General features: G+C 53.3%; 44 protein-coding genes and 8 pseudogenes. 32 read left to right on the forward strand and 20 right to left on the reverse strand.

Annotated features, from left to right (window positions below; genetic code table 11):
- Window positions 1-140 precede the first annotated feature (140 nt).
- The 12 genes and pseudogenes from JCM12539_RS06535 to JCM12539_RS06585 all read left to right on the forward strand — a co-directional run bounded on the left by JCM12539_RS06535 (window position 141) and on the right by JCM12539_RS06585 (window position 11,387).
- Window positions 141-917, forward strand: coding sequence for a TatD family hydrolase (locus JCM12539_RS06535; RefSeq protein WP_054650172.1), 777 nt, complete (start codon window positions 141-143; stop codon window positions 915-917).
- Window positions 917-1,489: a ribonuclease M5 gene (gene rnmV / locus JCM12539_RS06540; RefSeq protein ID WP_054650174.1), complete on the forward strand. Its 573-nt coding sequence runs from the start codon at window positions 917-919 to the stop codon at window positions 1,487-1,489. Before JCM12539_RS06535 ends, rnmV begins: the two co-directional genes overlap by 1 nt.
- Entirely contained in the window at window positions 1,482-2,369 is an 888-nt protein-coding gene (gene rsmA / locus JCM12539_RS06545) for a 16S rRNA (adenine(1518)-N(6)/adenine(1519)-N(6))-dimethyltransferase RsmA (protein ID WP_054650177.1), read from the forward strand. The genes rnmV and rsmA overlap by 8 nt, the downstream gene beginning before the upstream one ends.
- 130 nt (window positions 2,370-2,499) lie before the next feature.
- Complete coding sequence (locus JCM12539_RS06550) at window positions 2,500-2,748, forward strand: Veg family protein (RefSeq protein ID WP_054650179.1); 249 nt, start codon at window positions 2,500-2,502, stop codon at window positions 2,746-2,748.
- Window positions 2,749-2,901: 153 nt separating this feature from the next.
- A complete protein-coding gene (locus JCM12539_RS06555; protein WP_054650181.1) occupies window positions 2,902-3,624 on the forward strand; it encodes an SDR family oxidoreductase in 723 nt (240 codons plus the stop codon).
- 560 nt (window positions 3,625-4,184) lie between these two features.
- Window positions 4,185-5,040 (forward strand): annotated as a pseudogene (ispE, locus tag JCM12539_RS06560) (4-(cytidine 5'-diphospho)-2-C-methyl-D-erythritol kinase).
- A 173-nt stretch (window positions 5,041-5,213) separates the two neighbouring features.
- Window positions 5,214-6,091 (forward strand): annotated as a pseudogene (locus JCM12539_RS06565) (cation diffusion facilitator family transporter).
- A gap of 243 nt (window positions 6,092-6,334) precedes the next feature.
- Complete coding sequence (gene purR, locus JCM12539_RS06570; RefSeq protein WP_054650183.1) at window positions 6,335-7,183, forward strand: pur operon repressor; 849 nt, start codon at window positions 6,335-6,337, stop codon at window positions 7,181-7,183.
- Window positions 7,183-8,226 (forward strand): VanZ family protein, encoded by a 1,044-nt coding sequence (locus tag JCM12539_RS06575; RefSeq protein WP_156302108.1) that lies wholly within the window; start codon window positions 7,183-7,185, stop codon window positions 8,224-8,226. Before purR ends, JCM12539_RS06575 begins: the two co-directional genes overlap by 1 nt.
- Entirely contained in the window at window positions 8,214-8,417 is a 204-nt protein-coding gene (locus JCM12539_RS13170) for a hypothetical protein (RefSeq protein WP_156302109.1), read from the forward strand. The genes JCM12539_RS06575 and JCM12539_RS13170 overlap by 13 nt, the downstream gene beginning before the upstream one ends.
- A 150-nt stretch (window positions 8,418-8,567) precedes the next feature.
- Window positions 8,568-9,956 carry a bifunctional UDP-N-acetylglucosamine diphosphorylase/glucosamine-1-phosphate N-acetyltransferase GlmU gene (glmU, locus tag JCM12539_RS06580; RefSeq protein ID WP_054650185.1) on the forward strand — a complete coding sequence of 463 codons (1,389 nt, stop codon included), beginning with the start codon at window positions 8,568-8,570 and terminating at the stop codon, window positions 9,954-9,956.
- Window positions 9,957-10,401: 445 nt separating this feature from the next.
- Window positions 10,402-11,387: pseudogene (locus JCM12539_RS06585) on the forward strand (ribose-phosphate diphosphokinase).
- 69 nt (window positions 11,388-11,456) lie between these two features.
- Here the strand turns inward: JCM12539_RS06585 and mscL are convergent.
- Genes mscL through JCM12539_RS15675 form a run of 3 tightly spaced genes read right to left on the reverse strand, consistent with a single transcriptional unit; the run spans window position 11,457 to window position 12,964 of the window.
- Window positions 11,457-11,837, reverse strand: coding sequence for a large conductance mechanosensitive channel protein MscL (mscL, locus tag JCM12539_RS06590; RefSeq protein ID WP_054650187.1), 381 nt, complete (start codon window positions 11,835-11,837; stop codon window positions 11,457-11,459).
- Between the two features lie 57 nt (window positions 11,838-11,894).
- Window positions 11,895-12,380, reverse strand: coding sequence for a YdcF family protein (locus JCM12539_RS15670; RefSeq protein WP_263849759.1), 486 nt, complete (start codon window positions 12,378-12,380; stop codon window positions 11,895-11,897).
- Complete coding sequence (locus tag JCM12539_RS15675) at window positions 12,290-12,964, reverse strand: hypothetical protein (protein WP_225350276.1); 675 nt, start codon at window positions 12,962-12,964, stop codon at window positions 12,290-12,292. Before JCM12539_RS15675 ends, JCM12539_RS15670 begins: the two co-directional genes overlap by 91 nt.
- A gap of 71 nt (window positions 12,965-13,035) precedes the next feature.
- On the opposite strand from JCM12539_RS15675, the gene JCM12539_RS06600 reads away from it, so the two are divergent.
- Window positions 13,036-13,497 carry an NUDIX hydrolase gene (locus tag JCM12539_RS06600; RefSeq protein ID WP_054650189.1) on the forward strand — a complete coding sequence of 154 codons (462 nt, stop codon included), beginning with the start codon at window positions 13,036-13,038 and terminating at the stop codon, window positions 13,495-13,497.
- On the opposite strand, the gene yidA is transcribed toward JCM12539_RS06600, so the two are convergent.
- Both yidA and JCM12539_RS06610 read right to left on the reverse strand, forming a co-directional pair.
- A complete protein-coding gene (gene yidA, locus JCM12539_RS06605; RefSeq protein WP_054650191.1) occupies window positions 13,494-14,306 on the reverse strand; it encodes a sugar-phosphatase in 813 nt (270 codons plus the stop codon). The two genes, JCM12539_RS06600 and yidA, sit on opposite strands and share 4 nt — an antisense overlap.
- Window positions 14,307-14,324: 18 nt before the next feature.
- Complete coding sequence (locus JCM12539_RS06610) at window positions 14,325-15,683, reverse strand: HD domain-containing protein (RefSeq protein WP_054650194.1); 1,359 nt, start codon at window positions 15,681-15,683, stop codon at window positions 14,325-14,327.
- 1,091 nt (window positions 15,684-16,774) lie between these two features.
- Between JCM12539_RS06610 and JCM12539_RS06615 the strand changes: the two genes are divergently transcribed.
- The 10 genes and pseudogenes from JCM12539_RS06615 (at window position 16,775) to JCM12539_RS06660 (ending at window position 28,744) form a co-directional block, all read left to right on the forward strand.
- Window positions 16,775-17,224 carry a YwiB family protein gene (locus JCM12539_RS06615; protein ID WP_054650196.1) on the forward strand — a complete coding sequence of 150 codons (450 nt, stop codon included), beginning with the start codon at window positions 16,775-16,777 and terminating at the stop codon, window positions 17,222-17,224.
- 107 nt (window positions 17,225-17,331) lie between these two features.
- Window positions 17,332-17,913 (forward strand): DNA-directed RNA polymerase subunit delta, encoded by a 582-nt coding sequence (gene rpoE / locus JCM12539_RS06620; protein WP_054650198.1) that lies wholly within the window; start codon window positions 17,332-17,334, stop codon window positions 17,911-17,913.
- Window positions 17,914-18,216: 303 nt separating this feature from the next.
- Window positions 18,217-19,814: pseudogene (gene pyrG, locus JCM12539_RS06625) on the forward strand (CTP synthase).
- A gap of 254 nt (window positions 19,815-20,068) precedes the next feature.
- Window positions 20,069-21,336: pseudogene (gene murA / locus JCM12539_RS06630) on the forward strand (UDP-N-acetylglucosamine 1-carboxyvinyltransferase).
- A 117-nt stretch (window positions 21,337-21,453) separates the two neighbouring features.
- Complete coding sequence (locus tag JCM12539_RS06635) at window positions 21,454-21,705, forward strand: type B 50S ribosomal protein L31 (RefSeq protein ID WP_054650200.1); 252 nt, start codon at window positions 21,454-21,456, stop codon at window positions 21,703-21,705.
- A gap of 1,814 nt (window positions 21,706-23,519) precedes the next feature.
- The gene (locus JCM12539_RS06640) at window positions 23,520-24,179 is read left to right on the forward strand and encodes a DUF2238 domain-containing protein (protein WP_054650202.1); all 660 of its coding nucleotides are present in this window, start codon (window positions 23,520-23,522) and stop codon (window positions 24,177-24,179) included.
- Between the two features lie 172 nt (window positions 24,180-24,351).
- Window positions 24,352-25,748, forward strand: a pseudogene (locus JCM12539_RS06645) (UDP-N-acetylmuramoyl-tripeptide--D-alanyl-D-alanine ligase).
- A gap of 321 nt (window positions 25,749-26,069) precedes the next feature.
- The gene (cshA, locus tag JCM12539_RS06650) at window positions 26,070-27,635 is read left to right on the forward strand and encodes a degradosome RNA helicase CshA (protein WP_054650204.1); all 1,566 of its coding nucleotides are present in this window, start codon (window positions 26,070-26,072) and stop codon (window positions 27,633-27,635) included.
- A 187-nt stretch (window positions 27,636-27,822) separates the two neighbouring features.
- Window positions 27,823-28,293: a GNAT family N-acetyltransferase gene (locus tag JCM12539_RS06655; protein WP_054650206.1), complete on the forward strand. Its 471-nt coding sequence runs from the start codon at window positions 27,823-27,825 to the stop codon at window positions 28,291-28,293.
- 103 nt (window positions 28,294-28,396) lie between these two features.
- Window positions 28,397-28,744, forward strand: a complete 348-nt coding sequence (locus JCM12539_RS06660; protein ID WP_054650208.1) for a hypothetical protein — start codon at window positions 28,397-28,399, stop codon at window positions 28,742-28,744.
- 113 nt (window positions 28,745-28,857) lie between these two features.
- Here the strand turns inward: JCM12539_RS06660 and JCM12539_RS06665 are convergent, their stop codons facing one another.
- From JCM12539_RS06665 to JCM12539_RS06675, 4 genes are all read right to left on the reverse strand, one after another.
- The gene (locus JCM12539_RS06665) at window positions 28,858-30,696 is read right to left on the reverse strand and encodes a M3 family oligoendopeptidase (RefSeq protein ID WP_054650210.1); all 1,839 of its coding nucleotides are present in this window, start codon (window positions 30,694-30,696) and stop codon (window positions 28,858-28,860) included.
- An 89-nt stretch (window positions 30,697-30,785) separates the two neighbouring features.
- Window positions 30,786-30,956, reverse strand: a complete 171-nt coding sequence (locus JCM12539_RS13175) for a hypothetical protein (protein ID WP_156302110.1) — start codon at window positions 30,954-30,956, stop codon at window positions 30,786-30,788.
- 115 nt (window positions 30,957-31,071) lie between these two features.
- A complete protein-coding gene (locus JCM12539_RS06670) occupies window positions 31,072-31,872 on the reverse strand; it encodes a helix-turn-helix domain-containing protein (protein ID WP_054650212.1) in 801 nt (266 codons plus the stop codon).
- Window positions 31,873-31,942: 70 nt separating this feature from the next.
- Complete coding sequence (locus tag JCM12539_RS06675; protein WP_054650214.1) at window positions 31,943-34,291, reverse strand: cation-translocating P-type ATPase; 2,349 nt, start codon at window positions 34,289-34,291, stop codon at window positions 31,943-31,945.
- Window positions 34,292-34,492: 201 nt separating this feature from the next.
- On the opposite strand from JCM12539_RS06675, the gene JCM12539_RS06680 reads away from it, so the two are divergent.
- From JCM12539_RS06680 to JCM12539_RS06690, 3 genes and pseudogenes are all read left to right on the forward strand, one after another.
- Window positions 34,493-35,293, forward strand: coding sequence for a PHP domain-containing protein (locus JCM12539_RS06680; RefSeq protein WP_054650216.1), 801 nt, complete (start codon window positions 34,493-34,495; stop codon window positions 35,291-35,293).
- Between the two features lie 73 nt (window positions 35,294-35,366).
- Window positions 35,367-36,282: pseudogene (locus JCM12539_RS06685) on the forward strand (proline iminopeptidase-family hydrolase).
- Between the two features lie 87 nt (window positions 36,283-36,369).
- Window positions 36,370-37,560: an SAM-dependent methyltransferase gene (locus JCM12539_RS06690; RefSeq protein WP_054650218.1), complete on the forward strand. Its 1,191-nt coding sequence runs from the start codon at window positions 36,370-36,372 to the stop codon at window positions 37,558-37,560.
- Window positions 37,561-37,762: 202 nt separating this feature from the next.
- Here the strand turns inward: JCM12539_RS06690 and JCM12539_RS06695 are convergent, their stop codons facing one another.
- Window positions 37,763-38,152 (reverse strand): MarR family winged helix-turn-helix transcriptional regulator, encoded by a 390-nt coding sequence (locus tag JCM12539_RS06695; RefSeq protein ID WP_054650220.1) that lies wholly within the window; start codon window positions 38,150-38,152, stop codon window positions 37,763-37,765.
- A 90-nt stretch (window positions 38,153-38,242) separates the two neighbouring features.
- On the opposite strand from JCM12539_RS06695, the gene JCM12539_RS06700 reads away from it, so the two are divergent.
- Entirely contained in the window at window positions 38,243-39,187 is a 945-nt protein-coding gene (locus tag JCM12539_RS06700; protein WP_054650222.1) for an alpha/beta hydrolase, read from the forward strand.
- Between the two features lie 186 nt (window positions 39,188-39,373).
- Here JCM12539_RS06700 and JCM12539_RS06705 read toward each other — a convergent pair.
- The 6 genes and pseudogenes from JCM12539_RS06705 to JCM12539_RS06730 form a co-directional block, all read right to left on the reverse strand.
- Window positions 39,374-40,769: pseudogene (locus tag JCM12539_RS06705) on the reverse strand (hemolysin family protein).
- A gap of 128 nt (window positions 40,770-40,897) precedes the next feature.
- Window positions 40,898-41,446 carry a class I SAM-dependent methyltransferase gene (locus JCM12539_RS06710; RefSeq protein ID WP_054650225.1) on the reverse strand — a complete coding sequence of 183 codons (549 nt, stop codon included), beginning with the start codon at window positions 41,444-41,446 and terminating at the stop codon, window positions 40,898-40,900.
- Window positions 41,447-41,542: 96 nt separating this feature from the next.
- Complete coding sequence (locus JCM12539_RS06715; protein WP_054650227.1) at window positions 41,543-41,908, reverse strand: hypothetical protein; 366 nt, start codon at window positions 41,906-41,908, stop codon at window positions 41,543-41,545.
- Between the two features lie 417 nt (window positions 41,909-42,325).
- Complete coding sequence (locus tag JCM12539_RS06720; RefSeq protein ID WP_054650229.1) at window positions 42,326-43,120, reverse strand: tyrosine-protein phosphatase; 795 nt, start codon at window positions 43,118-43,120, stop codon at window positions 42,326-42,328.
- Between the two features lie 115 nt (window positions 43,121-43,235).
- Window positions 43,236-43,559, reverse strand: coding sequence for an acetyl-CoA carboxylase (locus JCM12539_RS06725; RefSeq protein WP_156302112.1), 324 nt, complete (start codon window positions 43,557-43,559; stop codon window positions 43,236-43,238).
- Window positions 43,552-44,880 (reverse strand): Y-family DNA polymerase, encoded by a 1,329-nt coding sequence (locus JCM12539_RS06730; protein ID WP_054650233.1) that lies wholly within the window; start codon window positions 44,878-44,880, stop codon window positions 43,552-43,554. Before JCM12539_RS06730 ends, JCM12539_RS06725 begins: the two co-directional genes overlap by 8 nt.
- 119 nt (window positions 44,881-44,999) lie before the next feature.
- Here JCM12539_RS06730 and JCM12539_RS06735 point away from each other — a divergent pair, with 119 nt between their 5' ends.
- The 4 genes from JCM12539_RS06735 (at window position 45,000) to JCM12539_RS06755 (ending at window position 47,833) form a co-directional block, all read left to right on the forward strand.
- Window positions 45,000-45,392: a DUF1093 domain-containing protein gene (locus JCM12539_RS06735; protein WP_054650234.1), complete on the forward strand. Its 393-nt coding sequence runs from the start codon at window positions 45,000-45,002 to the stop codon at window positions 45,390-45,392.
- A gap of 205 nt (window positions 45,393-45,597) precedes the next feature.
- On the forward strand, window positions 45,598-46,440 hold the full coding sequence (locus JCM12539_RS06740) for an RluA family pseudouridine synthase (protein ID WP_162204065.1): 843 nt from the start codon (window positions 45,598-45,600) through the stop codon (window positions 46,438-46,440).
- Between the two features lie 518 nt (window positions 46,441-46,958).
- A complete protein-coding gene (gene rpmG / locus JCM12539_RS06750; protein WP_054650238.1) occupies window positions 46,959-47,108 on the forward strand; it encodes a 50S ribosomal protein L33 in 150 nt (49 codons plus the stop codon).
- Between the two features lie 167 nt (window positions 47,109-47,275).
- Window positions 47,276-47,833 carry a hypothetical protein gene (locus tag JCM12539_RS06755; protein ID WP_054650240.1) on the forward strand — a complete coding sequence of 186 codons (558 nt, stop codon included), beginning with the start codon at window positions 47,276-47,278 and terminating at the stop codon, window positions 47,831-47,833.
- Between the two features lie 98 nt (window positions 47,834-47,931).
- On the opposite strand, the gene JCM12539_RS06760 is transcribed toward JCM12539_RS06755, so the two are convergent.
- From JCM12539_RS06760 to JCM12539_RS06770, 3 genes are all read right to left on the reverse strand, one after another.
- A complete protein-coding gene (locus tag JCM12539_RS06760) occupies window positions 47,932-48,747 on the reverse strand; it encodes a hypothetical protein (RefSeq protein WP_054650242.1) in 816 nt (271 codons plus the stop codon).
- Window positions 48,748-48,811: 64 nt separating this feature from the next.
- The gene (locus tag JCM12539_RS06765; protein ID WP_054650245.1) at window positions 48,812-49,183 is read right to left on the reverse strand and encodes a helix-turn-helix domain-containing protein; all 372 of its coding nucleotides are present in this window, start codon (window positions 49,181-49,183) and stop codon (window positions 48,812-48,814) included.
- Window positions 49,184-49,199: 16 nt separating this feature from the next.
- Window positions 49,200-49,448, reverse strand: a complete 249-nt coding sequence (locus JCM12539_RS06770) for a hypothetical protein (RefSeq protein ID WP_054650247.1) — start codon at window positions 49,446-49,448, stop codon at window positions 49,200-49,202.
- 649 nt (window positions 49,449-50,097) lie between these two features.
- Between JCM12539_RS06770 and serS the strand changes: the two genes are divergently transcribed.
- Window positions 50,098-51,381, forward strand: coding sequence for a serine--tRNA ligase (serS, locus tag JCM12539_RS06775; RefSeq protein ID WP_054650249.1), 1,284 nt, complete (start codon window positions 50,098-50,100; stop codon window positions 51,379-51,381).
- Between the two features lie 45 nt (window positions 51,382-51,426).
- Here serS and JCM12539_RS14030 read toward each other — a convergent pair.
- A partial coding sequence (locus JCM12539_RS14030; protein ID WP_225350277.1) for a hypothetical protein occupies window positions 51,427-51,647 on the reverse strand: 221 nt, incomplete at its 5' end.

Genomic DNA, 51,647 nt, shown 5'->3' on the forward strand with positions numbered 1-51,647 from the left:
AGCACCCCACGTAAGCCGTAGTTCACCGGCCCGACCAACGCTGCCGCAACCACTATCCTACCGTAGGAACACGGTATCCGTTAGTGGGGCAAATGCTGTACAATGAAAATTGTAGATGTTGCGGAAAGGAACGGAGTGACATGCAGATTTTTGATTCACATACACACCTTAACGACGCCGCGTACGCTGGGCACGTTGACGATTTCGTCGCCTCCGCCCAGGAGCTGGACGTGACCGAGATGGCGATTGTGGGCTCCGACACCGACCTCAACGCCGGAGCCGTGCAACTTGCTGCCCGTTATCCTGGCCTGTACGCGATTGTCGGGTGGCATCCAGAATCCGCCAAGGACTACACCGACGACGCGGAACACGCGTTGCGAGCACAACTGGCACTGCCACAGACCGTGGCCATCGGTGAAATCGGGTTGGACTACCATTGGGACACCTCGCCCCGGGACGTCCAGCGCCGCGTCTTTGCCCGTCAGCTGGCCATCGCCGACGAACTCCAGCTGCCCGTGTCCATTCATAGTCGCGATGCGTTTATGGACACGTATAGTATCCTGAACCAAAGTCGCGTGCGCACATTCGGCGGCATCATGCATAGCTTTACCGGTGATGGGACTTGGGCTCGTCGCTTCTTAGAGCTGGGCATGTACGTGTCCTTTTCTGGTATCGCTAGCTTCAAGAATGCTGCGCCTGAGCACGACGCGGTACGCATCGTGCCCGATGACCGGTTGTTGGTCGAGACGGATGCGCCGTACCTGACGCCCGAGCCCTACCGCGGTCGGACCAACCAACCCGGGTATACGCGGTACGTGGTGGAGGCCATTGCGCGGTTGCGGGGGACCACACCCGAGCATATTGCGGCCGTTACCCGACGCAACGCCCACCGCGTCTTTGGTTTGGAGAATGATTGATGGTAGAACATATTAAACAAATTATTGTGGTTGAGGGTCGCGACGACACCAAGCGCCTGCGTGAGGCGTTCGGGGATGTTGACACCATTGAGACCCACGGGAGTGCGATCAACGACGCCACGCTGGCGCGGATTAAACACGCTCAGGAGACGCGTGGCGTAATCGTGTTGACCGACCCCGACTTTCAGGGACAACGAATCCGCAAAAAGATTATGGCGGCCGTACCGGATGCCCAACACGCATTCCTGCCGCGTAATCAGGCCGTACCCGAGCGCAGTGGTGGTTCATTGGGTGTGGAGCACGCCCATGCAGATGACCTGCAGGAGGTTTTGGGGCACCTGTTTACCATGAGTCCGGCCGCCCCAGAAGTTATCACCCGCGAGGATCTTTGGACAGCCGGACTTTTGAATGGCCCGGATGCTAAACGCCGCCGCGAGTTGCTGGGTGATGAGCTGAACATCGGTTACGCTAACGGTAAACAACTGGTGCGTCGCCTGCGCGCCTTTGCCATCTCAACTGAAGAATTTGCTGCGGCGCTACGTCGCGTTAACGAAAGGATCAACAATGACTGATATTCCCCGCATCGCCACGCCAGCCCGCACCCACGCGATTATGGAGCGCTTTGGTTTTCACACCAAGAAACATTTAGGCCAGAATTTTCTGACTAACCTAGACGTACTGAGCGGCATTGTTGCTGCGGCCGGAGTCGACGAACACAGCGACGTGATCGAAATTGGGCCCGGGATTGGCTCCCTGACGCAGTACCTCGCCGAAGCGGCACACCAGGTGTTGGCGCTGGAAATTGACGAGGCGCTACTGCCAGTGTTAGACGAAACCATGGCCCCTTATCCGAACGTCACCGTCGAGAATCAGGATGTTTTGACCGCCAACCTGCGGGCACTGATTGAACAACATTTTGATGGTCAGCACAGTGTCAAAGTGGTGGCTAACTTGCCGTACTACATCACGACGCCGATATTAATGCACCTGATGCAGATCGACATCGATTTTGAGTCGATCACCGTGATGATGCAGGGCGAGGTGGCCGACCGGTTGACTGCGCAGCCGGGGAGCAAGGATTACAGTAGCTTGTCGATTGCAATTCAGAACCAGATGACCGTACAGGTGGCGTTCACGGTGAACCGCCGTTCCTTTGTGCCCGCGCCAAACGTGGATTCAGCCATCATCGTTCTGCAAAGGCGGGCCGAACCACTTGCCGATGTGGACGACCAGGCCGGGTTCAACCGGTTGGTGCGCGGCAGCTTTGCCTCGCGGCGCAAAACGCTGTGGAACAATCTCCAGCAGCTGTACGGCAAAGACGCGGATACCAAGGCGGCGATGACGGCGGCGCTGGCAGACAGCGACATTGCACCCGGTTTGCGGGCGGAGCGGCTGTCGATTACCGACTTTGCACGGCTGTTCAACAGTTTACAGAAACAGCACGTCGCATAATCAGAAAAAAATACAGACCAATTTTGTAATAAAACGACAGAATGCAGTCATACCGGGGACTCCCGGGCCCTTGCCACACTTGCAATTGGGGCTTATTTGTGCTATCATTCATAACCGAAGGGGTGAGCACATGCCAATAACACTTGCTAGTATCAAGAACAAACTTGACTCTAAAATCGGTGAACAGATCACCGTGGTTGCCCAGGCAGGGCGGAAGAAAGTCACCCGGCGCAACGGCATTTTGCGCGAAACTTTCCCAGCCATTTTCGTGGTGGAACTCAATCAGGAAGAAAATGACTTTGAACGGGTTTCGTACAGCTACGCGGACCTGTTGACGAAGTCAATCGAAATTTCGTTTGACGACGTTGCGACGGCATAAGCCGTAACTGCAACCGAGTCAGCAAACTCAATGATTTTACGTCACGGCAAAGGGCCGGTATCAACGTCATGTTGGTACCGGCCCTTCGTGCACACCATGATATTTAGGGTAAGATAAATAGTGGTACTGACTGTGGAATTGCTTAGGAAGGAAATGACATTGAATAATACTTTGACCGAGCGACGGGTGTTAGTGATTGGTGGCACGTCGGGTTTTGGCCGCGCGGTGGCCGGCCAAGCGCTTGAAGATGGTGCAGACGTGACCATTATTGGCCATACGCGCAGCCACCTAGACGAAACTTTGTCCCTTTTAGCTGGTGCTCACGGCGCGCTACTCGACGCGACGGACACGGCACAATTGTCTGATTGGCTGGCGACGGCGCGTGATTTTGACCACGTTGTTTCTACACTCGGCGGTGCTATGGGCGGAGGCTTTTTGGATCATACTGAACAGGAAGAGGTTGACGCGATTAGCGGAAAGTTCACGGTGGGGATGCGCGTTGCCCGTGCCGTCTTGCCCCACCTAGGGAATGGTGGGAGCCTAACGTTGACTGCAGGAGCTGGTGGCCGGCCATATAATGCTTCCGGTGCGGTTGTGGGCAACCAGGCCTTGATGACATTGGTGCAGGGCCTTGCAATTGAGGTGTCGCCGCACAAACGGGTAAACGCCGTGGCTCCGTATTGGACACCCACGGGTTTGTGGCGCGGGCTGTCGCAGGCAGAGCTTGACGTCCAGATCGCAGCGCAGGCCCGGCAGATTCCGCTAGGGCGGGTTGCTTTGCCGGAGGAGGTGGCCGACGCATACTTATTCTTGATGCGTAACCGGTTTGTGACGGGGCAAACGATTTTCGTGGACGGTGGCGTATCGGCGCTGTAAACGGTTGCGGCTGCTAGTGGCTGGTCGTACTGGCGCTCAACCTCCGCCACCACGCCAGTACGACCAACGGTAGACTGTCACCGTTAAATTCAAGGGCGCATCATAATCCAAAGCTACGATGGCAGAACGCATCTAGACGACGCTATACTGCTTGTTTGAGAGAATGGTGAAACATGTAGCAGTCAGTAATTCAACTGCAATGCACGGGTCAAATAACTAGAGACCACGAACTATCGGGAACCCGCGAGTGGACTTTGGGACGGAGGTGTCGTACCCGTAGACGTGGTTGGCACTGTAGCGGGAGGACGCGTTGGGCGACCGGTGGGCGGACCGGTCTGCCCAACGCGGCCGTCAACCAGTACCGTAGCAATCACAGCGCAGGGCACGTGAGCCGCAGCCGCAGTCCCAAAGTCCACCCGCGGGTTCGTACCCACCTACTTAAACGGGTTACGCTCCAGTTTCTGCCCGTGGGGCTCCACCCTCTCTCGCATTTTCCCCGCAACTTGCGTATACTAATGCTAACAAGTACAACAACGAACATGTAAAGACTGGTGAGGGCTATGGAGATCACCCAAAAAGCACCGGCCAAAATCAATCTCAGTCTCGACGCGCTTTACCGACACGGCGATGGCGAACATGAGTGGCGTATGGTCATGACCAGCGTCGACCTCGCGGACTACGTGTCCATCCGCCCTAGCGCCCGTAAAATTTCCGTGCGTACCGACAGCGGCTTTGTTCCTGAGGACGCCCGCAACCTGGCCTTCCAGGCCGCGCGGATTCTACGCCAAGAGGCTGGCATTAATGCCGGCGCATCAATCTACATTGAAAAACATATTCCCGTCGCGGCGGGCCTCGGCGGTGGCTCCGCGGACGCCGCAGCGGTTTTGCGCGGCCTCAACGAACTCTGGGGGCTCAACTATAGCCGTGAACGCCTCGCTGCCATCGGCCTACGCGTCGACTCCGATGTGCCGTACTGCGTCTATTCCCAAACTGCCTTAGTGACCGGTCGGGGCGAACGCGTCCAGCCACTGGGCACGCTACCGAATTTTTGGGTGGTACTGGTGAAGCCCGCCATCTCCGTTACCACCGCTAGAATTCTGAGCATGGTCGATTATCAAGACACGCTGCCCCGTCCCGATACGAATCGCGTTCTGTCTGGCATTGAGCAGTGCAACTTTGACCTGATGATTTCAGGTATGGGGAACGCCCTTGAAGCGGTGACGGCCGCGCGTTTCCCCGTCATTGAGGAGTTGCAACAACGACTAATTAAGTATGGTGCCAGCGTCGCCCAGATGAGCGGTACCGGGCCGACCGTCTTCGGCTTATGTCCGACCCGCTCGCGCTGAACGCGTCTACAACAGTATGCGTGGCTTCTGCAAGGAGGTGTATTTAGTGCGGCCATTAAACATGGGTTAGCACGCCCACAGTCGCTGGCAATTGTGGGCCAGCAAGAATATTGATGTTACTGAAGAATGTAAGCCGCCTTCTGGGGACGCGTTAATTTGAATGATGCAGGGGTGGGCAGTCACCAGCGTATCATTGAGATATACACCCTCCGAGGGCGCCTTGCCAAAGGGGTTGAGGAGAAGATGTCCAAAGAATCTTCACGTCCAGAGACTACCGCAAAACATTTTGCTTTAGGGACGGTATTGAATACAGGCTACACCATCATTGAATTAGTATTAGGGGCGATGGTTGGGTCGGTCGCGCTGGTCGCTGATGCGTTGCATAACCTGAGTGATGTTGTCGGGCTGTTGCTAGCGTGGGTGGCCGAACTGCTGACTCGACGCCACCCGACTTTGCGCCGGACTTATGGCCTCAAAGGCACAACGATTATGGCGGCCTTAATCAACGCGGTCATGCTCGTTGTCGCATGGTACTGATTGTGGTCGAAGCCGTGAGCAAGTTGCAGCACCCGGCTCCCGTTGCGGGCTGGTCAGTCGTATTGATTGCCGGAGCCGGCGTGGTGGTTAACGGGGCCACCGCGCTAATGTTTGGCCGCGGTCACAAAGACCTGAACGTGCGGGGGGCCTTCCTGCACATGGCAGCCGATGCCGGGGTGTCGGTGGCCGTCGTGGTCGCCGGAATCGTCATGATGGTCACCGGCTGGCGCTGGGTGGACCCCGTCGCGTCACTGATCGTTGCGGGGGCGGTTTTGGGCCTCACTTGGGGCCTGCTCCGGGACGCTACGAATATGGCGTTGGCCGCCGTACCACGCAGTGTTAACGCCGAACGCGTTGAAGAGGTGATTGCGCGCTGTCCGAGTGTTGTTAGTTACCATGACTTGCACATATGGGCAATCAGCACGTCGGATACCGCGTTGACCGTGCACGTCCGCCGGAATACCCACGAACATAACGATGCTTTTCTGGACGAGCTTGCGGCCAGTATCCGCGAGCAGTGCGGTATTACCCACATCACCATTCAGGTAGAGTATGGTAATAATGATGGTGACAATGCTTACTAGTTAATCCAAAGTGATGGTGGTAATCAACACCAGGCAAACGCGGCGTTAGGGGTCGGCATTCCGGCCACTAACGCCGCGTTGCTGTCCGGCAATCTGCTGTGGGGGACGAAAAGTACCGTTTTTGGTAAACAAATGCGAACAATTACGATTAAATACGCTAACTCACTGGTTTAAAGACGGATATTCAGTTATAATCGAATGATAAAATACGTAAAACATTTAGAATCTAAGGAGTGAACAAGCATGAAAACCCGTCGTAGTGATCGACTGATTGATATGACCCGCTACCTGTTGGAGCGGCCCCACACCCTGGTGCCGTTGACCTTCTTTTCGCGGCGTTACGAGTCGGCTAAGTCATCTATTAGTGAGGACCTGGCCATTATTCGGCGAACGTTTAAGCAGCGTCAGACCGGTATTCTCGAGACTGTACCCGGAGCCGCTGGTGGCGTCCGTTACGTGCCCATGATTGGGCTGGACGAGGCCAACGAATTTATCGACGAGATGGCAGGTCGGCTGGCTGATAGTCAGCGACTGTTACCGGGGGGCTACGTGTACCTGAGCGATTTGCTGGGTACGCCAGACGTACTGCGCCAGATTGGCCGGTTGATTGCAACACAATACCTCGACTCGCGGGTTGATGCGGTCATGACGGTGGCCACTAAGGGGATTCCAATTGCCCAAAGCGTGAGCCAATACTTAAACGTACCGTTTGTCATCGTACGGCGGGACTCCAAAGTTACAGAGGGGTCGACGGTTTCGGTGAACTACGTTTCGGGCTCGTCCGACCGCGTGCAGAAGATGGAATTGAGCAAGCGCTCCTTACGCGCTGGCGAGGGTGTCCTAATTGTGGATGACTTCATGAAGGGCGGCGGTACCGTCAACGGTATGAAGAGCCTGATTGAGGAGTTTGATGCGGAAACAGTGGGCGTATCCGTCTTTGCAGAAGGCACGTTTAATGGCGACCACATGGTTGATGATTACACGTCGCTACTGAAGGTGGATACCGCTGACGCCAAAGATAAAAATATTCATGCGGCCGCCGGTAATTATCTGCAACGTAACGACGACCTGCTCAAGGAGTTGGGTGAGTAATGGCGTCATATTTAGGGCCGATTAAAACGGCCGTCTTCATCTTTCCCTTTCTAGCGGCGTTGCTGAGCTTGCCATTCGCAGTTTTGCAGTATCGGCGGTACGGCAGCGTTTTGTGGAGCCGCACAATCGTGCTGTTCTCGTTCGTGTTCTACATGCTGTGTGCCTATTTCCTGATCATTTTGCCACTGCCGTCCATTCATGCGGTGGCGGCGCTACAAACGCCACGGTATAACATTGTCCCGTTCACCTTTGTGCGTGAATTTGTGAAGTATTCGGGCTTTGAGTTAGGTAATTATCACACGTGGATCCAAACGCTCAAGCAGCCGTCATTCCTGCAGCCAGCGTTTAACCTGATGCTGACCGTACCATTTGGGTTCTACATGCGGTATTACTTCCGGCGTCCATGGTGGCAGGCGGTCCTGTTGACGTTTGGATTGAGCTTATTCTACGAACTCACGCAGCTGTCGGGCCTGTACTTTATCTATCCGCGGCCGTACCGGCTGTTTGATGTTGACGACCTGTTGATTAACACGACGGGGGGCCTCATCGGGTTCTGGCTCACGCCGCTGATTGCGGTGGCGTTCCCGAGTCGGGCAAAGATGGACGAGCGCAGTTACGCGCGTGCCGACCGAGTGGGCCCGTTACGCCGGCTGGTTGCTTGGGTGATTGATTACGTGATCATTGCCGGGCTGTTCGGTGTGTTGATTAGCATCGTTTTGCAACTGACTGTTTTCAAGTCACTGGCCGATAACTGGTTCATCACGAGCCTATTGCCAATGGTGTGTGTGCTGTACCTGGTGCCACTTGGGTTACACGGACAGACGTGGGGCAAGAAGCTGCTGCGGATACGCATCGTCGCGGTGGACGGCCAACCACTGACTTGGTGGCGGTTGGCGTTGCGGCAAGGACTCCTGTACGTGGTTACGCTACCGTTGTTTGGGGTATGGTTCGACGAATTGAACAACGTATTGGTTCATATCGGGGCCCGCACGCAACTTAACTTGCTGGCCCTCGGGCTGCTGAGCGCTTCGTGCTGTTCGTAGTCTGGAACTTCTTCTGGCAAATAGTCCGGCGGCGAGAGCGCCTATTCTACGAGGCGTGGTCGGGCACGGAGCAGGTGGCGATTCGCCCTGATGCAAAGGTGGAGGGGACACCTAAACCGTCTAACACGGAACCGACCGGTCAAACCGTTGACAAGTTGGACAATCCGGATGATAAGCAAACAGCCAAATAGTCATGACGTTAGGGTTCGCCTATGGGTGGACCCTATTTTTTTGAATTTAGTTCCCGGGTCGGCGTGGGCCTATACCAATCCCGACAAAATTCGTATGTATATGCTATTATTACAGGTGCACAAGAACATTAATAAACGGGAGCGAGTTCAATGACATCAAAATTCACAATCATTTTGGCCGCGGGTAAGGGCACGCGGATGAAGAGCAAGTTACACAAGGTTTTGCACCAAATCGCTGGTAAGTCGATGGTAGACCACGTCCTCACGCAGGTGGAGCAATTGCACCCCGAAGCAGTAGTGACGGTGGTTGGTCATGACGCTGATGCTGTGAAGGCGGAGTTGGGTGACCGTACGCAGTTTGCGGAACAGAAGGAACAGTTGGGGACTGGTCACGCGGTGATGCAGGCTGAGGGCATTCTCGGTGGTCGCCGGGGTGTGACGATGATTGTGAGTGGCGATACACCTTTACTGACCGCGGACACGTTCAACAAACTGTTTGCGTACCACGCTGACAAAGGGGCTAAGGCGACGATTCTAACGGCGGCGGCACCCGATCCGACTGGCTATGGCCGCATTATCCGTGGGGAATTGGGCACGGTTCAGAAGATTGTGGAACAAAAAGATGCCAGTCCAGAAGAGGCGCAGATTAACGAAATCAATACTGGCGTCTTCTGCTTTGATAACGAGGCTTTGTTCTCGGCTTTGCACGAAGTTACCAACGACAACGCTCAGGGGGAGTACTACCTGACTGACGTGATTGAGATTTTGAAGAACCGCGGGGACGTGGTGGCAGCCTACAAGATGCCTAACTTCGATGAAAGTATGGGTGTGAATGACCGCGTGGCCCTATCGGCGGCGGCGCGCGTGATGCGCAACCGTATCAATGAGCAGCACATGCGCGATGGCGTGACGTTGATTGACCCGGAGCGGACGTACATTGACGCGGACGTCAAAATTGGCAGCGACACGGTGATTGAGCCGGGCGTGTACCTAAAGGGCAAGACGGTCATCGGTTCCGATTGCCACGTGGGGACCGGTTCGACGATTACGGACAGCACGATTGAGGATGGGGTTACCATCACGAGCTCGACGATTGAGGACAGCATCATGCGTACGGGCAGTGACATTGGTCCAAACAGCCACCTACGGCCGCAAAGCGATATTGGTGAGGGCGCCCACATTGGTAACTTCTGTGAAGTGAAGAAGGCGACGATTGGTGCGGGCACTAAGGTAGGGCACTTGACTTACGTTGGGGATGCTACTTTGGGTAAGAACATCAACGTTGGTTGTGGTGTGGTCTTCGTGAATTATGATGGCGTGAAGAAGTGGCACACGAACGTGGGCGATGAGGCGTTTATTGGGAGCAATTCCAACATTGTGGCACCGGTAGAGGTAGCGGACCACAGTTTCATTGCGGCGGGATCAACGATTACGGACGACGTGCCATTCCACGGGATGGCGATTGCGCGCGCACGGCAGACGACAAAGAAGGACTATTGGGACCGGTTGCCGCTGGCGGAGTCGGAGGAATGGAAGTAGAGAGAGCGCAGCAGGCCGTTTCAGAGGGTGGAGCAAGGCGGTTAGAAAGCAGAGTATAAGTAGTTACGGACGGGAAGCCCGCACTTGGCTTCCTGTTCGTAACTGCTTATACGTCGCTTTCTGCCTTGCGCAACCCGTTTCCATACCTGATACTAACGCGGGAGCGTAGTAGCATTACCGGGCAGTGCAGCGCAGGCCCGGTTTTGGCCTTTTGGTTAGCGTTGCTTATGCGGCGTCTTCTGGCTCACGCAGTGCAGCGTCCGCCCGCCCTCCCCCCCACACCCATTAGTTCCCACAATCACGCATCACCACCTGGTGGTGTCGTTCCAAGGAACTTTCAGAAATAATTTCATGAGAGCAAGCCGTAGCGACTTGCTTTTTATGATTAATCGTCTAGACTTAATAGGTAAGTAGAATCCGAACAAATACACATATGGAGGCCACCATGTCTGCGCATTACGCTGACCCGAAACTTAAGATTTTTGCCCTGAACTCAAACAAGCCACTGGCGGAAAAAAAATTGCCGCTGAAGTGGGTGTTGAGCTGGGAAAGTCGTCTGTGAACCGTTTTTCTGATGGTGAAATTCAGATTAACATCGAGGAAAGTATCCGTGGGGATGACATCTACTTGATTCAATCCACCTCGGCACCAGTGAACGACAACCTGATGGAGCTACTCATCATGATTGACGCTCTGCGCCGGGCATCGGCACACACGATTAACGTGGTGATGCCGTACTACGGATATGCACGCCAGGACCGTAAGGCGCGTAGTCGTGAACCAATTACCGCCAAGTTGGTGGCCAACATGCTAGAGCGTGCTGGTGCCGACCGGGCGCTGTTACTAGACCTACACGCGGCCCAGATTCAGGGATTCTTTGATATTCCCGTGGACCACCTGATGGGTGCACCGTTGCTGGCGGATTACTTCCTCAGCAACCACTTTGTTGGTGAGGATACCGTGGTTGTCTCGCCTGACCATGGTGGGGTGACGCGTGCCCGTAAGTTGGCCGAGTTCCTCAAGTCACCAATTGCTATCATCGATAAGCGGCGGCCACGTCCGAACGTTGCCGAGGTGATGAACATCGTGGGTAACGTCAAGGACAAGCACTGTATCATTATTGATGACATGATTGACACCGCCGGGACCATTACGTTGGCCTCCGCGGCTTTGAAAGAAGCTGGTGCCAAGTCCGTGCTGGTTTCGGCCACGCACGCCGTGTTCTCAGGTCCAGCCGTTGAACGGTTGAAGAACTCACCCATCGAACAGGTGGTTGTGACGGACTCAATCCAGCAGCCGGAAGACAAGAAGTTTGACAAGCTGGTGACCGTGTCGGTGGGCCCGCTAATCGGCCGCGCCATTAAGCACATTCACGAGAACCGTCCGGTATCACCTTTATTCCAGAACCGGTTCCGCCGGGATGCTGAGTAAAGCTATTATAATCAAAAAAGTCGCACTCCAGATTGGAATGCGGCTTTTTGATTACGCCCGGTGGTAGTGCTATTGGTTGCTTTGCTTCTGCGCCTGCAACAGGTCGCGGATCTCCTTCAGGTATGTTTCCTCCGGGGATGGGGCGGCCGGAGCGGGTTCAGCCCGATGAGTCACACGGTTAATAATTTTGACCAGTATAAATACGACGAAGGCCATAATGATGAAGTTGATGACGTCGCTAATGAACGTACCCACGGTAAACTTGGCGCTCAATAGCGTGAAGTAAATACTATCCAAGTTAGACTTGCCCATGAACAGTGATAATAATGGACTAATCAGGTTGGTGGTGAGTGACTTAACCAAGCTGGTAAAAGCACCACCAATAATGACACCAACTGCCAGGTCAATCATGTTACCCCGGCTGATAAAATCGCGAAATTCTTTCAGCATAACTTTGCCTCCTCGTATAGTTTCTTGTTGTTCAACCCTACTTCTAGTTTAGCATGCCTAGAACTTCAGGATGTGCATGGCGCCCAAAATCAGGGTGATAATGGTGTACGCGAGGGCGAGACCCATGACAATGATGTGCCGCCGCTTGTTCATCACCATGAACGCAATGTATTCGCGGATCGTGGCGTTAGGCAGGAAGTACAGCCGCGTCTTTGCACCAATACCGTTAGCGTCGATGCCGGCCATGCGTGCAAAGACGCCGGCACGTAGCAGGTGGTAATTGTTGGTGCAGAACATTGCTTGGTAGGGGCGACCTTGTTGCCGGGAGTCAATTACTTTGCGGGAGAAGCGCATGTTTTCCAAAGTGGTTTTGCTTTGGTCCTCCAGTAGGGTATCGCTCTCCGGAATTCCGTGCGCTACGGCGTAGTCACGCATGGCGCTGGCCTCGCTGACTAATTCATCACGGCCTTGCCCACCCGAAAAGATGATGGTGGGGGCAGGCTGACCAGCCGCAACTTGTTTCTGGTAGCGTTTGATGGCCACGTCGATACGGGCGCGAGAAGCCCGGAAACGCGCTTGCCGTCGATTAATCCGGCGCCGAGTACAATTAGGTATTGTAGTGGCTTATGGGTCCGCCAGCGGTTGTACGCAACGAGTGCAGTGAGAAAGTTGAGGCCGGTGATGAATACGTAAAACCAGCAAAAATTAACGAACACGGTAATTGAATAAAATAGCCAGGACGGGAAAAATTGGCGTTCGACCGTATCGAGAATGCTTAGTACAATCAGGCCGATTGCAATTAACAGGGTGAGCATGTTGCCGAGGTTGTGCCCTTCGCGTCGCCACACTAGTAGGGCGTTCCACAAGAGCAGAACCAGGTGAAAGGCCATCAGCATGAGGAGCAATACCACCACCATCACTAAAACAATAATGGCGATGACTAGCAAGAAACGGCTATTAATCGCCATGACCATTGTGGCGGCGAAGCCTACCAGGCTGAGCAACGCGATGTTAATTACTAACCCGTTACGGAGGCGCCGGGGTTCGCTGAGGTAGCTATACGCCGCCAAGCCGCAACAACCGGCCGTAAATAGTACCGTACCAAAAATAAACCAGTTCCAGTTCATAAAAAAAATCCGCCTTTCAGTCGGGAAGATAATAGATTATAATGAGAGCAAATTAGAAAGTGGTGATAAAGATGACTAACCCCGTCTTTGGGATTAAGGATCCGCAGTTACACTATGTTGAACGGCGTGGAGTGTACGCCGTGATTCCTGATGCGTCTGGGCAACGTTTGCTAATGTTGGCAGCGCCGAACGCGGCTGTTTTCCTGCCCGGTGGTGGCATCGAGTCGGGCGAATCCGATGAGGAGACGTTGCGCCGTGAATTACTGGAGGAGTTCGGCGTTGAAGTCACCATTGACGCCAAACTAGGTGCGGCTGCGGAGTATTTTTATTCCCATCACCGCAAAACGGCCTATTATCACCCGGCCACCTTCTACGCGTGTCATGGGATCAAGCAGGTCGCGCAGCCGTTGGAAAACTTTAACACGTTAATGCTGATGCCGATTAGCGTTGCGGTTGGACAGCTAAAACGGCCGACGCACCGGTGGGCCGTCACGCGCTGGCTAGAGCAGCGTGCTGACATTCATGAGGACTAGCGGAGTGCGTAACGTTCAATTGCCTGCGCCACACCGTCTTCATCGTTAGTGCCAGTAACGGCGGTGGCGCGGGCCTTCACGGTGGGGATGGCGTTGCCCATGGCGATACCGGTACCCGCGTAATCAAACATAGATAGATCATTGGCCTGGTCACCAAGTACCATCACTTCATCGGGCTGGATGTGCAAAGTTGCAGCTAGGCCAGCAAGGGCGTTCCCCTTGCTGGCCTTTTGGTTGAGAATCTCCAAAAAGTACGGTTCGCTCTGCACAATGGTGTATTCGGAGCGGATGGTCTCGCCCAGATATGCTTGTAGTTGGTCAATTTTATTAGGTGCGTCGATAAACATCACCTTTGCAAACCGCTTGTCCCGCGCAAAGTCGTCAGGGGTGCGCACGGCCAACTTGATGAAGGTGAGGCGCGCCTCCGTACGGGTCCGCTCGGAGGTCGGCGACTGCCCCGCGTACAGCATATCATCATCCTCGGCGTGGACGTCGACGCGCAGTCGTTGGCTGATGTCGTAGAAGCGCGCGTAATCACTGAGGGCCAGCTCGTGCTGCAGTAGGACGGTGCCGCTAGCACAGGTCTGCACGAGCGCACCATTATAAGCAATGGCGTAGTCAGTATCAGTGGTCATACCGAGGGGATTGAGGTACGTAGCAATGCCCGGCAGTGGCCGCCCGGTACACAGAACTACGTGTATGCCGGCCGCTTTGGCCGCCAGAATGGCTTCACGGTTGCCCCGACTAACGTTATTGTCGGTACCAAGCAGGGTGCCATCCATATCGGTTGCAATCAGCTTAATGGTCAATTCAGCTACCTCCGGTTGTTATAGCATTCCGTTAATGCGCGGGTCGATAATTTGGCCGTGAGCAAGGTACCGTTGAAACTCTCCGTACGCGGGTTGCCAGTGCTCATCGTCTTTGGGGGTCAACATGACCTTCGGGAAAAAGTAGCGTTGGTCGCCGCTGACTTTGCCGGTGATTGCGGCCACTAACGGACTCAGTGTGGATAGCTCCTCCAGAGAACCATCCAGTTGCATAATCTCGATTTGTGTCTTGGGGCTGGCGCTCGTCGGGTCATACTGGTCATAAGGCAGGTCAAAGCTGTTGTTGATGGCCGTGTAGTATTCGGGATCAAAGCCAGCATCCGCCACCGCTTTGCTCATCGCGGGTAGGAGCCCCTCAGTGCCAGTCGAAAATGGTAGGGACTTGAGTGGTCGCCGGTTCAGAAAGCGGTCGGCGAGGTCGCTGAGGATAGGGTCGGGATACCTTTGCCAGTAGTGGAAGTACGTGGTGAGCACCCCGTCGTCTAGTTGCAGGTAGTCGTCCAGCGTGAAGTCCTGGTCAAAGAAGGGAATCAGCAGTCGTGGCCGGAACTCCTTTTTGACGCTGCCGGCTTCATACAGCTCTTTGGCCCGCTTCAGGACGCCAGTCAGAACAACTTCCATGCCGCGGGATACGGGGTGGAAGTAGACCTGCTGGTACATTTGGAACCGGCTCACGATGTAATCCTCGACGGCGTGCATACCGTTGGGTTCAAAGGCGATGCCGCCAGCGTAAGGGCGCATGACGCGCAAAATGCGGGTCAGGTCAAAGAGGCCGTAGTTGGTGCCAGTATTGTACGCATCGCGCAGGAGGTAGTCCATCCGGTCGGCATCAATTTGGCTGCTGATCATCTGAACAACTTGCGGGTTAGGGTAGTGATGGTCAATGACGCTAGCCACTTGTGCAGGAAAATCAGGGCTGACGCGTCGGAGAATGGCATTGACGCGGGTGGTGGGGCTGGTAATAATTTCCCGGGTAATATCCTCGTGATTGGTATTAAAAATGTGTTCAAAGGTGTGGGAGTACGCGCCGTGTCCAATATCGTGCAGTAACGCGGCACACAGGGTGAGCAGGCGTTCTGAGTTGTCCCATAGGCCATCGTCGGGACGTTGGCTGGGATAGTTGGCGGCAAAGTTGTCGCAGATTTCTCGGGCAATCTCATAGACACCGAGGGAGTGGGTGAAGCGGGTGTGCTCGGCCCCCTGGAACACGATGCTGCTGACACCGAGCTGGTGAATGCGGCGCAGGCGCTGCATTTCGGGTGAATTGATGAGGTCCAGGATGACACGATCCTGGACGTGGATGTAATTATGTACCGGGTCGCGGAAGACCTTTTCGCGCGGTAACTTTTCGTTTGGCATGGAGTACCCCCTTGGGAATGTTTCTACTACTTTAAGTATAGCCAAAGTCGCCCGCCACGGCTACGTTTTACGAGCAACAAATAACGGAACGAAGCGCAGGCGGGGGGCGGCAGCGTCGGCCGGATCGGTGAGCTGCGGATTACGTGGGGTACTCCGCGGTAACCACTGCTAGGGCGAAGGCTCCAACCCGCCAAGTGCGGGCGGGTTTCCGTCGCGATTCCAAGCCCGTCCGGAAACCCACCGGCCGGTCTTGGAATTCGTCGCGCCGTACGTCACTACGTTCCTACGGCGGTACCCCCTGGCAGTGGTTACCACTCCGACCCCACACGCCTACGCTCACCGGCCCGACCGACGCGGCCGCACGCTACCGCGCAAACACCGTATCCGGGCATAACACCTCCATTCCAAAGACCGACCACAGGCTCCCGCTACAGACGCTGTACAATCGGGCGTAGAGTGGCCGAATTAATTCTGACGAGGACTAGCATGAAGTCAGTACACGTTCTTTCGTACCAATAAAATCTGTGGTGTCTGCATGGTACTGTATGTTTTTAATTGAGTGTACTCCTAACCTATGTTAAAAATGAATCTACAACTCTGGTATTGAGAAGCGTTTCAATTCATGTTATCTCACGTGTTGTCATTGATTAAACAATACTTTTTCTGTAGCTACCACGCCACTACCGACTTATTAGTCCCGAACTAGCGGGTGCCGGCAAAGTGGTGGTGGGGTGGAGGCGACTGAACCCGGAGTTATGACCGCTACCGGGGTTACGCAGGCAGTTTGCGCTTTAGCGCTTACTGCGTGCTACTCGCAGGAATGGCGAAGCCAGTTCGAGAGCTCTTACGGCTTTAGCCGTTAGAACGCGACGAGCTTGGAGACTGACTGCCCGTACTTGGCAGGCAGGCTCCAAGTCGCACCGGAAACTCGCGCACTTTGCGAGTTGGAGGTTTCGCCCAGAAGCGGTCATGACGGAGCGGTTCACAAAGCCGCAACCCCACCACCACTTTGTCGGCACACACCAACCGACCCGGTGGTAGCCGTCACCACGTGTTTGGCATATAATACAGAGCAGAGAGGATGACGAGTTATGGACATGACACGTGGCGTTCCAGTGCAGATTCACCTAGAAACCTGGGTCAACCAGGACGGTAACAACGAACATCATGAATTCAACGAGCCCGGGCAGTTAGTCCAAATGGGCGATACTTTGTACGTACGGTACCGTGAGCAAACTGATGGGGACGCGACTGTGCCCGTGACGTTCAAAATCGCGGGTACGGACTCCGTCATGTTGACGCGGGGGACCGCAGAGACGGACACCCAGCTACAACTGCAATTTGAGGCCGAAAAGGCGGTTGTGGCGCGCTACACCACTCCGTACGGCGTCATACCGGTACAAACGGTCACGCCGCGGATGGACGTCGTCTTTACCGATGACCCGCTGAACGGTGAAGTGTACATTGAGTACCGGCTCGATGCCAACCAGCAACACCTAGGCGATTACCGGCTACACTTGAATTTTACGGCGGCGGAGTAATTTGTCGCGGCTTATCGTGATAAATATGCTATGCTAGTATTGATATGTGGAGGGTTCGCTGGTATCATTGAACCTATCTGCGAAATCGGGAAAGGGGCGCGACTAACTTGAAACTGGAAGTATTCCAAGACGCCGACAAAAGCGAGCTGTCCTTAATTGAGGTTGCACGTGCAATCTTGAAGGAAAAGGGCGATCCAATTGCGTTTGCTGATTTGGTCAACGAAATTCAGACCTACTTGGGCCGGAGTGACGAAGAAATTCGTGAACGCTTGCCACAGTTTTATACTGATGTGAACGAAGATGGTGAGTTTATCTCGCTGGGTGAGAACGTCTGGGGGCTGCGCTCCTGGTACCCATATGAATCCGTCGACGAAGAGGTTAACCACCCTGAAGACGAAGAGGGCGCACCACAGCGCAAGAAGCGTAAGAAGGTTAACGCCTTCCTGGCTGACGCCGCTGATGATGATGACGTGATCGACTACAACGCTGATGATCCAGAGGACGACGATTTGGATGAGTCCGATGATGATTACGATGACGACGAAGCTGGGTATGCGGACGACGATGACGCTGCGGTCGATGACGACACGGACGAAACCGACGACGCACCAGACAAGTTGCCAGACGGAATTGAGGGTCAGCTCGCCGAATTCAGCGATGATGACGACGATGCCGATTACGACGACTAAGCAATAGACAATCAGGGGGGACTGCTGCGGCGGCCCCCCTTTGTGATGCTGGTCGTTTTTGCACGCCAATAGTGCGCTTGATTTTTTTTTAATTATGGCACGGTGGTGCGGCCCTTGACTTTGAGGGGGCATCCCGGTAATATACTCATTGGGCACTCTGCGGAACCTATTGCAGAGTCAATCGGTTACAAGCTCCCTATTCCATTGTGGATGGGGAGCTTGTTTTTTTGTTTTTGTTTTTCCCCGTGGTAAAGTCGTTGTTGATTGTTGTGTACGCACACAGTCTAGGATAGGAGAGTTGATATGACCAAGTATATTTTTGTCACTGGTGGCGTTGTTAGTTCCCTCGGCAAGGGGATTGTTGCCGCATCACTTGGCCGCCTGTTGAAGAGTCGCGGTCTCAAAGTTACCATTCAGAAGTTTGACCCGTATTTGAACGTCGATCCCGGTACGATGAACCCGTACCAACACGGTGAAGTGTTCGTAACCGATGACGGTGCCGAAACAGACCTGGATTTGGGTCACTACGAACGGTTTATCGATATCAACTTGAACAAGTACAGTAACTTCACGGCTGGTAAAATCTATTCCGAAGTATTGCAGCGTGAGCGCCACGGCGAATACTTGGGTGGGACCGTGCAGGTTATCCCGCACGTGACCAACATGATTAAGGAAAAAAAATTATGCGCGCGGCGAAGCATTCCGATTCCGACGTCATTATCACTGAAATTGGCGGTACGGTGGGCGATATCGAAAGCGAACCGTTTCTCGAAGCCATTCGGCAGATGAAGGCGGATGTCGGTGCCGAAAACACGTTCTACATTCATGCATCCCTGGTGCCATACCTGCGCGCTGCGGGTGAGCTGAAGACCAAGCCAACGCAACACACGGTGAAGGAACTGCGGAGCATCGGTATCCAGCCAAACATGCTGGTTCTACGGACCGAAAAGCCAGTTACCGACGAAATGAAGCAGAAGATTGCCATGTTCACCGACGTGCCAACGGAGGCCGTTATTGAGTCACGCGACGTGCCAACCATCTACTCGATTGTCCGGAAGCTCAACGAGCAGGGCATGGATCAGTACATCGTGGACCACTTGGGGCTTGAAACCAAGCCGGCTGACATCAGCGACTTTGTGGAACTGGAAAACCGTGTTCAGCACCTCGAGGGTAGCGTCAAGATTGCTTTGGTGGGTAAGTACGTTTCCCTCAAAGATGCGTACATTTCCGTTGCTGAAGCCCTGCGAGCTGCAGGCTACAGCTTCAACACGAAGATTGAACTGAACTCGCTGCAGGCCGAAGACGTCAACGATGGTAACGTGGACGAATTGTTGGGCGATGCGGACGGTATCTTGGTTCCCGGCGGCTTTGGTGACCGTGGCCTCGAAGGTAAAATTGCGGCCATTCGCTACGCACGTGAACACGATGTCCCATTCTTGGGCATTTGTTTAGGTATGCAGATGGCGTCCATTGAGTTTGCGCGGAACGTGGTGGGCATCAAGGACGCGATGAGCACCGAAACGTCTGATCACGGCACGCCAATTATCGACATTTTGCCTGACCAGGAGAACGTCGAGAACATGGGTGGTACGCTGCGCCTGGGTCTGTATCCATGTGACCTCAAAGTTGGTTCGGTGGCCGCAGCGGCATACGGTAACGTTCAGGAAGTGCAGAAACGCCACCGTCACCGTTACGAATTTAACACTAAGTACCGTGCACAACTGGAAGATAAGGGCTTGGTGTTCTCTGGTACCAGCCCAGACAACCGCTTAATGGAAGTCATTGAGCTGCCAACTAACAAGTTCTTTGTTGCTAGTCAGTACCACCCAGAGTTCCAGTCGCGCCCGACGAAGCCTGAACCGTTGTTCAAGGCGTTCATCAAGGCAGCGGGTAACTTCTAAATAATGTTAAATAATTAAATTGAAGTTTTGTTTAAGAGGGGCGGCGCTTGCTTTTAGCGCCGCCCTTCTATAAACTGGAATAATGAGTGAAGTCGGTAACTACGTATTAAAGAACGGCCGCCAGCAAACGCTTGCAGGCGCCCAGGATGGCGGAGCGTCACCCTGCTCAATGGTTACCGCGGCCCCAAAAGGGTTCACGAACAGAATATACAACTAACCGTTACGAAATGATTTTCAACGAGGAACTTTTTTTGATGGAAAAAATGCTGATTCATGGGGGGAAAAGGCTGTCTGGCGAGGTCACGATTGGTGGTGCCAAGAACAGCACGGTCGCGCTGATTCCTGCTGCCATTTTGTCTCGGGCACCCGTAATGCTTACCGGAGTGCCGCACATTCAGGACGTTTACAACTTGATGAGCATCTTGGCGGAGATGAACGTCACGTCTGACTTTAGCGGCAACGAGTTACGGATTGACCCAACGGATATCGTGATGGCGGACCTACCCAGTGGAAAAATTAAGAGTTTACGGGCGTCCTACTACTTTATGGGCGCGCTTTTGGGGCGCTTTGGGCATGCCGTGGTGGGGCTACCCGGTGGGGACGATATTGGGCCCCGGCCCATTGACCAACACATCAAGGGCTTTGAGGCCCTCGGTGCCAAAGTATCGGACCATAATGGTGCGATTGTGTTGAATGCACCGAAGAGGGGTTGCACGGCGCACACATTTTCCTCGACATGGTTTCAGTTGGGGCGACCATCAACATTATCCTGGCGGCGGTCACTGCGCACGGTCAGACCGTGATTGAGAACGTTGCCAGGGAGCCAGAGATTATCGATCTGGCTACATACTTGAACAACATGGGTGCCACCATTCGCGGTGCCGGAACTGATGTTATCCGCATTGAGGGTGCCAGCAAGTTAGCGGCGAACAACGCGCACACCATCATTCCTGACCGGATTGAAGCCGGCACGTACCTCTCGATTGCCGCTGCTCAGGGCGACGGTATCTTGGTCAAGAATATCATTGCGGAGCATTTAGATTCCTTTTTGGCCAAGCTGGAAGAGATGGGCGTGGTTATGGACGTGGGGGAAGACTCCATTTTCGTTTACCCATCTGGTGAACTCCACGGGGTGACCATTAAAACGGCCCCGTATCCCGGCTTTGCCACTGATTTACAACAGCCGTTGACGCCACTCCTGATGAAGGCGGACGGGGAAGCGCTCGTCATTGATACTATCTATCCGAAGCGCACGCGCCACGTTCCTGAGCTGCTCAAAATGGGTGCGGACATTCGGGTGGAGGATGATCACATTAAGATTAACCATTCAGAGCAATTGACGGGTGCTACCGTGGCTGCGGAAGAGATTCGGGCCGGCGCTTGCTTAATGCTAGCTGGTTTGATGGCTAATGGAGAGACGACCATTACCAAAGTCGACAACATTTTGCGTGGGTACGACCGGGTGGTTATGAAGCTCCAGGGATTGGGTGCCGATGTCCAGTTGGTGGATAGTGCGAGTTAGGCATCAGCAACTGACAGCCCCACTTTGCTAAAAGTGGCAATTCGTGTTAACATGTTACAGTTATCATAATAAGAATCTCTGGGTCAGGCTATGGCTCAGGGCGAAGGAGAAATGATCATGAAGCAAGGAATTCACCCAGATTACCACCAGGTAGTATTCATGGACTCGACGACTGGTTTCAAGTTTATCGCCGGCTCCACTAAGACTAGTAACGAAACTGTGACCATGGACGACGGTCAGGAATACCCATTGGTTCGTGTTGAAACGACCTCTGATTCCCACCCGTTCTACACTGGCAAGCAGAAGTTTGCTAAGGCCGATGGTCGTGTTGAACGATTCAACAAGAAGTACGGTCTCAACAACAAGTAATTCAACTAGGAGGTCCAACCACTATTGGCTGGGCTTTTTGTTTGGTCGTTACTATTGTGGGGGAGCATAATCAAACGGTCGGTTCTGACTGTGCGTAAAGCTGAAACAATGGGTATTGCAAATCACCATTCATTAAAGTTATCGTATAATAATCAAAGGCTAATTGATGACCAAAAAAATAAAAATTATCCTCTGATAAATTGGTGGGTGGCAGGCGCATAATTTGGTATTATAAATGACGTAGAGAGGCGGAAGCCGAACTCAAACCTAAACTTACACTCCCCAAAAAAGTTCCCCCAAACTTTCCTCCGCTTGCGGAGGTTTTTTTTGTAGAGAGCGTAGCAGGCCGTTTAGAGATGCTTATGCGGCGTCCTCTGGCCTGCGGAGCTCGTTTCAATAAGCACGGGTAACGGCGGAAGGGTGTAGCATTCCCAACCAATATGTTGAAGGCACGAACTTGGCCTTTTGGTGCTAGTAGCTTATGCGTCGCTTTCTGGTCTGCGGAGCTCGTTTCAATAAGCACAGGTAACGGCGGAAGGTTGTAGCATTCCCAACCAATATGTCGAAAGGCCCGGTTTTGGCCTTTTGGTTAGAGATGCTTATGTGGCGTCTTCCGCCTTGCGTAGCTCATTTTCACTACGGGGATTACGCGCGAGCGTAGACGACATTAGACCGCTTGTACACTTGTCATCATGCTCAATAATTGGTCACGGCTGCTCTCGCAAGTGATTATTATGGAACATTAAATGGTGAAGCACCCGGTGGAGACAGCCCAACGGTTGCCGCAGTAAACGTTGCGCTGACAACGTTGATTGGTGTACGTGACAGAAACGTCTCGTGTTTTCTATAAAAACTAATATGTATATAAATAAGACGTTATAAAGTTCGCCAAAATAAAAAAAATATCCTTATGGAAGTTGCGGTGCACTGCTTGTAAGATTTGGTACTATATACATGTAGAGAGGCATGAGCCTATCTCAAACCTAAACTTACACTCCCCAAAAAAGTTCCCCCAAACTTTCCTCCGCTTGCGGAGGTTTTTTTTGTAGAGAGCGCAGCAGGCCGTTTAGAAAGCAGAGCATAAGTTACTAGCACCGAAAGGCCCGAACTTGGCCTTTTGGTGCTAGTAGCTTATGCGTCGCTTTCTGGCCTGCGGAGCTCGTTTCAATAAGCACAGGTAACGGCGGAAGGTTGTAGCATTCCTAACCAATATGTCGAAGGCCCGGTTTTGGCCTTTTGGTTGGAGTGCCTTATGTGGCGTCTTCTGGCCTGCTCCGCTCGTTTTAATAAGCAAAGGTAGCGCGGGAACGGTGTGGTGTCTAGCACCCATATAGTGGGGCCCGGTTTTGGCCTTTTGGTGCTAGTAGCTTATGCGTCGCTTCCTGGTCTGCGTAGCCCATTTCAATATTGAATATTAACGAAGCTAGCACGTACTCGGCGCCAATGATCTTAGCACCGCCGAGAAGCTGTTGGATTTCCAACCCAACCTGGGTTACAGAATATAAAGGACCCACCCCCAAAGGCCAGAATGGCTATGGGTGTGAGTCCTTTGCACGTCACTGTCTTGACCGCGCGCCCCAGTCAACATCAGCCGTTAATGCCAACACCATTCGGTTGTTTAGCGATTCACGTAACGAATTATCGCATCAATCGTTTTGCTCAACGGCAACACGACTAGTTACAGTGTGCGCCAACAGCGAGCGCCCCAACTACTGCGCTTTGCCTTCCGACACGGCTGGACAGTCTTTGTCTGCCGAGACTGGTGTTCGCAGTATCCTGGGGTCTGTTAAAATAGTAGTGATGGAGGTATTACCATGCGCAAACTAAGCCAATACTTGTACTATTTAAATATTGTGGGTATGTTACTGTACATTATCATTTGTGGTGGCCTGCTCATTGCGGGTCATCCGTGGCGTAGCAGCCAGTTGGGCCTGATTATCCAGGTTGCTTCGGGATTGGTGCTGGCGTCGATACCACCACTCCTAACCAGGTGGTTCCATGTACAGTTACCGCCATTACTGGTGGCACTTTATGAAATTTTCATTTTGATGGCCATTCTCTTGGGTACAGGGATGGGAATGTACTCGGTGCCGTACTGGGACAAAGTTGAACACGCATTTTCAGCGGCCATGCTGGCTGGGTTGGGCTACATGATCTTTGCCGCGCTCACACCGGCCGATCAGCGTGAGCACGTTAGCCCGCTACTCTTAAGCCTCTTTGCCGTTGCCTTTGGTACCATGGTCGGCGTCTGCTGGGAGTTTTATGAATTTACCGGTGACGGCCTGTTCGGGATGAACATGCAACGTTACATGAGCGGTGGCCACCTGTTGGCCGGCCGGGCCGCGTTGATGGATACCATGGGGGACCTATGCATGGACTTTGTGGGGAGCCTCTTTCTTGGCATCGTGGGCTACTTTGGTATCCGCCGTGATCGGCACTGGTTGGATACTTACATGCTGCAGCGGATAAAGTAGTGGCATCACGGCCTGTTTCGCGGTAAAATTGATGAGTTCAAATTAGTTGAAGTTAGTTAGCTACCATAATGTAGTTAATTATCAGGCCGTGACGTCACGTTACGGATTAATTCAAAGACGGGTGCGTGCAGCTAATGCGCCTACCCGTTTTTATATAGGGGAGAAATTTGTCATGAAAATGACCCTGGATACAATTGCCAGCGTCGTGGGGGCAACCGCACCCGCTAACGCCGACCAAATTACGGTCACGGGGGTGTGCTTCGATGCGCGTGAAGTGAAGCATGGTGACCTTTTTGTACCATTAAAAGGCAATCGTGATGGTCATGAGTTTATTGAGCAGGCATTCGCGGGAGGTGCGGTGGCCAGCTTCTGTGACCACGCTCACGCGGATAGTACGCAAAGTCGCGTAGGTAACGCCGCTGTGTTGGTTGTTGATGACCCTTTGCGTGCATTGCAGGACTGGGCGCGGTACTACCTGTTAATTCGGGTTAACCCCAAAGTGGTCGCGATTACCGGTAGTAATGGTAAGACTACCACTAAGGATATGACCGCAGCCATTCTGGCGAGCCAGTATCGGGTGGTTAAGACGCAGGATAACTTTAACAACGCAATTGGCGTCCCCGTGACCATTCTGTCCATGGAATCCAACACGGAAGTATTAGTCGTGGAGATGGGGATGGACCACTTTGGCGAGCTGGAAGCCTCAGCGGCCTGGCCGAACCGGACGTGGCGGTTATCACGATGATTGGGGAGGCCCACATCGAGTTCTTCAAGACGCGTGACCGCATTGCGGATGCCAAGATGGAAATTGTGTCGGGCTTGAAGGATGACGGCCTGTTTGTCTACAATGGGGACGAACCGTTGTTGCGTGAACGTGCCAGCAAAGTTGACCAGGATCAGGTCACCTTTGGGCTCGCGCCTGACAACGACCTGGCGGCGGAGCACGTTCAAGCGTTCCGCGACCACACCGAGTTTGACGTTTCCCGTTGGCCTGACGTCCATTTCTCGATCCCAATGATGGGGGAGTACAACGTCAACAATGCCCTGGCTGCCATTTTGGTTGGCCGGCGTTTCCACGTTAAGCCGGAAGCAATGCGGGATGCCCTCGCGCACTTCAAGGTGACGCGGAACCGGACGGAATGGTTGACTGGGGATGCTGGCGAAGCTATCCTCAGCGACGTGTACAATTCGAACCCTACCGCTGTGCGGGCGGTGCTGAACGACTTTGTCAAAGTGCCGACGCAGGGTCGGCGCATCGCCGTGCTGGGCGATATGCTAGAGCTAGGAGAGGCCAGTCATGAACTGCACGCTGGGTTGGCGGACGCGCTGGACCCCGAGCAAGTGCAGTGCGTCTACCTTTACGGGCCGGAAATGCGGGCTTTGTACGAGCGCCTAGCGGACAAGTATGATGCGGAACATCTATTCTACTTTGATCAGGACAGCCAAAGCCACCTGTCGTCCCAGTTGCTGGACGGGGTGTACTCCGATGACCTGATTTTGCTGAAGGGTAGCCACGGCATGCACCTGGAAAAGGTGTTGCAGGCACTGCTTGACGGATCACGTGAATAATTAATGTTTGGGAGCGGCGCCGCAGTCTAGGGGTGCTGCTCCTTTGTCTATTGATTGGGTCGCGGCAAATAACGCGGGCACTAAATCGCTACCATTGTTGGCGTGACGCATTCTGCGGTTTTTTTCGTGGCTGGTAATTATGAAAGGAAAGTGTGAAACAGCAGGACTAGTGGTGCTTTCTTTGCGTTTTCAGCCGCGTCAAGGTATAATAATAAGAACGCTTTTTTTTGATAACACACTATGCACGTTACAAAACGGTACCTTCACGGTACGTATTCTCCGGTTTTGTGGTGTGCATATGCACACACTAGGAGGACTCATTTGAAGTTTACAGAATTAGGTTTGGACCCAGATTTGCTCAAGGCTATCGACCGTGCGGGGTTTGAAGAAGCAACCCCCATCCAGTCGGCCACAATCCCGTTGGTATTAGCGGGTAAGGATGTCATTGGGCAGGCCCAAACGGGTACCGGTAAAACCGCTGCCTTTGGTTTGCCGTTACTGCAACACGTTGATTTTAGCGACCGTTCCGTTCAGGCGCTGGTAATTTCACCAACGCGGGAACTGGCCATTCAGACTCAGGAAGAACTCTACCGGTTGGGTCGCGACAAGCATGCGCGTGTTCAGGCCGTCTACGGTGGTTCTGACATTCGTCGCCAAATTCGCGGTTTGGCTGACCACCCACAGATTGTTGTGGGTACTCCGGGTCGTCTGCTCGACCACATTAACCGTCACACGCTGAAGCTGGAGAACCTCCGGACTTTGGTGCTCGACGAAGCCGATGAAATGCTGGATATGGGTTTCATCGACGATATTGAAAGTATCGTTAAGAGCGCACCGGAGGGCCGTCAGACCCTGCTGTTCTCCGCCACGATGCCTAAGCCAATCATGAACATTGCCAACAAGTTCATGCATGAGCCAGAAACGGTGCAGATCAAGAGCAAAGAGTTGACTGCGGACAACATCGACCAGTACTATGTACGCTCCAAGGACTTTGAGAAGTTTGACATCATGACCCGCATCTTTGATGTACAGGGCCCCGAATTGGCCCTCATCTTTGGCCGGACTAAGCGTCGCGTTGATGAATTGACCAAGGGATTACAGGCCCGTGGTTACAAGGCCGAGGGTATTCATGGTGACCTGACCCAGCAGAAGCGTTCCGCCGTCTTGAAGCAGTTCAAGAGTGGCGAACTCGACTTCTTGGTGGCCACGGATGTTGCAGCACGTGGACTGGATGTTTCCGGTGTGACCCACGTTTACAACTACGACATTCCTCAGGATCCTGACAGCTACGTGCACCGTATTGGTCGTACTGGCCGTGCCGGGAACTCCGGTGTTTCCGTGACCTTTGTGACCCCAGGCGAAATTGACTACCTGCGGACCATTGAGGACCTGACCAAGAAGCGGATGCTACCGATGAAGCCACCAACTGCTGAAGAGGCATTCCGTGGCCAGTTGGACACTGCTCTGACGAACGTTAAGGAAATCATGGATAGCGACCTCAGCAAGTTTGATGATGACGCTGCCGCACTGTTGAAGGAATACACTCCGGAGCAGATTGCGTCCGCGTTGTTGAAGAGCGTTGCACCAGATGATGCTTCGTCTGTTCCGGTTAAGATTACACCGGAACGTCCGTTGCCTCACCGCGGTCACGGTGGTGGCCGTAACCGTAATGGCGGTCGTGGTGGTTACCGTGGCAATAACAGCCGTGGCGGTTATCGTGGTGGCCGTAACGGCGAGCGTCGTGGTGGTTACCGCGGATCTCGCGATCGGAACACCAGCTCGGATCACCATGGTAATGGTGGTGGGCGTCGTGATGACCGTCGTCGTGACGACCGCAACCGTTCAGGCAAGAAGCGTAACGGCTTTACTATTCGTACTAAAGATTAATGTTTGGGCTCTTCGTCAAGGAGAGCTGATACATTATATGTGAAGCACTTGGACCTAACTGGTCTAGGTGATTTTTATTATGCTGATTATTCTGCAAATTGCCGTCTTTGCTCCCGCCGACCCGAGACGGACGGTTATTCAAGCGGTACAATAAGCTCTAACCAAAGTGTTTATGGGGGATGATATTATGCGTATTCGACAAATGACGATTCAAGACGACCAGGCCGTCGCTGACCTGGTGCGCTCAAGTTTGTCTCACTTTGGCCTGGATATACCCGGGACGGCCTACTTTGATCCGCAGTTAGACCATCTATTCGAGTTTTACCAACAGGAACAAAGCGGATATTTTGTGTTAGTTGACGACAATAATCATGCGGTCGGGGGCTGCGGCTTTGCGGAGTACGATGGTCCCGTTGCGGAACTGCAAAAATTATACATTAGCCCGGTTGCGCAGGGCCACGGTGCTAGTCGACAATTAGTGGTACGGGCCGAGAGCGCAGCGCGTGCAGCAGGGTTTCAGCAAATGTATCTGGAAACGCACCACAGTTTAACGGTTGCGTGTCAGTTGTACCCCAAGCTGGGCTATCAGCCGTTGCCGGGACCACTGGCAGACGGACCGCACACAACGATGGACCGATTTTTCCTTAAATCACTGTAGAGCGCGCTTTTTCACTTAAGCAAGTTACACTCCAGTTTCTGAGCGTCCCGCTCCGCTCTGTGGTAAACTTATACAATAATAACCTGATAGGAGTATTCCACATATGACAATTGATAATAATCAATTAGTAGCCCGCTACATGAAGCTGCAAGCTGGACATAAGGCCTACTTTGCCGCTATTAGCGACTACGTTGACCAGCAGTTAGATAACCTCTACGCCAAGTTGACCACCACCTTCCAGGACACCCTGACACTGTCCGTCCAGGGTGCAATTGATTACGCTAAGACGCAAAACGTCGAAATCACCTCTGGAATTAACTTAACTTTGGCGACCCAAAACTTCATCATCAAGATGTTGGATAACCAGGGCCTCCTCGTTGAGGGTGGCGCGCACTCTAGTGACGTGGTCATCGGTAAACTGAACTTCGAGAACCGTGCCCGTTACGTATAACCAGTGCGACATCGTGAATAAAAAATCGTGTCGGTAACATGACCACCAAGCTGCAAAGCAATCTTGGTGGTGATTATTACCGACACGATTTTTTGTACGCTATTATTGAACGGTTAAGTAGTCCGGCGCACCATGTTAGCCTCTGCCCGGTTAATTGCCGCCGTGAGTCCCTCGATTTTCCGTTCGGTGGCGTCCAGGAAGTCCACCATGTGTTGCAAAGGCGCGTCGGTCGTCACGTCCACCCCGGCGACGGCCGCTGCTTGCACTGGTGGTAGGCTGTTACCGAGTGCTAGAAATTCGCGCCAACGGGTGACCGCGCTACTTTGGTCTTGATCCAACGCTTGCCAGGCCTGCGTCGCAATCGTGAGGCTGGCCGAGTAACTGTACGAATATAGCCCCAGGAAGTAGTGATCCTGGCGCATCCAGGTAGTTTCCGCACCAGTCAGGTCAACGGTATCGCCCCAGAATTTCCGGAGTAGCCCCAGCTTAATTTGATTAAGCCGTTCTGCGTTGAAGCTCTCACCTTTGTCAATTAGCGTGTACACCTCGCGTTGGAACGCGGCTTCCAGCAAGTGGGTGACGCAGTTGTGGAAGTACGTGTCGCCCAGTAGCCGGGAGAGGGCGAAGCGTTGCAACCGTGCATCGTCGTGGGCCTGCTCGGTCAGGTAGCGGGTGAGCAGTAGCTCGTTAAAGGTTGATGGCGCTTCGCAATGGTAGATGGGCATCACCCAGTTGATGGCGGGATGCGCGTCCGCCGAGTATTGCATCTGGCCAACGTGGCCCAGCTCGTGAATGAGGGTGTACAGCGCGGGCATGGTGTCCGTCCACGTCATCATGATGTACGGGTGCACGCCGTACGGCATCTCCGTGTAGGCACCTGAATCCTTGCCCACGTTAGCGGCATAGTCCACCCAGCGGTCGCCGATGGCCCGGCGCATGAGCTGCTGGTAGTCGTCTCCCAAAACCGCAGTAGCGTGAGCAACAATATCCGCCGCGTCACTTTGGCGGTACTGGGGGGCAAAGTCGGGGTCAATATCAATTTGCAGGTCCGTGTACGTGATGTGGTCGAGCCCACGCACGTCCGCGACGTGTTGGACGTAGCGGCGCATCACGGGCGCGAGCCGGTCCATGAGGACGTCAATTTGACGGTCAAAGAGGGCGCGCGGTACTTCCTCGTCCGCCAACAAGAAATCGATCACGGAGTCGTACCCGCGGAGCGTGGCCTCCGCCTTTTCGCGGGTGACCTGGCCGAGGTACGCGGTGGCGAAGGCGTGTTCGTACTGGTGCAGGGTGGCACTGAACTTGGTGAATGCGGCCCGGCGGATGTCGGTATCAGGATGCTTTTGGTAGGTTTCCTCGTAGCTGACAAAGTCGAGTGGGTGACTTTGTCCGTGTGCACTAAACGTACCGAAGTCCATGTCCCCGGCGATGGTCTGACGCCGCACGTTGCGGAACGTATCCAGTGCGGGGGCCATGCTGGCAAGCGCACCCTCGACGTTGGGCGCGAGTGTGTGACCGTGTGCAACCTGTAAGTGGCGTATGTAGCCGTCGTATTGCGGTCGGAGCTGGCGAACAGTGGCAAGTGTGGACGCCGGCAGATCGGTCAGCGCGGGTAGCAGAAAGCTCAACGCGTTGTCCACTTGAGCCTGAACGTTAGCGTTAGTGGCTACACGGGCGTTGAGGGTGGGGTTCGTGCTGTCCGCGCTTTTCGGAAATGCGGCGTAGCAGTCAACGCATTCCCTCAACGTTTCAATGGCGTTGAGGTCATCAAGTGCCGCGACAATTTGTTCCGGTGCGGTGAGTTGATCTAGGTAGTGGTCGCGGAATGACTGGGACAGTTGTTGCAGTTGCTTATTGGCTGCTCGCCAAGCATCGGGGTCCTTAAAAATTGGACTCAAATCCCAGGTGTCACGTGGATCGATAGCGTTTCGTGGTGGTAAGGCTGTGGGCATAAGTATTCCTCCTGGTAAATTGCATTATTTGGTAGTTAGACAATAACGCTAAACACCCGCCGAAATTACCGACGGGTGTTTAACGTGGATTACTTGTGGGTAACTGATTGGTTGGCATCTACTCCATGCTCCTGTGCTTGTGTTCCGGTTTGTGGTAAGGATGGCTTGGTGGCGGCAACGTCCGGAATCGGTTTAATGCCGGTTAACAACCCGAACAGTAGCGCATCATTGTCATACTCACGGTGCCAGTCTGCTGACATTGCAATCACTTCCCTCATTAGGTAGGGCGGCCCTGTATCCGCCTACAATGAGTGTAAATTAAATTTAAACAAAAAGCCAGTTAAATTTAACTGGCTAATCTCACATTTTTATCTTCTAGAAATCCATAATGGTGGTCCAATCAGTCACACCACCGAGTGCAATCAGGTCGTGCGGGTTGCTGGCGGTGTTGCGGACCAGTTGTGCTAACAGACTGTACGCGTGTAGCACCAACGTGCGGTCGTGGTGGGCAGCCGCTGCCCGCAAACCGGCCACCGCGAACTGGGCGGCGTGTACGGCGTCGTGGGCGTAGAAGTAGGCGAGTGCGCAAAGATAGTTAGTGGCATTGACGTTCGCGCTGAACGGCAACGTGTGGACTACCTTCATGGCCGCAGCTGTGGCAGCGGTCACCGCCGCGACTTTGCGTCCCTGGCCCGCCACTAGCGCGGTGTAGGCGTAGCAAAGTGCCGTCAGGGATGAACGCTGGGGGTTCACGTTGATTGCCATGTGGAGGTTATAGCGTGCACCGTCCAGGTTAGCGTCCACCATTAAGTCGGCAACACCCAGATAAAAGTAGTACGCCTGGGCCTGAGCGTCGTTCATATTTGCGTCGGCGTAGTCGGGGGAATTGAGCAACCGTTTGACTGCGAGGTAATCGCCATCTGCCAGGCTGCTTGCCAGTTGGGTATTATGCCTCTGGCTCCGTCCCACCGGATACTGTTCTGCCAAAGCAAAGTGGTTCAGGCGCACGCCAAGGCGCTGACTAACGCCGATGATGGTGGCAATGTTGGGGACGACCGCTCCGGCCTCGATTGCTGACAGTTGATCTGGGGGACAAATACCGGCCGCTAATTCATCAACGGATTGACCGTGGGCATCACGGGTAGTACGAATGACGGAACCAATTTCTGGGTGCATAAATATGAACACGCTTCTTTCTTAACCAATACCTACACACCCATTATAACAGTTGGGGGCAACAGCCACTTTATGAGCGCCACTTGATCCGCCCGAGTACCCGTCGACCCAGGAACTCTTGCAGAATGATGTAGACGGGGTAGGTCGATACGGCCAGTGGTGCGTACAGTATGAAGAGTCCCCAGTTCCACAACGAAACTAGTGAAAAGACGTGGTTAGCCACGAAGAACACCCCGAACATGGTGACCGCAATCACGGCCAGCATCCCCACTTTGAGTCGGTTGAACGGCCGGGATACCCGGAACAGCACGTTGTAGCAGACGCAAGTAATGAGGAGGGCCACAATGGTTCCCGTGGTGTCAAAGGACAGGTGAAGGGCCGACTCCAGCCAGGTCATCAGCAACGTGTACGCCACCACTTCGAGTGCGGCGGGGGCCGCGAAGGTCATAACCTTCTTCATAAACTGTCCGGTGACCCGGGCAAAGTTTGGTTCGAGTGACAGGAAGAATGAGGGAATGGCCACCGTAACCGCCGAAACCGGCGTGAGGTTGATGGGGATGATGGGATAGTCGGCGTTCAGGAAGATGAAGATAATGATGAGCGCGACGGAGTACATCGTCTTAATGAGGAACAAAGACGCAACACTTTCGATGTTGTTGATGACGCGGCGCCCCTCGTTCAGCACCCCAGTCATGGCGTCAAAGTTCGAGTCGAGGAGCACAAAGTCGGCGATGGCACTGGCGGCTTCACTACCGCTAGCCATGGCGATGGCACAGTCCGATTGGCGTAACGCCAGCACGTCATTGACACCATCCCCAGTCATGGCGACGGTGTGCCCGGCGTCTTGGTACGCGGCAATCAGATGCTTCTTTTGTTCGGGCGTCACGCGACCAAAGACGTTGTAGTCGCGCACCAACGCATCGTAGTCAGGTTGTTCGCCCACGGTGGTCATATTAACGTACTGGTCGGTCCCCTGGATGCCGGCACGCCGGGCAACACTGGCTACGGTAATGGGGTTGTCCCCGGAAATAACTTTGAGCTGCACGTCCTGGCCGGCAAAGTAGGCAAAGGTGTCCATTGCGGCCGGCCGGATTTCGTCGGCAATGAGGACAAAGCCGATTAGGTCGGTATGCGTCAACGGAACGGATAGTGCGTCGGGGGTGCGGCCCACGGCGAGCACCCGGTATCCGGCGGCGGCAGCGTCATTGATAGCGGTGGTGTTCTCGGCGGTGAGGGTGTCGCCAAAGGTGAACTCGGGGGCACCCATAAAGTAGCTGGTGCCATCGCTGAACGTGGCCCCAGACCATTTACGGGCGGAGCTGAACGGCACTGTATTGGTGACGGTCCATTGGGGCGGCTGTGGGAAGTATTCCTTAATGGCGATGGCGGTTTCGTTATCGTCGTTGAGGGCAAAGGTGACTGCGCTGACCGCACTAGCCAGGTCGTCCGCGTCGTGGTCACCAACTGGCACTACACGGTTCACAATGAGGCGCCCAGTGGTAATGGTCCCGGTTTTATCCAGACAGATGGTATCCACGCGCGCGAGGGCCTCAATGGCAGTCAAGGAACGGACGAGAACCCGCCGCTGTCCCAGGTTGCGTGCCCCCACGGCGAGGGCTACGTTCGTCATCAGTACCAGCCCTTCGGGAATCATACCAATCACGGCGGCGCTGGTTGTCAAAATGGCGCGGTTGTAGTCTCCCCGACGCACCATGGAAACGGTAAAGAGTGCAATTCCTAGTGGAATGAGCACGTAGGTCAGCACCTTAATAATCCGGTTAATTGTGGCCAGGAGCTTACTGTTTTTGTCCTTGTCGGTTTGCTCAGCCTTGGCCTCCTTGGCAAGACGGGCCGCAAAGGTATCACCCGCGACTTTGGTTACCATCACCGTTGCGTTGCCGGCCACCACAAAGCTGCCGGATAGTACCGCGTCGTCTGGGCGCTTGGTAATGGAGTTAGCCTCACCGGTCAGGGCGCTTTCGTCCACCTCCAGGTTGCCGTTGGTTAACACCACGCCGTCAACGGGGATCTGCGCGCCCCGCCGCAGTTGGAGGGCATCACCAACCACTAAGTTCTCGGCCGAGATGGTGGTGGTGTGGCCGTCACGGACTACGGTCGCTTGCGGCGCACTAACAATGGTCAGGGAGTCCAGCTGGTGCTTGGAACGGATTTCCTGAAAGGTACCAATGGCCGTATTGAAAATAGCCACCCCGAGGAAGAGTAGGTTGCTGTACGAACCCGTGGTAATGATAAACGCGGCAATGACCACGTTGACCAAGTTAAAGAGGGTGAACGTGTTGCCGGCGATAATCTGGCCCACCGTGCGGGTCAGGGGTGCTTGTTCAACGTTATGGGCCCCCGCGGCAATTTGTGCGTCAACGTAGCTTTGCTTGAGTCCAGTGTGGGGATCTGTCCGCATGGTATCACCTCGATAATGAATTTTAATCTCACTTTATTGTAACGATTCCGCGGGTAATTGTCTTAGGGCCAAAGGTGGACTTCACACAAACTTCGGAAAGGGGCCCTGGTTTAAACAACGGGCTACCACCTGTTGGATTATGGTGGGGCAACGCTAGAGTATAATGATGCATATACGGTAATAGCAAAGGGGACTTCTGTGATGACATACTACGATCAGCACGTGCACACCCATTTTTCATTCGATTCCGAAGCGCAGTTTGCCGATTACCTGCGCCAGACGGGTAACCCGTTCGTCACTACTGAACACCTCGAGATGAGTAATCCGGACGATCATGGTGGCGACAATACTCCCGCGTATGCGGAGTACGTAGCCGAAGAGGATACGCTCCAGCGCCGCTTTCCCAACCAGTTGCTACGGGGCATTGAGATCGGCTACTACGCGCCACGGTTGGACGCAATTCGCCGCTATTTGGCCGCGGGTGATTATGATTTGACCCTATTGAGTTTTCATCATGACGGCCATTACGACTACCAGGACGAACACTTTTTAACGGTGGACCTTGAGCAGCACGTACGCGGCTATTATGCGGCGATGCTCGCTGGGATTCGCCAATTTGGTGATTTTGACGTGCTGGCCCACTTTGATTATGGCCTGCGCGTACTCGACGTGGCGCCGACACAGCTCGCAGATTGGGCGGGCGACACGTTGCGGGAAATTTTGCGCGTAATTATTGAGCAGAACGTGGCGTTCGAGTTAAACACCAAGTCGATGTACCGTTGGCATGACGCTCCGCTCTACGATATGGTGCTGGACTGGTACCTAGAGCTAGGCGGTAAGTTGCTGACGCTGGGAAGCGACGCCCACGCGTCGGATAAGTTTGAATCCGACTTTGCGGCGGCCCGTGCCCTGCTCACGCGCCATAATGTGCACGAATTGGCGACGTTTAGGCGGCATGTGCTACAATCGTTGCAATTTAAGCCCCAGGCGCATGCCGCATGAACGACTAGCCTTAAACTTTAGGGCCGTGAGTGCGATAATGTTTGTAATGCTAAAAAGGTAAGGAGATTTTGTTATGCCCAAAATAAATCCTAACGGGACGCGTTTCATCACGTTAAGCAACGGATACCACCTATGGACCCAGACACAGGTACGGGGATATTCAGTTACTTTGCTTGCACGGCGGGCCTGGTGGGACCAACGAAGTATTTGAGAACTTTGCCGAGCGACTGGCACCGTACCACGTGCGCGTTAGCCGCTATGACCAGCTAGGATCGTTTTATTCCGACCAACCTGACTTCAATGATCCGGCAAACCGTGAGCAATTTTTCAACATCGAGTATTACGTTGACGAGGTTGAAGAGGTGCGTCAGCAGTTGGGGCTCGACCACTTCTTCTTGCTGGGCCAGTCTTGGGGTGGCGTATTGGACATCGAGTACGCTTTGAAGTACGGTGAGCACCTGGCGGGTGTCATTCTGAGCTCAATGATTGATAATCTCGACGAGTACATTACCAGCGTCAACCAGATTCGCGAGTCCATGTTCAGCGCGGATGAAATTAGCTACATGCACACCGTGGAAAGTCAACATAACTTTAGTGATGCTCACTACCAGGAATTAGTTGCCCAGTTGGGGGAGGAGTACCTGCACCACGCGGCGGATCCGCAGCCTCGGCACCTCATCAGCACCATGGCGACGCCCGTGTACAACTACTTCCAGGGAGACAATGAGTTTGTGATGGTTGGTGCCTTGAAGGACTGGGACCGGCGCGGCTACATTCAGCAGATTAACGTACCCATGTACCTGACTTTTGGCGGCCACGAAACTATGCCGCTTGGTGCCGCATCGCGGATGGCGGCTGAGGCCCAGCACGCGCTGTTGCACGTGACACCACATGCGGGCCATGGTCAGATGCTCGACAACCCCGACGACTACTTTGCGGGACTCGGCGAGTACCTGACCGACGTGCACACGGGTCGGTTTAACGATTAGTGCAAAGTTGATCGTGGTAACGGTTGCATATGCATTTAGTTAGCGTGTGCTGTATAATAGTTAGTAATTTTTGCAATGGAGGTTCCTATGTTAGAGAAGAAATTGTACCAAACGATGTTTGCCCACTCGTTTAACATTCCTGTGACGGTGAACTACTGGGATGGCACCAGCGAGACCTACGGCGAAGGCGCTGTCCAGGCAACTGTTAGCATCAACAAGGCCATCTCGATTAAGGAACTTTCCAAGAACGCATCGTTAGCGCTGGGTGAGGCCTACATGGCCGGTGATATTGACGTTACTGGACCTGGTGATCGGCCAATTCAACGCGTTTTGACGGCTGCCTACGAGAGTGCGGGTAGCTTTATGCGCAACAAGAAATTTATTAAGTTCCTGCCCAAGCAGTCGCACACTGAGTCCAAGAGCAAGAAGGACGTGCAGAGCCATTACGATATTAGTAATGATTTCTACAAGGCGTGGTTGGACCCAACCATGACGTACTCCTGTGCCTACTTTGAACACGACACGGACACACTGGAACAGGCTCAGATTAACAAGGTGCACCACATCATCAATAAGTTGGACCCGCAACCGGGTAAGACGTTGCTGGATATCGGTTGTGGCTGGGGCACGCTGATGCTGACCGCGGCCAAGGAGTATGGGCTGAAGGTTACTGGTATCACTCTGAGTGAGGAGCAATACAAGTACGTTCAGCAGCGCATTCACGATGACGGGTTGGAAGACGTAGCGGAAGTCATTTTGGAAGACTACCGTGAGCTGGACCGCAAGTTTGATTACGTGACGTCCGTGGGGATGTTTGAACATGTGGGTCAGGAGAACCTCGGGCTCTACACCCAGAAAGTGGCCGACCTGATGAATGATGACGGGGTGGCTTTGATTCACGGTATCACCCGGCAGCAGGGTGGGGCGACGAACGCCTGGTTAACGAAGTACATTTTCCCTGGCGGGTATGTGCCAGGTCTGACCGAAATGACGCAGCACATCGTTGACGCGGGGCTACAGATTAACGATCTGGAACCACTGCGTCGGCATTACCAGCGGACTACCGAAATTTGGGATCATAACTTCAACGCCAAACGTGGGGCAATTCGTGCAGAGATGGGCAAAGAATTTGTCCGGATGTGGGATCTGTACCTGCAGGCGGCCGCAGCCTCGTTTGAGTCTGGAAACATTGACGTTATCCAGTACCTCATTTCGAAGGGAGCATCAGGCAAGAACCTGCCCATGACCCGTGAATACATTTACGCACACGAACAATAATTATTGCGATAGCACCAAAAAGGCGGGCCCCGTTTTGAGGGCCCGCTTTTGGTTGGCTGTACCTGGCCATACGTGGGGATGCACTGCGACCGTCCGTTACACCCACCGGTTGTCTGTCACGGATGGGGCGCGGGATAATGATATGTGGATCATTCGTTGGTTGGCGTTTCCAGGGCGGCGTTGAGCTGTGCGAGCAGTTCGGTTAGCTGTGCCAGTTCGCCGTCACCCATGTGTTGGGTGATGATTTGGAACCGCTCGCGGGCGTGGCGGTAATGATACGTTCCACGTCGGCCCCAGTGGTTGTCAGGTGGATTAGGCGGCGCCGGTGGTCTTCGTTGGCAGTATTTTGCTCAACGTACCCGAGGCGTAGTAGTGAGCTAATCTGCCGGGCGATGGCGGGTTTGGTCACACCGCGCAGTTTAACGATGTCCGTTAAGGTCTGCACGCGTTCCACGGCGATATCGCGCATGATTTGGTATTGTTCAAAGGAAATTTGGTAAGGACTGACCGCCGCTTGTAGCGCCGCGGTAAAACCCTTGACGGCGCGGAAGTAACTGTCAATGAAGGCGGTCATGGCTTGATCAGTGTTCATAGTAATGCCTCCCGAAATGATGTGTGGCGTGTCACACCTTGTGACCGCTGTGATAATGGTGAACGACGGCAAGGATGGAGGAACGAAGTAATGAAACGATGGTTTAGCAAGCATAAGTGGGTGTGGTGGTTGTTGGGCGGGTTAGTGACCTTGATTGTGGTGGCTTACTGTGCGGCCTGCCTGTACTTTTACAACTTTGCCTTTGTCCCCAGCAAGAAAAGTTTTCTCGGTAGCGGCAATACGCGCCAGGAGCGGGTGGATAAGGATTGGCTACAGCACGTCCGTAAGCAGACGTGGCACGAGTCGGCCACGGGACATGCCACGTGGCAGCTAGTGGCGGATTACGTCCCGGCCACACACAAAACGACGAAGACTGTCGTGGTGGCCCACGGTTACATGAACACCAAGGAGGATATGGCCAGCTATATTCGCTTGTTCCACGATGCGGGTTACAACGTGCTGGCGCCTGACGACCGGGGTCACGGCCAATCCGACGGCAATTACATCGGTTATGGCTGGCCGGACCGGTTGGATTACCGTGGCTGGATTAAGCAGGTAATTACACGCGTGGGCCCGAATAGCAAAATCGCAATGTTCGGCGTCTCCATGGGTGGGGCGACCACGATGTACACTGCGGGGCTGAAATTACCGCATCAGGTCAAGGCGTTCATTGAGGATTGCGGGTACACTAGCATTGCGGACGAGTTAGCGGCTAAGGCTCAGTCGATGTACAACCTACCACGCTGGCCGTTAGTACCGGGCGTTATTGCCACGGCTAGTGTCATTACCCACAACAACTTTGCGGCCGCGAAGACGAGCAGCACCCTGGCGCGCAATCGCCGACCGATGCTGTTTATTCACGGGGCCAAAGACGATTTCGTTCCGACCAAGATGGTGTACGCCAACTACCGGTCGACCCGTGGCCCCAAGGAGTTATGGGTGGTCCCCGGGGCGGGACACGCGAAGAGCCTGGCCACCCATCCGGCCGCGTACAAGCGTCGCGTACTGAACTTCTTGGGTCAGTACTTCAAGTAGTATCCGGTTCACTCCAACTATTATTGTAGCCGCGCAACCGTTGCTACCCCTACATTTGTGGGCAAAGTTGGTCCTAATCTGGTTAGCGGCATACAAAACGTGCAAAGATTGCTAGCACTAATTGATGGCAGCAAAAAAGCTTCCGGGCAGATTGTCTGGAAGCTTTTTTTTGAGCACTTAAAATTATTAATCGTCCTGGTCGTTCGTTGCTGACGCGGCACTGGTAGGGGTAGCCTCGTCGTTGTCGGCATCGGGTTGGTTATCCGTCACCTCAAACCAGTCGAAGAACCCTGGATCATAGTCAATTACCTTGAACGTAAAACGGCCCAACTCAATTTCGTCGTTTTGCTTGAGGTTGGGGTACAGTTCGATGATGGAGCCACCAACCGTTACCACGTCGGAATTTTCAAAGTCCGGGATGTCGGTGTGGAAGAACCGCTCAAAGTCGTACATCGTGGTTTTACCACTAACCTTGTAGACGTTATCTTTGTCCGTCGCCAGAATGTACTCGTCGGACACATCATCGATTTCATCTTTGACCGTACCGAATAGTTCCTCGTAAATATCTTTGTCTGTCACAATACCACTTGTCCCACCATACTCGTCCGCGACGACGACAATTGGCGCCTGGCGCCGAATCATCTGCTGCAGGATATCATGAATCGGTGTGGATTCGGGTACGGTTACGATTGTCCGCAATACTTTGGACATCGTGATGCTATCGTCAGCCAGCGACTGACGAATTAGGTCGTACACGTAAACGTAACCCAGAATCTTGTCCTTGTCGCCGTTCGCGACCACGGGGAACCGGCTAAAGCCTTCCTTGAGGTACAGGCGTAAAACGTCATGAACCGTGTCGGTAACGTCCACCACAATCAGGCGCGTGCGGTCGACCATGATGTCCCGGGCAGTTTTGTCGTTGAGGTCAAAGGCGCGTTCCATGTAGACGACATCGTTCTTATCCATGTCACCGGTTGAAATGGCGTTTTTACTCAGGTTGAGAATTTCAGCCTGTGAAAAGGCCTCGTTGCTCTCGTCCGCGGGTTTGATCCCCATCATTTTCACAATACCGACTGACGATTTGTTTAGTAACCATACAAACGGGTAGAAGATGATGTGAAAGTAATGTAGTGGGGTCACCACGAACATTAGGACCTTGATTGAAAAGTCGATGGCAATGTTCTTAGGCACAATTTCGGTTAAAACGACTTCGAGGTACGTCAGGATAATCACACCAAGGATGGCACCGATTGTCCGTAGCCCACCTTGAGGTAGTTGCAGGTGGACCAGACCCATGAGGTCAATGAGGAGAAACTCAACGGTTTCCTCACCAATCCAACCAATGATAATCCCGGCCAACGACACACCCACTTGGGTGGTGGACAGGTACTCATTCAGGTTGTGGACCATCTTCAACGCACGGGTGAGGCGTTTTTTTGTTGCCCTGCCCGCTATCCAATAATTCTTCCAAAGCACTGGGACGACTTTGTACCAGTGCAAATTCACTCGCAACGAAAAACGCCGCGAAGATGAAGGTAACGACCATCACCAGTATATTCGCGGCGACTTGGCCACTATCCATATGTTCATTCCCCATTTCTCATTTTGGTAAACTGGAACTATTTTATCATGAATCTGCCGTTTATGTTCTATTAAGTCATAAAAGTGCGCATAAATATTCGCGTTGTCATACATTGTGCCGTTATCTGGCTACCTTTGCGGACGGAATACTAGCGTGTTGCCAGTTGTTTGGGTGTTGTTCCATACCCGGCCGCCACATTCTAGTGGGTCGGTGAGTACACGGCGGATCGTCGCGACGTTTAAGCCGTCATTAATGATGACTACACAGCCGTGTTTAGCATCCACCACGCCGGTGGCCGCCGCCGCGCCAATTAGTTCCACGTTGCTGGTAACCCGTGCAACCATGATGTCATACGCACCGCCTAGTAGCTGCCAGTGGTTTGCGGGCAGTAGGCGGTAACGCAACTGGGCGCTAGCTGTGTGCTGGCGTGCAGCATCGACTTGATGTCGATGCTGGCTAACGCCAATGACCGAGTCCGCCCCAGCGTTAACGGCGTACTCCGTGAGCCACGACGAGCCCGAATTGATAACGGCCACCCGCTTGTTGCGTAGGCTGGGTAGGGCCGCAACGATTCCGGATTCAACTTTGGTGGGCGCCGGCAGACCACTGAGTGGATTCTTGGGCAGTACGCGGTTGCGCATGGATGGGTACTGGTGCTTGGAGTGTTTCTGATTCATGACAAAATTCGCTTTCTGATTGTGAGTGGTGATGTTCAAAATAAATAGGGTCGAGAAGCTCGCGCGGAGTATTCAGGACCCAATTTGCTACGATTATTAGTCAACGAAAATGATGGCAAAGTGGTGGTCGGCCGTGTCCACATTAATGGATACGTGCCGGTTCAGGTCATCGACCAGAGCACGTGCCACCTGCATTTTACCTTCAAAGGTGGTTACGTCAACCATGGTTGTGAACGCCTTAAAGTCATAATTTTCAGCAATGAACGGGGCGTCGGTAACGTAACGAAGGTTGTTTTCGTCGTGCCGGCTACCCGGTTGTAATACTGAGTCGATGTAGTGGTACAGTTCACTCGGCGTGAAGTGGAGTGGTGCAACCAGCTCTGTGGTGATATCGAAATTGGGCGCATCATCAATCATCGCGTCATTAACGGTTACTTGTGTCAGTCCTTGGTATAGTTTCATGATGGTTCCTCCCTTGAGTTGAACGAACGGCTGCGGCGCTCTTCATAGTCGAGCTCCGCAGGCCAGAAGACGCCGCATAAGCAACTCTAACCAAAAGGCCAAACCCGGGCCTTTCGGTTAGAGTTACTTATACTCTGCCTTCTAAACGGCCTGCTGCGCTCTGTGTTCATAGTCGAGCTCCACCCCGCAGAAACCTGCACATAACCCACTTTGACGATGAAGCCAAGTGCGGGCTTCACCATCAAAGTACGTTATGCTCCGGTTTCTAACCGCGGGGCTGCGCTCTGTTTCATAGTCGAGCTCCACCGTGCAGAAGGTGCCGTGTAAGCAATGCGGACCACCCAGCCAAAAGCGGGCTGGCTCGTCCGCATCACTTACACTCTACCTTCTAACCGCACGGTTCCGCTCTGTGTTCCTTTATCCCGCTTCCTCCAAGTACAACCGCTGCAAATCATCGCGGTCCGTCTTGGATAGGCCAATAACGTCGTGTAGGTACGTGTCCATGCCGCCGTAATCCGCCTTAATGGTTGCCAACGCGCTGTCTAAGAATTCCCCGTGGACGGTCCACAGGTCGTGGATACTTTGCAACAAGTTGGCGTTACCGCCGTGATCGCGCGTTTCCTGCATAATATCGTTTAGTGGTGTCTGGATGAACTGGTTGGCGGCCAGGTAATCGGCCCGAATGGTTTGGGAGTCAACGCCGAGTGCGCTGAGTAAGTACACGGCGCCCATACCCGTACGGTCCTTACCGGCGGTGCAATGGAAAAGTGTGGCGTGTTCCTGATTGCTACTAAGTAATACCCTGAAGAACCGCTGGTAGGCATCCTGCGCCGGCTTTTGTAGCACCAGGTTGCGATAGGTCTGCACCATGTTTTTGAATCCGCCCTGGGCATCCTGCGAGAACTCGGCCTGTTCTTCTTCCCACGTTTTGGATACCTGAGTTTGGTCGGTAATGAAAACGGGTAGGGAGGAATAGTTGGCCGCCGGAAGCTGCCGGTCGGGTGCTTGGCTCTGCTCATCCGGCGAGCGGAAGTCTACGTCGTGGCGGACACCATATTCACTGAGAAAGTGCACGTCGCGGTCCGACAACTGGTCCAGTTTGCCCGAACGCACCAGGCGGTGGTTCCGGATACGCCGGCCGTCGGTGGTGGTGTACCCGCCAAGATCACGGAAGTTAAAGCCATGGTGAATGTTTAACAGGTTTGGTTGCATGCAAGCACCGTCCTTCGTTACTAATTTAATCGCTAGGTCTAGTTTACAACGTGTTGGCGGGCAGGCCAAATGTTATCGTAATCAATTGCCAGTAATTACGGCTAAAGCAGTTTTTCTAGGCATCGTCACTACGTTGCTTCCTTTGGATAACGTTGCCGCTGATCGGCCAGCGCATCCCCTGAAATCCCCGAATCTCGATGGTCAGTTTGGTGTGTTCATGAATCGCATTGACGGTTAGTTCTAGTCGTTCTAGGTCGTCACTGGGTAACGAGTGTAGGGGGATGGATTTGTGCCGCTGCTTTTGGGGCAAAATATTGAAGAAAAAGTTGAAGCTGTGGTTGTAGCGGTCGTCCACCAGCGTAATCCAGTAACGGGTCCGACTGTGCCGCGTAAATAGTTGGTCGACACGCTGATTGATGGTATCTGCGTCCTTATTCATAGCTATTACCTCCATTATGTCCGCCCACGAGCCCGGCGCGGTTGATGGCCGTGCCGCCAGTGAGTTTGCTTTTGGCGTAGACGAGTGCGGTGAAACCAAACCGTGAGCGAATGGTGTCTACCGTGCGTTCAAGGGTGTTATCGCGAATTTGTTGTTGCAACGGACGGAACAGTTCTAGCTGCTGGCCGCTGTCATTACCGAGGTGCCCGCAACTGACGGCAATATTGCGGACGCCCTCGCCGGTCCAATAATGGTCAAAGATACGTAGTAGGGCGGCGATAATGTCATGGTTGCTGTTAGTGGCGCTGACGGTGACCTCGGCCCCGAAACCACCACGGTTAGCAACACTAGCCGATGCGTAGTTAAAGCCGATGCTCAAGCTAACTTTGGTGCATTGCAGATGGCGGTGTCGCAGTCGTGCGGCAACCTGTTCGCCAATTTCTTTGACCACCAGGCGAATTTCGTCGCGGTGCACGTAGTCACGGGGGAGTACCTGTGAGTTACTGATACTCGGTGATTTAGGAGGCTCTACCTGACCGGGATGCGCACGGTCAATGCCCCAGGCAAGGGCAAATAGTTGCTCGCCAACCAGCCCAAACTCTGCGCGGAGTGCGTAGGGGTTAGCGTGGGCGAGGTCCCAGATATTGTTGATGCCGATTTTGCGGAGGTGGTTGGCCGTGCGGTGGCCGATGCTCCAAACATCCTCCATGTTTGTGATTGTCCACAGGCGTTGCGGTACGTTCTGATAGTTGATCTCCGCAATGTTATCGTGATTGTGCTTGGCGTAAATATCGAGCGCAACTTTGGCCTGCAAAGGGTTATTGCCAATGCCGACGGTGGTGTAAATCCCCGTCTCTTCGTGAATTGTGAGCTGGATTTTACGCGCAACATCCCACGGACTTTGTCCAGACAGGCGCCAAGAGTGCGTTAAATTGAGGATGGCTTCATCAATGGAGTATGGCCAGATATCGGCGGGGGCCGTGTACCGTTGAAAGATTTGGTTAATCTGGAGGTTCTTCTGAATGTACATGTTCATCCGCGGAGGGACCACGATTAGTTGCTCGTCTTGAGGCAGATCACGCTGACGGGATACGTTGGCCTGTAGGTGGTACATCCTCTTGGCTTTGGGGGATGTTGCGAGAATTAAACCACCATTGGTATTTTCCTGCTCGGACATGACGACGAGAGCAACTTTGAGGGGGTGCAAATCGCGGGCGACACACTCAGTCGACGCGTAAAACGAGCGGCTGTCGATTAAAAAGAATACTCCGTGGGGTTCATATTGGTAATCCAAAGCGTCACACCTCCCTCTGCCCACCATTATACGAACATACGTTCGCATGAGCAAGCCATAAATCGGTCTTAGGTCTGGTGTGCGCAAAGATGAATTTGGCGATAATATGATTATTCAATCAATTACACATGACGGAGGTTTACACAATGAAGAAGTTAATCTGGGCAATCATCGCGGTAGTGATCGTTGGTGGCGTTGGTTTTGTCGGTATCAAGGAGTACCTCAATGTGTACCGTTCGGACACGGCGTACGCGGTTGTACCAGCCACTCCGAAAAAGACGGTGACCAGGGATAGCGACGGCAAGAAAGTGACCGATAGTCAGGGCCGTCAAGAATATTCGTACGACTACACCTTTAAGTGGGTAACTACCGACGGACAAACACGCACCGTTGGCTTTGAACAATCCAGTGCGAACCCTACCCCGTTGGCACCTGGTAGTTACGTGAAGGCAGATGTTAGCAAGACTCGCGTGACTAAGGGCCCCTTCAGTGTGAACGCAAAGGACGTACCAGCTAAGGTGCTGCAGCAATTGAAGTAGTGTTGGTATGGTAATACGAATTAATGTACGGCAACCAGTAATAATAACGGACTAGTGGTGTCTACTTTGTTCAAACAGGAGTCGCGGTGACGTAGCCGCGGCTCCTTTGCTATTGGTCTACTTGGCGAATTAGGGAAGAGGGACTAACTCGTGTAAATCGGCACCAGATGGTAGAATGATACGGTTAATACGAGGGGGTGCCAGCATGCAATTTACGTTTCAACTAACTGCCCGGAATGAAACAACCACAAAGAGGCTATTGGATCGCTACGGTGTTAGCTACCGGCTGTTTAAGCGTATGGCGGACGGTCATGCCATCACCGTCAAGGGCAAGACGGTGGGCAATGTACCGCTGGCCAGTGGTGATCAGGTCATCTTTGCATTGCCGACCGACAAACCGGTTGTTCCGGCTGATGGCAACCTGGACATTTTATTTGAAGACGAAAACTGGCTGGTGGTGAACAAGCCTGGCGGATGCGCTAGCGTACCGGGTCCAAGCAATCCGCGGGGGAGTCTGCTGAACGTAGTGGCGGGATACCTCGTGCAACAGGGGTATGACGCGGCACAGCCCGCCATCATTACGCGTCTGGATCGTGACACTGCGGGCGTGGTGCTGGTAGCGAAGCACCCGCTGGCTCAGGCGCGTCTGGATCGGCTAGGGGTGGATCAGACGGTGCACAAAGAATACTTGGCGGTTGTTGGCGGCGTAGTTCCCCAAAACTGGGGTCGCCTGGAAGTGGCGTTGGGTCGTGACCAGGATGGTGTACATCGTCGCGTGGATTCAGCGGGCCAATACGCGCGCACCGATTACGTGGTGCTCAAGCGGGGACAGCAAGCGACTTTGGTTAGATGCACGTTACGTACGGGCAGGACGCACCAGATTAGGGTACACATGGCTTACCTAGGTCATCCGTTGGTAGCGATGCCCTATATGGCGGGGATGTTAGTGTCCAGGAGGGGCAAGCGCTGTTGGCGCAACGTTTGGTGTTTACCGATCCGTTTACTAACCACACAGTCGACGTGCAGTGTCCGGTACCCGCGGCGTTGACGCGGTTGCTGTAGTGACTACCGTTATTCGCGTGGCGGTTCTGGCCGGTGGGGGTGCCGTGGCGTGCTACGACTTTGCGGACCGCTCCACGGTGACCGCTGCTAGGGTGAAACCTCCAACCGCAAAAACCGCGGTTTCCGGTGCGACGGTGAAACCTCCAACCGCAAAAGCCGCGGTTTCCGGTGCGACTTAGAGCCTGTCTGCCAAGTGCGGGCAGCCAGTCTCTAAGTTCGTCGCGCCGTACATCGCCTGCAAATGAGGCTCTCGGACTGGCTACGCCATTCCTGCGTGCGTTCCCTAACAGCGGTCACCGTTCCGGGTCCAGTCGTCTCCGCACCCCACGGCACCCCCAACCGGCCATAACCACACTTGCAAACGAATTTACAAATGATTTGTTCGACTATAACTATCATCATGACACGATTGTAATTGAAGCCGGTATCTTTGCCTGACGGCTTGACTTTTTGCCATGATTCGGTAAACTTAATGAGTTACTAAAACACAATGAGGTGAACGAAATGCGGAACAACATTTTACTCGCATGCGCCGAAACCGGCGAACGTATCTACCTGACTTCCAAGAATAAGCGCAACACACCAGAAAAACTGCAGCTGAAGAAGTACTCTCCAAAGCTGCGTAAGCGCGTGGTTTTCACCGAAGTTAAGTAATTGATACCACTAATAAAAGCCGCCTGGGGAAATTTTCTCTGGATGGCTTTTTGTTTGGACATTTAATTACATTTGTTGATTGATGTTGGTACCGTTTGCGAAAATACCCCAAGAAGTACTGAAAGAATGGTATAATGACGGTAAATAGCGACATGGAGGGATTTACAATGACCACGCAGGCAGAATATACGGAGTTATACCAAAAGCGGTTAGCCATGATTGAGGACAATCCGCAGTACACGGTATTGGCGAGCATGAACCAGCCCATGACTGATGGCGACGAGCGTGTAACCCAGTATATCGTGTACACCGACATCAAGCGTGACGACCAGAAGCGTAAGACGGCATCCATCTTTGTTTACACTCCGTACAAAAATGTTGATAAGTACGGTCATTCCAAGGCTGACTACCAGTCGCAATTACTATTTGAACTGAATATTTGGGACCATGCGGTTCACATCACCGTGTTGGAGACGCTGGGCAGTGAAAGCCGGCTAGCCTTCTTTGATTACCAGAACCTCGGCCTTGCTCAGTTGGCGGTCACGGCACTGTTGAACCTCATCAAGAAGTACGACGTCCAGGAGGTTGACGGTAACATTAGTTCGTTCGACCGTGATAAGTTTGAGAAAATTACGCACATATTCGATAAGTTCGGTTTCACCGTGACCACAATGGATGCGGAGCACGGAATCGGCAAAATTTTCAAGGCCGTGCAGTCGGATTAGGTTGGGATATCCATTAAAATAGCGTTCAGCTGAGTTACGTGACTCGGCTGAACGCTATTTTGATGCTGTGGGCCTGTGGCAGGTGCCAGTAATCCACGCTAGATGATCTGGTGTGATGTAAAGGGAATGCCCAGCTTGTTAAACATCAGCTCCTCGACGGTGATGAAGAGGCGGTAAAAGTCGGATCCGCTGACATCCGTGGCCCACACGAACACGCGCTGTGGGTCGGATGCTTCCGCCTGGAACAATTTGGCGTCGTCCACACCAGTGATGATGAGGTCGGCCGGCTGGTCGGATTCTGTTTCAGGCATGATGTGGACAAAACTCATGTTGCCAATGAAGGTGGCTAGACGCCGGCTGTTAAAGTCGTTGTTTGTCACCAGTATGCGGCAGTTAACCATTTGTTCCCACTCAAAGTCGGTCAGGTGGGGCGCCAGGAGGTAGCATAGTTCTTCACATATTTGCTGACAGGCCGTGACGCTATATTGTTGGTCGAGTCCGAGCTGCAACATGATGGTTGGTTGGGCCGCGACGAGTGTTTTGTAGATGTTACTGTGGGTGTACAGCTCGCTTTCGGGGTCGTTCATGCCCATGATGGTTGGAAAGTTTGGCCCACCAACAATGTTAGCTAGTGCGACCCTAATAAAATTAGTCACGAGCACGGGATCGTCTTTTACAGTGAGCGTGGCCCCGTTACGGCGGTGATTTTCTAGGCAATCAACTAGAGCGTCCACGTAACGGTGGATAACGTTGTCGTTACCCATGATGGTATCGTACAGGGGAGCCCAAGCGTGGTGGTCATGCGTAAAGTTGAACTCGATGGCCCTTTGAAAGGCCAAAAACTGGTTTTCGCGCGCTAATTCACTGCGCGACAGTCGGGGATACCATTGTTGGTTAATCGGAGCGGTGACCAACTCGCTATGATTCCAAAGGTGTTCCCACGTAGCATGGGGCCTAGGGTGTGCCCGTGTGCGATTCTTAAATCGCAACGGCCAGCATTAATAGGTTGCGCAGTCGGTCAATGGTATTCATACCGACTTGAGGAAGTTGGGCGTACCGCTCAGCAATCCGGTTTTGAGGGACGGTGGTAAATGGCCATTCAACGCCACGAAAACAAAGCCAGTAAAAAATATAGAGGAACTGACGGATGTTTTGTTCACTACCGCTGAATCCGGGCCTGCTAAAAGATAGTTTGATACCATGTAGCTCCAGCATGGTGCGCAAAGGTGTGGTTTTTCGGGCTAAGGTGGACCGTGAGATGAAGTGATCCTGGCAGAAACGGTCGGTATTGGCCGAGCGACTTTGTATGATGTAGTCCAGGTACTGGAACTGAATTGATTCCTGCAGCAAGAACAGCCGGTATTGGTCAATGGTTACGGGTAAAAAAATCCCCCGCCAGTACGTTCTTCTTCACTGTGGGACCGGAGCGCCCGGTGATTGTTTCAATGTCATTGAGTAATTCTTGGAATACGTTGTAGCTCTGTTGATACGATATATGTAGGTGGTTACCTAGGTCGGTGATGGTAAAGCCAGACTCGTCCATGGACTTGAGCACGCGGAACATGCGTAATTTTTGAATGTCTGCGTTTTCTAGAAAGACCTCTTCGAACAGCATGACTAAACTCCCTCCATGGGCCATTTGGTATTGCAATTATACAACGGTCATTATATCAGAAAAAACGTGTAGATGTTATCTGTACGGATGCCTGGTGGCTCGTGCTAGGCCGATCTTATGGTGGAAATGTAGTTGCATTAAATAGTTATGGTGTTTGTAATGCGGTAGGACTTACCCATATTGAGGGGATGGGTTGGGGCCGTGTTAGTGGTGCTAACGATGAGGCGCGCGTTTGGCGCATGAACGATGGAAGGTGGGGGCTCGACTTTGTCTAGTTCAGGTTGTAGCTATTTACGATTGGGCACTTGTATTGCAATTGGGATTGCGGTATTTTAACAGTAAGAGTTAAACACGTTATTAAGCGCATATAGGCGATTAAGAGAGCGGGCGGTTGGTGCAAAGCCCGTATCGCTAAGTCCAGCGTGATAGTGGGTGGTGAGAGCCACACGGAGACGGCCGTTACCCGTAAAGAGTGCACCAGGCATAATGTTGGTGAACATGGGTGGTACCGCGGAAAAGGAGCCTTTCGTCCCAATTGACGGAGGGCTTTTTGTGTACAAAATTTGCGGTTAGTCTTGGCTGGCCGGAAGGTAAACTTCTATATAATGTCAGTATTTGTAGTGATTGGATACGTAAATGGAGGAAAGACATGCTAGATATCAAATTATTACGGCAAAAGACGGACTGGGCTAAGTCCGAGTTAGCTAAGCGGGGAATTAAGCCTGAGGAAATCGACGAGCTGCTGGGGTATGATGAGCAGCGTCGTGCGGCGTTGACCAAAGTTGAAGAGCTGAAGGCGGAACGTAACCGGGTTTCCGGTGCCATTGCACAAATGAAACGTGCTCACGAAGACGCCAGTGAACAAATTACCGCAATGCGGAATGTGGGTCAGGAAATTGGGGAGCAGGACAAGGCTGTCGCTGAGCTGGAAGAAAAGGCCAACTATATTCTTGTACGGTTGCCTAACATCCCTGATGACTCGGCTCCGGCTAGTTTGAATGAGGATGATGCCCGCGAGGAACGTAAGTGGGGGCAGATTCGCGACTTTGGCTTTACCCCTAAGCCGCATTGGGAAGTGGGCGAAAATCTCGGCATTCTAGATTTTGAAAATGCGGCCAAGGTTTCTGGCAGTCGCTTTGTATACTATCGGGGTGCTGGTGCGCGCTTGGAACGGGCAGTGTACAACTTCTTCTTGGATGAACACTATAAGGAAGGCTATACGGAGGTGCTACCACCGTACCTGGTTAACGACGACTCGATGTTCGGCACTGGTCAATTTCCTAAGTTTGTGGGTGACAGTTACACAGTCACAAACGAGGACAGTGATTTAACACTCATCCCAACGGCGGAAGTACCATTGGTTAACTATTACCGCGATACGGTAGTTGATGCAGAGCAGTTGCCGATTAATGTAACGGCGCTTTCGCCGGCCTTTCGTTCTGAAGCGGGAAGTGCGGGCCGCGATACACGAGGCCTGATCCGGATGCACCAGTTCAATAAGGTCGAGATGGTTAAAGTAACGAAGCCGGAAGATTCCTGGCAAGAATTGGAAAACTTGACGCATGACGCCGAGGACTTGTTGCAAAAGTTAAATTTGCCATACCACGTAATTACGCTGGCCACGGGGGATGCTAGTTTTACTTCCGCCAAGACCTACGATATTGAGGTATGGATTCCCGCACAAGATACGTACAGGGAGATTTCTAGCTGCAGTAACTGTACTGACTTCCAGGCCCGGCGTGCCCACATTCGTTACCGCGACGATAACGGTAAGTTACAATTAGTGCACACATTAAATGGGTCCGGCTTGGCCGTCGGGCGTACGGTAGCTGCCATTTTGGAAAATTATCAGAATGAGGATGGTACCGTGACGGTGCCTGATGTCTTGGTACCGTACATGGCAGGACAAACAATAATTGGCAAAGAGAAATAGAACACGTGTATTTATGCAGATAATCGAATGATTATCTGCTTTCTTTTACTCTCGTTCGTATTTGAATAAAAGTTCAAATAAGTCGCACAGAGTGCTTGACGCTGGCCGTGGTGGCTGGTAAGATATTTTATGTTGTTCAGGGCGAACAGCTAAAGCCACGCCCGAGCAACGAATGCTCATCTCGTTAATGCAAAACATCGAATAATCATTCGAAAAAAATGTATTGACACTGACAACGACGGATGCTAAGATATCTAAGTTGCCTC

The sequence above is a fragment of the Lacticaseibacillus pantheris DSM 15945 = JCM 12539 = NBRC 106106 genome (assembly GCF_001311175.1).
GTDB lineage: Bacteria > Bacillota > Bacilli > Lactobacillales > Lactobacillaceae > Lacticaseibacillus > Lacticaseibacillus pantheris.

What these genes read in the sequence shown, in the direction of transcription:
- JCM12539_RS06735 (WP_054650234.1), top strand. Translation starts at nt 45,000, where the DNA reads ATGAAGAAGTTAATCTGGGCAATCATCGCGGTAGTGATCGTTGGTGGC.
- JCM12539_RS06690 (WP_054650218.1), top strand. Translation starts at nt 36,370, where the DNA reads ATGTTAGAGAAGAAATTGTACCAAACGATGTTTGCCCACTCGTTTAAC.
- JCM12539_RS06740 (WP_162204065.1), top strand. Translation starts at nt 45,598, where the DNA reads ATGCAATTTACGTTTCAACTAACTGCCCGGAATGAAACAACCACAAAG.
- serS (WP_054650249.1), top strand. Translation starts at nt 50,098, where the DNA reads ATGCTAGATATCAAATTATTACGGCAAAAGACGGACTGGGCTAAGTCC.
- glmU (WP_054650185.1), top strand. Translation starts at nt 8,568, where the DNA reads ATGACATCAAAATTCACAATCATTTTGGCCGCGGGTAAGGGCACGCGG.
- purR (WP_054650183.1), top strand. Translation starts at nt 6,335, where the DNA reads ATGAAAACCCGTCGTAGTGATCGACTGATTGATATGACCCGCTACCTG.
- JCM12539_RS06700 (WP_054650222.1), top strand. Translation starts at nt 38,243, where the DNA reads ATGAAACGATGGTTTAGCAAGCATAAGTGGGTGTGGTGGTTGTTGGGC.
- JCM12539_RS06555 (WP_054650181.1), top strand. Translation starts at nt 2,902, where the DNA reads ATGACATTGAATAATACTTTGACCGAGCGACGGGTGTTAGTGATTGGT.
- JCM12539_RS06720 (WP_054650229.1), bottom strand. Translation starts at nt 43,120, where the DNA reads ATGCAACCAAACCTGTTAAACATTCACCATGGCTTTAACTTCCGTGAT.
- JCM12539_RS06695 (WP_054650220.1), bottom strand. Translation starts at nt 38,152, where the DNA reads ATGAACACTGATCAAGCCATGACCGCCTTCATTGACAGTTACTTCCGC.
- JCM12539_RS06640 (WP_054650202.1), top strand. Translation starts at nt 23,520, where the DNA reads ATGCGCAAACTAAGCCAATACTTGTACTATTTAAATATTGTGGGTATG.
- JCM12539_RS06755 (WP_054650240.1), top strand. Translation starts at nt 47,276, where the DNA reads ATGACCACGCAGGCAGAATATACGGAGTTATACCAAAAGCGGTTAGCC.
- JCM12539_RS06680 (WP_054650216.1), top strand. Translation starts at nt 34,493, where the DNA reads ATGACATACTACGATCAGCACGTGCACACCCATTTTTCATTCGATTCC.
- JCM12539_RS15675 (WP_225350276.1), bottom strand. Translation starts at nt 12,964, where the DNA reads ATGAACTGGAACTGGTTTATTTTTGGTACGGTACTATTTACGGCCGGT.
- JCM12539_RS06635 (WP_054650200.1), top strand. Translation starts at nt 21,454, where the DNA reads ATGAAGCAAGGAATTCACCCAGATTACCACCAGGTAGTATTCATGGAC.
- mscL (WP_054650187.1), bottom strand. Translation starts at nt 11,837, where the DNA reads ATGCTGAAAGAATTTCGCGATTTTATCAGCCGGGGTAACATGATTGAC.
- JCM12539_RS06600 (WP_054650189.1), top strand. Translation starts at nt 13,036, where the DNA reads ATGACTAACCCCGTCTTTGGGATTAAGGATCCGCAGTTACACTATGTT.
- rsmA (WP_054650177.1), top strand. Translation starts at nt 1,482, where the DNA reads ATGACTGATATTCCCCGCATCGCCACGCCAGCCCGCACCCACGCGATT.
- JCM12539_RS06715 (WP_054650227.1), bottom strand. Translation starts at nt 41,908, where the DNA reads ATGAAACTATACCAAGGACTGACACAAGTAACCGTTAATGACGCGATG.
- JCM12539_RS06575 (WP_156302108.1), top strand. Translation starts at nt 7,183, where the DNA reads ATGGCGTCATATTTAGGGCCGATTAAAACGGCCGTCTTCATCTTTCCC.
- JCM12539_RS06665 (WP_054650210.1), bottom strand. Translation starts at nt 30,696, where the DNA reads ATGCCCACAGCCTTACCACCACGAAACGCTATCGATCCACGTGACACC.
- JCM12539_RS06725 (WP_156302112.1), bottom strand. Translation starts at nt 43,559, where the DNA reads ATGAATAAGGACGCAGATACCATCAATCAGCGTGTCGACCAACTATTT.
- JCM12539_RS06730 (WP_054650233.1), bottom strand. Translation starts at nt 44,880, where the DNA reads ATGGTGGGCAGAGGGAGGTGTGACGCTTTGGATTACCAATATGAACCC.
- JCM12539_RS06535 (WP_054650172.1), top strand. Translation starts at nt 141, where the DNA reads ATGCAGATTTTTGATTCACATACACACCTTAACGACGCCGCGTACGCT.
- JCM12539_RS06670 (WP_054650212.1), bottom strand. Translation starts at nt 31,872, where the DNA reads ATGCACCCAGAAATTGGTTCCGTCATTCGTACTACCCGTGATGCCCAC.
- rnmV (WP_054650174.1), top strand. Translation starts at nt 917, where the DNA reads ATGGTAGAACATATTAAACAAATTATTGTGGTTGAGGGTCGCGACGAC.
- JCM12539_RS06615 (WP_054650196.1), top strand. Translation starts at nt 16,775, where the DNA reads ATGGACATGACACGTGGCGTTCCAGTGCAGATTCACCTAGAAACCTGG.
- JCM12539_RS06675 (WP_054650214.1), bottom strand. Translation starts at nt 34,291, where the DNA reads ATGCGGACAGATCCCCACACTGGACTCAAGCAAAGCTACGTTGACGCA.
- JCM12539_RS06610 (WP_054650194.1), bottom strand. Translation starts at nt 15,683, where the DNA reads ATGCCAAACGAAAAGTTACCGCGCGAAAAGGTCTTCCGCGACCCGGTA.
- JCM12539_RS06770 (WP_054650247.1), bottom strand. Translation starts at nt 49,448, where the DNA reads ATGCTGTTCGAAGAGGTCTTTCTAGAAAACGCAGACATTCAAAAATTA.
- JCM12539_RS06550 (WP_054650179.1), top strand. Translation starts at nt 2,500, where the DNA reads ATGCCAATAACACTTGCTAGTATCAAGAACAAACTTGACTCTAAAATC.
- JCM12539_RS06655 (WP_054650206.1), top strand. Translation starts at nt 27,823, where the DNA reads ATGCGTATTCGACAAATGACGATTCAAGACGACCAGGCCGTCGCTGAC.
- JCM12539_RS13175 (WP_156302110.1), bottom strand. Translation starts at nt 30,956, where the DNA reads ATGTCAGCAGACTGGCACCGTGAGTATGACAATGATGCGCTACTGTTC.
- rpmG (WP_054650238.1), top strand. Translation starts at nt 46,959, where the DNA reads ATGCGGAACAACATTTTACTCGCATGCGCCGAAACCGGCGAACGTATC.
- JCM12539_RS06660 (WP_054650208.1), top strand. Translation starts at nt 28,397, where the DNA reads ATGACAATTGATAATAATCAATTAGTAGCCCGCTACATGAAGCTGCAA.
- JCM12539_RS06710 (WP_054650225.1), bottom strand. Translation starts at nt 41,446, where the DNA reads ATGAATCAGAAACACTCCAAGCACCAGTACCCATCCATGCGCAACCGC.